The following is a 57,671-nucleotide window of genomic DNA, read 5'->3' as shown; positions in this document are numbered from 1 at the left end:
TTCTCGGAGCCTACACGCCCGAGGTGATCGGCGACTACGTGTCCGGGTCCAACCACGTCCTGCCGACGGCGCGCAGCGCGCGATTTTCGTCCGGCCTCGGCGTGCTCGATTTCATGAAGCGCACGTCGATCCTGAAACTCGACGAAAGCTCGCTCGGCAAACTCGCCCCGGCCGCCATGACGCTGGCCGCAGCCGAGGGGCTCGACGCACATCGCCGCTCCGTGGCCATCCGCCTTTCGAAAAAGGATAAGGCATGATCGAGGCATCATCCGAGCCCGTCGCGACCAAGCACCGGCTGAGCGAGGTCGTGCTCGATCCCGCCTCGATCGGGCGCGGCAACGCCAACATCGAACACGAGCGCGAAGTGGCCATCTACGACCTGCTCGACGAAAACTCGTTCGAGGTCGATGGACGCGATGACGGGCCTTACAAGCTTACGATCGGCATCGTCGAAGACCGGCTCGCATTGTCGGTCTACCAGACGCCGGGCGAAGAGGCCGATCCCCTCGTCACGCACTACCTTTCGATGACGCCCTTCAAGCGCATCATGAAAGACTACTTTCTGGTCCTCGACAGCTATTACCAGGCCATCCGCACGGCGCAGCCGTCGCGCATCCAGGCCATCGACGTCGGACGGCGCGGCCTGCACGACGAGGGCAGCCGCGTGCTCGTCGAACGCCTGGAAGGCAAGATCAAGATCGACTTCGATACCGCACGCCGCCTCTTCACGCTGATATCGGCCCTTCACTGGAAGGGTTAGCGGCGTGGACCGCGAGGGGGACGCGCCTCGTTCGGTGCTGTTTGCGTGCGCCTTGAACGCCGTGCGCAGCCCCATGGCCGCGGCCATCCTTCAACACCTCATCGGCGGACGCATCCACGTTGCATCGGCCGGCGTGCGGGCCGGAATGCTCGACCCGTATGCCGTCGCGGTGATGGACGAGATCGGCATCGACATGTCCGAGCATGAACCCGCGCCGCTCAAGGATATCGAAAGCGAGACCTTCGACCTGATCGTCACGCTGTCGCCGGAAGCGCATCACCATGGCGTGGAACTGACCCGCATCATGCCCGCCGATATCGAATATTGGCCGACGCCGGACGCGACCGTCATGCTCGAGAGCGGAGACCGGGAGCAGATCTTGATCGCGTACCGGGCCGTGCGGGATTCGCTCTTTCAGCGGGTCAAGACACGCTTCCTGCCGCCCGGCGGCGGCCCGTCGATCTAGAGTCTTTCCGGTTTTGGTTGAATCGCGGAAAGACTCTAGCCCTTTGTTTTATCGTGCTTCTTATCGGACGCTTGGCCGGCATGGCTTCGCCATGACCGGTTCCCACTTTTCCGGAAGCACTCTAATGCGGCGCTAGGCGGCCGGCGGCGCGGCGGGAGACTGCCGCTCGGAGAGCAGGAACCAGGTCGCCTGCTTGCCGACGCCCTTGATGTCGATCTCGCCACGCGGCTCGAACTCGAATTCGGCGGCGAGCCGCGCATACGTGTCGGGACAGACGTGGATGCGGCCAGGCACGGACGTGTTTTCCAGTCGCGCCGCCAGATTCACCGCGTCGCCCCAGATGTCGTAGCTGAACTTTTGCCGGCCGATGACGCCGGCCATGACGGGGCCAGTCGCAATCCCCATGCGCATGGTGATCTGGTAGCCGGTTTGCGCGCGGACCTCGTCCACCGCCTTCTGCATATCGAGCGCCATGCGGGCGAGGCGGGCGGCAAAATCCGGCACCGGCACCGGTACGCCTGAGGCCACCATGTAGGCGTCGCCGATGGTCTTGATCTTCTCCACGCCGTGGCGCTCGGCCAGATCATCGAACATCGTCACGAGCGTATTGAGCAGCGACACCGTCTCGCCCGCGCCGAGCTTTCGGGCGAGGGCCACGAAGCCCGAAATGTCCGCAAAGAGGGTCGAGGTGTCCGTGAAGGTGTCCGCGACATGTTCGGTGGGCTTTTCCTTCAGCCGCTCGACGATCGAGTCCGGAAGGATATTGCGGAGCAGGGCTTCGGTTTCGGCCTTGGCGTTCTCCGCCAGCCGGAACGAATAGAAGACGGCTGCCGCGATCAGGCCGAAGGTGGTTATGGCGGCCTGCGTGTAAAGGGAATCCAACACGTTCTGATCGGTCGGCAGGGCCCCGACCGGGAACCAGAACCAGCACACGATGTGCAGCACGAGCGCGACGAGAATTGAAGGCAGGATCAGCCAGACGCGGCCGAGCCCGAAGACGACGAAGGCGGCTGCCGAGAAGGCGATGTACTGGATGTGCAGACCCGAGTTCCGGCCGAGATAGTAGGTGAGCGCGAACAGGGCGGCGCATTCGGTGATTAGGATCAGAAGCGCGGCCGCCACCGGGCCGAACCGATGCACCAGCGGCACGGCGGCGACGATGGCCACGATGGCGAAGTTGATGTGGATGATCGGCCAGAAGCGATCGTAGTCGAGGAAGGTCTGCTGGAGCGCATAGATCAGAGTCGTGACCACGATCAGATAGGCGATCATGTTCAAGATCATCAGCCGGCGCTGCGTGTCCGGCGGGTAGCCGTGCGTTCCGGCCTTCGCCAATCGGTTCAGCCCATGGCCGAGATCCGCCAGCCGGTGCGACGGCCACAAACGGATGATGGACCTCCCGGGGCGAGATGCGGGGTCCAACCCAGGATCATTCGGCGGTGGCACTGTGCGCCCCTTACGATCCGGCGATATCTTCGAGTTCATCGATATCGCAGGTGAAGCGGCTCTCCTTGCGCTCGATGGCGCCGCCGTCCTCCAGCATGGCCAGGGCCGCGTTGACCTTCGGGCGGCTGGCGCCGATGAGGAGGGCAAGCTCGCTTTGCGAGATCGGCAGATCGAGCACCACCTTGGCGCCGGGCTTGAAGTCCGGCTTCTGCCGTGCGGCGGCCAGGAAAAACCGCGCGAGACGGACTTCGATCGGGTAGAGCGCGATGCCTTCGAGCTGATGATCGGCCTCGCGGACGCGGCTGCACAAGAATTTTATGACCGCCTCGCGGACGATGGTACGCTGCTCGATCAAACGGTTCAGCGCGCCTTTCGACAGCGTCATGGCCGTGACCTTGCTCACGGCCGTGGCGTCGGCGGTTCTGACGCCGCCATCCAGTACCGAAATCTCGCCGAACACCTGGCCGGGCTCGGAGTGGGCGAACGACAGCTCCCGGCCTTCCGCCGTCAGGACCGAAAGGCGCACACGTCCTGCGGTCACCAGGTAGATGTCGCGGCCGGCGTCGCCGCGCGCAAAGATCACCTGGCCGGCGTCGTAAGACGTTTCACGCATCTCCTGCGCCACGGCCTTTCGTTCGGCTTCCTCGAGGGCCCCGAACAGCGCCGTTCGGCCCAGCATCTCAAGTAGCGCATCCTTGGAGATCATCGCGTGCTCCGCATAGCCATCGTTCGCTGTGCTCCGCACAGCAGCCATTCGCTGTGCTCCGCACAGCCGTCCAATAACAAATACCAATCACAGGACGGAGTTTCGCGGGAACCGGGAGCAATGGCAACGTGCTTCTTGCTTTTCGGTAAGGCTCTCTGCATTCTCCGCACGGAATTCACAGGGGTTTTCGCGTCGCCACACTGGGTGCCCGCCGCAGCCGCCCCTGCCTTCGTACCGTCACAGTCGCGCCGCCAATTCCCGCTGTGGCTCGTTTATCGGGCCACAGCCCCGCACGCACATCCTGCCCGTTCGAAACACCTGCAGCGGATCCCAATGAGCTCGGTCAAGGCCGGTTTCCTCTCCTCCTTCAAACGCACCGACAGCCCTCGCCGCGAGACCCTCCGGCGCGAGCTGGCAAGGGAGCACGCCCGCGAAGGCGGTCCGCCCGGCGCGCACAAGCTGGTGCTCGCGAGCGCCAGTCCGCGCCGGCTGACGCTGCTCGCGCAGGCCGGGATCGAGCCCGATGCGCTGCGGCCGGCCAGCATCGACGAGACGGCGCGGCTTGCGGAAATGCCCCGCTCGCTCGCCACGCGCCTGGCGCGGTCCAAAGCCGAAACGGCGCGCGACCAGATCGCCAACGATACGGACATCGCGGGCGCCTACGTGCTGGCGGCGGACACGGTGGTTTCCGTGGGGCGGCGCGTGTTCGGCAAACCGGAGCACATCGAAGAAGCCGTCGCGACCTTGGAACGGCTATCCGGGCGCTCGCACCGGGTGCTGACAGGGGTGTGCCTCATCACGCCCGACGACCGCATCCGCACCAAGATCGTCGACACGCGCGTGCGCTTCAAGCATCTCACGAAGCCCGAGATCGAGGCCTACATCGCCTCTCGCGAGTGGCGTGGCAAAGCGGGCGGGTATGCCATCCAAGGGCTCGCGGGCTGCTTTGTGCGGGCCATCACCGGCTCCTACACCAACGTCGTCGGGCTGCCGCTGACCGAGGTCGTGAGCCTGCTCATCGGCGAAGGCTTCCCGGTGCATTTCAACTGGCTCCGCGCGGCGGAGGCCGAGGCCGAATGAGGCCGGCATGACGTCGTCCGACGATCCCACCAAACCGAAGCCGTCCGGCGGGCGATGCCCGATCTGCGGGAAGCCGACAGCTCATGCCGTGCGGCCCTTCTGCTCGTCGCGCTGCGCCGACATCGATCTCGGCCGCTGGGTGGCGGGCGCTTACGTGATCACCAGCGAAAGCGATGCGGACGAGGACGGCGACGAGGCCATCGCCAAGGAGCTCGGCTCGCTCGAGCACGGGGAGGGGCCCGACGAAGAGCCCTAGCGCCGCCGTTGGCCGCGGTCTGTCATTGCCCGTAACCGACCGCCTGCACACCATTTTTGCGTTCTCGCGCGACGCGGCGGAAAAGCGCTTCACACTTCAACTGAACCACTCTATAAAGCGCGAGCTTTCGACGGCGCTGCCGTCTTCCAAAGCAAAAAGCCCAGGTAGCTCAGTTGGTAGAGCATGCGACTGAAAATCGCAGTGTCGGGTGTTCAATTCACCCCCTGGGCACCACTTCCTTCCGCCCCGATCAGATCTCCTTCCTTTCGATCAGAATGAGCCGACAGCACGCTCGTCAATGGCCACGGCCTTGACCAGCGCATAGACGTCGCGTCCTTCAGTCAGCCCGAGATCGGCGACGGCGAGGCGGGTCAGCAGCGCGGATATCCGGTCTCCCCCTTCAAGCTCGACCACGACCAGCGCCGACGCGTCGTCGCCCAGCGCCACACTGCGGACGCGGCCCTTCAGCGACGTCCTGACGCTGAGCCCGTGCGGGCTTTCGGTCGCCAGCGTGACGTTGGTCGCCCGCACTGCAACGCGCAGCGATTTTCCGGGCGGCCCGAACCGGCTCGGGAGCGTGATTTCTCCGGCGGGGTGGGCGAGCACTGTCATGCCGTAGTCCGGCAATTCGCGGACGGCTGTGCCGGTCAGAAACGAGACCAGCTCGAACCGGTCACGCGTAGCATCGGGGAGCGCGGTCGCGAACACGTCGGACGGCGTGCCTTCGGCGACGACGCGGCCTTGCGAGAGGCGGACGACTTTGGTGGCGAGGCGCGCGACCTCCTCGATGGCGTGCGAGACGTAGATCATCGGCAATGCCAGCTCGTCTCGCAGGCGTTCGATGAACGGCAGGATATCGAGCTTGCGGTCCGCGTCGAGCGAGGCCAGCGGCTCGTCCATGACCAACAGACGCGGGGACGCCAGCAGCGCGCGGCCGATCGCGACGCGCTGGCGCTCGCCGCCTGAGAGCGTTGACGGGCGGGCCGCGAGAAGATGGCCGATGCCGAGCAGATCGACGACCGCGTCGAACCCGGCGACGGCCGCGTCGTCCGGGGTGAAGTAGCGCCCGTAGTCCAGGTTCTGGCGCACGGTGAGATGGGGCAGCAGCTGGCCGTCTTGAAAGACGAAGCCGACGCGCCGGCGGTGCACCGGCGTGCGAATGCCCGCGTCCGTGTCCACCAGCACCCGGTCGCCGACCACGATGCGGCCGCTGTCGGGACGATCGAGACCGGCAATCAGCTTGGCAATCGTCGTCTTGCCGGAGCCGGATGGGCCGAACAGCGCCAGGCAGCCGCCGGGCGCGGCGAAGCTCGCGTCGAGGGTGAAACGCGCGCGGGCGAGGCGGCAGGAGAATTCGATCATTCGAAACCCGCCCTACGCTGGCCGGCGCGCCGGCTCATCAGTTCCGACGCGATGAGGGCCGCAAACGACAGCGCGACGGCGACGACCGAAAGCCGGAAGGCGCCCGCGTCGCCGCCCGGCGTCTGGGTGTAGGCATAGATGGCGCCGGGAATGGTCTGCGTCTCGCCCGGAATGTTGGAGACGAATGTAATCGTCGCGCCGAATTCGCCCATGGCCTTGGCAAAGGCCAGCATGGAGCCGGCGATGATGCCGGGAAGCGCCAACGGAAAGGTGACGGTGAAGAAAACCCAGATCGGCGACGCCCCCAGGGTTGCGGCCGCTTCCTCACTTCGCCGGTCGATGGCGTCCATCGAAAGGCGGATGGCGCGCACCATCAGCGGAAAGCTCATGATGGCGGCGGCGAGCGCGGCACCCGTCCACCGGAACGACAGGACGAGGCCGAAGGTCTGTTCCAGAAAGGCGCCGAACGTGCCGCGCCTGCCAAACAGAACCAGGAGAATGTAGCCCGTGACGACGGGCGGGAGAACGAGCGGCAGATGCACGAGGCCGTCGAGCAGGATCTTACCGGGAAAGCGGCCACGCGAGAGGACGTAGGCGACCAGCACGCCGAAAGGCAGGCTCACCAGCATCGCCACCGTGGCCACGCGCAGCGAGAGCTTGATCGCCACCATCTCTTCCGGCGTTATCGCCCACATGCTGATCTCTGTATCCGCTGACGTGCGACCGGCACAGATTGCCACCACGCGGCCGGGCCACACGCTTAGCTCAAGCGAGCATCTTCGCGCACGGTGTCGCCGTTGCTAACAACGTCTGGAGCTGTTGGTCAATGCAGGGTTTGGCGGAGGACATCGCACAATTTAGCTCGGCAGTCGTGAGCGTCCTAATGCCGACGTGAACTTTCTTCTGCGATCCGGGAGAGTGGTGCCCACATTTGTCCATCGCCTGAGATTTCGGGACAAATATCGGGACAAATCGGCGTTTTGGCCATCAACAGAGACAAACGGGATAAGCGGCCTCAACTCATAAGTCTCTGAGTTCTTTAGACCTTCTCAATTTTTTCAGAAATCCGACCGATGAAGATTTCAAAAATCCCCATTTTAGAGTTAACGCGTCCCTGTTTGCCACCGAAGGACGTCTTGCGTCTTTTCAGAGATGCGGCCAAAGCAACCGACATTCAGTTTCCTTCCAAACAATTACCGGGTCGGTGCGCAAGGTTCTCTGAATTCTCGACCGACTTCGCGAATTCCCGAAGGTCTAATTCATTGTTCCCCAGATGGGCTTCCGTATCGTCTTCTTGTGCCCATTTCATAAGGATACAATCGTGAAGTCCAAAGAGGAACTTGAGTTGGTTGTCGAGGACGTTGCCGTGACGATCAGCGCCAACATGATCTTGGCCGGCGAATTTTTTCGGGCCGTGCAGGACAAGATACCGGATAGGTTTGCCGAGCTCGCGTTTCTGACTGGCATTCATGTCCGCGAGGCTGAACGTTTGGCCGCCATGGACCGACATTTCAAAGAGCTCAAAGTAGACCGAGAAAGGATGTATGGGATCGGCTTGGCAAAACTTCAAGTGATTGCGAGTCGCCTTTCGGCCGCGAACTGCGAGTCCTTGCTTCGCTTGGCAGAGTCGAGCTCTATTTCCGAGTTGATCTCTCTCATGCAGGCGAAATGTCATTGAGTTTCATCGCGTGCTGGAGGTGGTTTTGAGCCGTGGAGTAGGAGTGGTGCAGCGTGCAATTTTGCAGGTTCTGCAGGAACAGCCGGGGCAATTGTTGACGGTGGATGAGCTCTGTTCGGCGGTGTTTCCCGGCGTGGTTATCGAGACCAAGCATCGGCAAAGCGTGCGGCGTGCTTTGAGCAGGCTGAGGGTGATGCACGGAGTTCAGGTGCTTCGCGCGGGGCGTGTTCAGTCGTCGGGCTGGCACCTCCGCGTTCGCTGCCCTGCCTAAGTGTTGTTTCAAGTGCAGCTAAATGCAGTGTTCAGTCCAGTGCCGCGTTCCTAAGTCTTACTGCTGTTTCGCTCAATGCCTAAGCCTTCAATATTCAGTGTGATTGCCGACGCCGTTTACGGCTTGGCAGCGCCCGTGCATCATCGCATTGCATTAACGGAGTTTACCATGTCAGAGAAGCAGCCTCCTGGAACGACTGTCACCGTGAGCGACACTCATCACGCTCCTTTCATCTACGTGGAGCAGGCGCCTAGCTGCGGCAACAACGGCGGGATCATTAACGTGACGCTGGCTGCCTATCGGCATATTCCTGGCGGAAGTGGCAAGGTCGCAACTGACCTTGTTGTGACGGCGCACATGCGCTGAACCATCCAGGGTGCAATTGCGCTTCGCGACGCGCTCAACAAAGCCCTATTGCTTGCGGCCCCTGCGGCGGGCGGCAGCAACTGAGAGGTCTACGCTGCCCTGCCGACGCTTCGACCATTGTCGGAGCACGCAACGCCTCTCCGAGAAAGAACTTCCGGCAAGCCAGGACCACTTCAGGGGAATTCGCGCCGCGGATCTCTGAATTGCCCGTCCAATTCTGCCAGTTCGCAAACCTCCGCTGAAGGCCGATAATTTTCCGATAATCCATTGTTATGGCTACGCATTTTCCTACGCTACCTTTCAACTTAGTCACATGAGGTAGCGACATGACCAACAAATCCAAGCCAGCGCAGCTCGCTTTTGAAGTGGCCGCACTCGAGATCGGCGACAATTTCATGAAAGCCGCCCGGTACTTTCGTGAAATTCAGGACACGATGCCGGATAAATTCAGCTACCTTGCGAAACTCACGGGGATCGGCCTTCGCAAGGCTTATTATCTTGCCGGCATCGACAGGAAGTTCAGGAACCTTGGCATCGAACGTTCCCGCTTGGAAAACATCGGCTGGACCAAAGTCCGACTCATTTCAGACTATGTGAATAAGGGGAACTGGGAGGAGCTACTTCAGCTTGCAGAGACAAGCACGGCTCGAGAACTAACCCTCAAGCTTCGCAAAGAGCAGACGCTCGACGGCACGCGGTGCGTGGTCTTGTACTTGACGCCTCATGAATATGAGGTTTTTGAAGAGATGCTCCTACTCCACGGTGCGTCCCAAGTCGGCCGTGGCCTCAGAGACAAGGAGGAAGGGTTGATCAACGCTCTCCGAACGCTCAAAGGCAAAAAATAACACTTGCGCTTGCACGGCGATATTGGCGGCGTGCGGATTGGTGGAACCTAGACCGTTCTCCACACCCGCTGCCCGCCGCGAGCGTAGTCTGCGGAAGTACTGATGGCGGCCGGAATGCGCGGATGCATAGGCATGCCTACGTGGTTCCCGCCTTGGCCTGGTTCCTTACAAAGCAGCTTCCGTCATGACTAGCGAAACTCTGACCGAGAGTGTTGCTGCTGTATCAAAAGGCTACGAAATAAACTGCAAAAATAACTCAATCTCAACCATGTTGCCTGAGTGTACCCTTGCATTAGCGCAGCAACGAGCAAGGGGGGCAGGATAATGAATCGCGTTGATTGGGAGTTTATTTTCCGCGAATCGGCGTGGACGGTCGCGTTAACCGTGGCCCTCTGTGAGTACATGACGCGGTAATCAGATCGATGGTGCATTGCATTGAACACGGATCTGGAGGCTTGGGCCTCTGGGCCAATTGAAGCAATGTCGTTCGTAACCCGGATAGGGCGGGGGCCATTCGGGAATAGAAGCCGCCTGCCTCAGCCGGCTTTGCATCTTTGCAACCCGTGCCCTCAGTCTGCCGCTTCCAAGGATCGAGCGCGCTCGCATTCAACCGTGGCGACCGCCTCCGACATCGGGCGCACGGCGTTCTCGTTCGGCGGTTCTTCGCGGAGCTGGCGGTTTCTGCTCTCGAAGAAGCGTTCTGGGTTGGCTTTCGAGTTGAATGTAGTGTCAGGCGCGGTTTCCTAGTCACCGCCGACACATTGCCTGGGCGCTCGCATTGGGCGAGATAGTTGGACGCAAACTAGCCCTTGCTGCGACGAGTCCGTCATCCTCGAGAGGAGAGGGACGACATGCGTAAGGGCCGGTTCAACGAGCAGCAGATCATCGGGATATTGAAGGAGCATGCGGCGCGGAGGCCGCCGTGAGCGGGGCGATCACAGACAAAGACTATTCGCAACGGCGCGCCTGCCGTCTGGTGGGGCTCGCGCCAAGGTCTTCCGGTATCGGACGCGACGCAGTGATGATGGTGTGCCGCGCACGCGCCTGAAAGCCTTCGCGGCTGTTCGCCGCCGCTTCGGCTATCGCCAGCTGCATCTGCTTCTCAAGCGCGAGGGCACGCAAGTGACGCCTGGCACTACATCGAGCCCGGCAAGCCGATCCTGAACGTCGAGAGCTTCAACGGTCGGCTGCGCGACGAACTGCTGAAAGAAGACCATGTTCCGGTCGTTCAGCCACGCCAGCGCCGCTATGGCCGAATGGCGCGACGACTACAACGGCTGCCGCCACACACGAGCCTCAACGGGCTCACACCGAGCGAGTTTGCAACCCGGTCCAACCAGGACCATAACCAGAACGGACTCTACTTATGAACGAGCACCGGTTGGGGTGAGGGTCAGGAATTTACGAACTTTACCCAAATCTGGAGGAGATCGAGGGTCTCAGGTCATTTCGTACCAACGGATGCCCCAGCATCAGAAACCACAACGCTCCGCGATTGAGCTTAATTGGCTGGCGAACTTTGAAGAAGGGGCCCCTACAAGTTAGTAATGTTTCATCCGATCCTGCAATGTTTCATAGGTTCGTGAGTTTGGCGGGATTAGATAGTTGCCATGCATCGCGAAAGATGCATCCAATCAGGATGGACAAAAACGTTGCAAGCGCGACTAACAGCGGAACAATAACGATTTTGGGATCCCGCTCAACGACAATTTCTTCTTCGTCAAGCGCAGAACGCCAATTTTTCACTTCGGACGCGCTGGCCCTGTATTCTTCCGCCATCTTGAGCATTGTAGCGTAAGCAGCCGCCGCTTCAGCGGTATCAGCATACAATGGATTGTTTATCGCCGAATAAAGCCGATTCGCGACGCCCTCTTGCTTTTGATGCTGTCCATCCGCATATAAAATAAACGCGTCCGCAATTTCGGAAAGCTTTGTGACAATACCTTTGACTGCCAATATTCCTGAACTTGAGTCAGCGCCAGACCATCGTATTATTAGTTTTTTTCTTTCTTCCGTAACGATCGTCGCCATTCGCTTATCGCTCAAGCCAACGCTCAGCCCCGCTATGCCTTTTGGCGGTGCCAGGACTGTGAAATAGCCGGTGTAACTCGGCTGGAATACTGAGAAATATGCAGCACAAATTAATGCAGCGACCGTCGGAAGCAACATTAGTATAATCCAATGTCGGCGGACCTGCGCGAGAACATTTGCAAGCGCAAATTTGTCAGCGTCGTCGGCATAGTCGAAAACTTGCAAGTTCATCACCCACCGTATTTTGACGTGTGTTTTTAATCAGCTTCGGGGGGGGCGAAAAGTTGAGCGTTAAAAGCGTCAAACCGAGCCGGAGGGTCCTCCCGGGGGCAGGCTACCCACAGAAGGGTAAGAGCCAAACCAACGACTGGGACCGCGACGAACAAGTCGCGAAAAGCGGGTACTTCGCCTGGCCGAAACAGTTCTTTATCAATTTTCACGCAAACACCCGTGCTCTCTCGGAGGCACGTGACTACTTTGTTGATGCCCCCTGCGGCATTGTGAGCATAAAACTTATCGTCAGGCAACTGATCTCAGCGTGCCGACCACAAACGGACGGCTAGGGGGCACGTCGGGGGGCGGTGCGGTGAAGGCATTCCTCGATCTTCGTGATGCGGTACGTCAGTCGCTCGCGGGAATTGTACATCGGTTCGTCAAAATGGGCGCTTTTCACACATGGGGTAATTCCGGCCCCGCCACAACAAGACACCGGGAATCAGCTCTCCATTCGGAACAAGGCCGAACAGGTGACGTCCAGAACATGGAGATTGGCAATAGAGTCTTACGTCGACTGGATGTATCGCTGAAGATGACGGCCGTCTGCATTGTCGACCGATCGGGGGCGATCCAGCGGGAAGGCATGGTCCCGTCGGACCGGAAGCGATTGCCGCGTTCGTGCAGGCACGCGCCACGAATGTCGTCCGCATCGGCCTCGAGAGCGGTGCTACGTCGACCTGGATGTGGAGTGAGCTCCACCCGCAGGGGACTGCCATAGTCTTCCCCATGAAGCACAATTCGCGAACATCGATCTCGCTCAGCGGAAACGAAGACGCAATGATCACAATTGAAATGTCCGACGATCTGAAAACCTGGCGCAGTCATCGCGGATATCGCAGCGCTGGAGCTCCGCAGCTCCCCGCACCGCTAACTAAACTCCAGGTCCTCGCCAAGAGCTAGCCCGTTCGCCGCTCCTACGAAATCTGCGGTAAGCCTCCCTCAGAGATCATCGCTGATCCCAAGTCATTCGAGTTCTCGCAGCTCGAAAGCAATCCCTGTTGACGATCAGCGGGGCATTTTCGAGGACCGATTTGCGAACAATGCGACAAACAAGCCAATCAGAGCTCCCATCGCCCCGGAGACAACTAGCATGGGCGGAGCCCAACTAGGCAGGAAAGATCCGGTGACAAAAGGACCCGCACTCGGCATATAGAGCGTGGTGAACTGCTGGCGAAGGGTCGCCTCGGCGCGTGACAAGATCCCGTTGTAGTGCTTCGTGAGCTCTCTCAGTGCCAGGACTGCCTGCGGACGGGGGATCCCGACCTCGGCAATCGGTTGATCGCCAGAGGCGATGTCGAACTCTTTCTGGAGAGCGGATGCCTCGAACGCCGTCTTCTGTCGCTTGTCGAGCATCTCATAAATGACCGTGTTGGACGAGGCCCGGTCAGCCAGTTTGAGAATTTCGGTTATCCCGGATTCTCCGAGCTGTAATGCATCCTGGGGGACCGAACTGCCCCCCCCCCGAGTGGAAAACGTAGATTGGCGCGGGCCTAAAAGCTTGTCGAGTGCCGTATCGTACTGGGCGACATTTCGCATGAGCTCCGCAAGCCTTTGGCGGGTCACGTTCAGGTATGCGGCGGCCACCCCATCCTTGGTCTGGAACGACGCGGCCTTGATGGTGCTAAAGTAAATACTCTCGAATGTATTAAGATGCTCCGTCAACGCCGCAACAGAAAAGCCTCCTTCGCTGATCAGGCCCGTAACGCGATTGTCTTCGGAAAGCCGTTTCAGACCTTTTCGGACGGTCTTCAGCGCCGAATCCACAACCAAAACGCTCGCGACCGTAGCCATACTTTCGTCGACCGCCGAGATGGAGATAGGCGTGATACTTTCGTCGGCAAAAATATTGTACCGAGTCGAGTAAACCTCAGTCCAGACTTCAGGCAGAGCGCGTGCAATTGCCGAGCCGGCCGCTGCATCTATCCCCATCAAGGAGTAATTGATACTGATTTGGATGGATGAGCGGATCGTCTCTTGCAGTTCCAGCTTGTATTCGGTGTTGAGGGCAGCGAGATCCGTCTGTGAAAGATTGCGAGCCTCGAGCCGCCTCTGATAATACTGTTGCATGCCCGCGCTGATCGGCGACCCGTAAGCTGCCGTGATAGCCTCACGAAGCTTAATTTTGGGATCGATCTGGAAACGCCGCCGCAATTCTGAAAGGACTTCCGGCGTCACTAGGTTCTGCGGTGAAAACGCAGCGCCGCCAGGATAGCGCTCGTTCGTGATCGCATTGAGATCGATATAGTAAATGACCGGGCGGTTGATTTTGACTGCCGACGCCATGATGTATATCGCTGCGATTGCAAGGCCAACCGACGCGTATAATAAGATCCATCCGCGCCCACGCCACACCGTGGACACGATTTCGGCAACCGAGACTTCATCTGTCTTGTCGGAAACATGCGCCATTCGCCTACTCACCATGGAATTTTAAATTTCGGTGCTTAGCAATTCAGAGCTATCGCAAGACAGGCCGCCGCCGGCGCAGCTGGCTTATCTCATCGGTTGCTACTCTTCCGGATGGCTTCGCCGTCCCGGATGCCCGCAGCATTTGCTGGTTGCTGACATACGGATTTCGCGAATCCTACGCAAGTGAGTCGTCCTTCGTGAGACCGCGCGCCCGTAGCCCGTGTTGCCGGCGGCGAAGGTCTACCAGGCGCTTAGGCCGCCATCCACCACCAGGTTGTGTCCAGTGACATAGCGCGACGCGTCGGACGCGAGGTAGAGAAGCGCATAGGCCATATCATCCGGCGTCCCCATCCGTCCAAGCGGGACGCGAGCGGAATACCGGCGCGAAAATTCTTCATTCTGGCCACTTTCAACACCACCCGGGGTCAGAGTGTTGACGCGAACGCCTTGTGCGCCCCAGTACGTCGCCAGGTATTTGGTCAGCCCGCAGACGCCGGCTTTCGAGGCTGAATAGACGGCCGGCGTGTTGATGGGCATGCCCAGATACTCCGATCCTTCGTAGATGCGCTGATCGGGACCAAGAATGCCGTAGATCGAGCATGTCTGCACGATGCTTCCGCGCCCGCGAGATGCCATGCGCGGGCCTGCGGCCTGCGCCATGAAGAAATATCCGTCCAGATTGACCTGAACCACTCTGCGCCACACATCCGCAGAAAAGCTCTCTACCGGGTCGAAGAAGCGGGCGAGATCCGGTCCCTTCGACGCAGCGTTATTGTGCAGGATGTCGACCGGGCCAAGAAGACTCTCCACCTGCTCCACGGCATCCCGGCAGGCCGATTGATCAGTCACATCGAGATCGATGCCAATGGCGGCGCCAAATTTGTCCTTCAGTTCCGCAGCCACTTCACCGGCTTTGTCGAGGTCGAGCGCGGCGACCCGCGCACCGCGCACGGCCAGAATTTCGCAGAAGCGCCGTCCCAGAATTCCCGCCGCTCCCGTCACGATAGCCACGCGCCCCGACAGATCGAAGGGATCAGCCGACCCGCCCCGCTGCGGGGCCATCATGAGTTCGACGATCTTGAAATCGAGTGCCGTGTCGATGTCGTGGGAACGCTCCTCCGGCATCTTGTACAGCATCGTCGTCGGATAAAACACGCTGGGGTTTTGGATAAACGCGTCGCGCCGCCAGACGTAAATCGAGGCGTTCATGTCAAATGTCGGAGGCGCGTCCTGCCGGCGCACAACGCCAGTGCCAGGCTTGGAGATCTGGACGGTTCCGTTCGGCTGTAGCTCCACAAGATTGAAGTAGGGAGATCGCCTTGCAGGAGAGCCCGTAATAACGCTCTCGCAGTGTCCAGCCTCGAGGAGTTCGACCGCCTTGATTATGTCGAGCTCAGACCGCAGGGGAGAAGTGGCGTCCAAATCAACCAGCGTATCAAATTTCGTATTGGTACTGCTTTCAGCAGTTGACACGGCGTGAAGAATCGCTGGGACCTTGGCTGAATGATCAGTTGCCAGCTCAGGCGGACGCTCGATGAGCAAATAGGCTCCCGCCTTTTTTGCAGCATCGAGAATACCAGCATCGTCGCTCGACACCGCTATGCACTCGAACAGACCAGAGGACAAAGCCTGCTCCACGCTCCAAGCGATGAGCGGCTTGCCGAGTAGCGGGCGAATATTTTTTCCTGGCACACCTTTGGAGCCGCCGCGCGCGCATATCGTACAAAGACGTTTCAAAGGCGCACCCATCTCTGTTCCCGCTGAGAAATTTCAATTGCGTCGATCACATGCATTACACTAATCGCTTCCTCGATCGAGCAAGCATCGCCGGATCTGACGAACAAGGCGTCGTGGAGCGCTCTGTAGCTGTCGTCTCGCTCAGTGACGAGATTTTCCGTCTGGCCATCGAACGAAACAGAGCCCGCTATCAGATTCCCGACGATCGAACCTTTTCCCGTCGTCAGAGAAATCGAACGCTGCGCGGGTCGGTCATAGTAGTTCAGTCCCACCTGAAGGAGCGTACCGCTTTTCATCTGCAGGATAATGGCCCACGTCTCGTCGGTTTCGATATCAAGTCGGCCGAGATTGCCGCCACTGGCGACGAGTCGCTCACAAGGCCCGAACAGATAAAGTGCGAGGTCGATCTCGTGGCTCAGATCGCGCAAGACGCCGCCGCGAGCCGCTGCCCGCGCAGATGAGCCGTCGCGGAACGCTGTCCCCGGCCGCCAGTCGGGCAAAAATTGTCCGACCGACAAGCGGGCCTCGAACACCTTATGCCCTTCGATCGCACGTTTCAGTGCTCTCACAACAGGATGGAAACGGAGATTGTATCCGATTGCGAAGTGCGCGAAGCTTGCGGCGATGCTCTCCATATCGCGGCATTCTTGAAGGTCGCCATACAACGGTTTTTCGATGAGAAGCGTACCGACGAAACCCACGGCATGGAGTTCGAGCACGGCTTCGCGGTGTTGTGACGTGACGTTGGCGACCACGACGCCATCGAAGGGCTGTGCCGAAAAAGCCTCTTTTATTGATCTATAAGCGCCGTCTGCGAATGCGCTAACGATTGAGACGCTACAGCCGCGATCTTGAAGTAAGCGGACATGGCGCTGCCCTATCGACCCTTGCCCTATGACAAGAACATTCTTCAGGTCGGTGGGCGCCATAGTTCAAAACGCTTCCGATGTTGGTGGGCCACTGTGGAAACTAGGCGGAAACCGCTGCGTCCGCACCCGCTAAACGACACACAATCGCATACGGCTCCTGTGAGCGGCGATGTATGCCATCATTCTGGATCGGCCTTGTTCAAAGGACGGGCTGGAACGCCGGCATAGATGGCACCGGGCGGTACCTCCGACACCACGGTTGCACCGGCGCCGATTATAGCCCGCTCGCCGATCCGCACTCCAGGGCGCACAGTCGCTCCCGCTCCGATCCAAGAACACGTCCCCACCTCGACACAGCCTGAGAGAACCGCGCCGGGCGAGATGTGAACACCATCCGCCACTACGCAATCGTGCTCGACGATCGCTCCGGTATTAATAATGACGCCTCGACCGAGACTTGCACCGTGATTGACTGCCGCCATCGCGTTTATGACCGTGCCATTCCCCGTGGCGATGCCGGGACATATCCAGGCCGTCGGATGAAAGGCGTTTGCGATTTTCAGGCCCGCGGCCGCGAGCGAACCGAGAAGTGCCACGCGACGTTCGTTATCACCTATGCCAACGATTACGGCGCGGTCGCCCACCATGGACAGGTCGTTTCCATCGGCCTCAACCGGCCAATCCCCTGACACGCGCAACTGAGGCCAGTTCGGGTCGGCAAAACTAATAGCGCCCCAGCCGACCGCGCGCGCCGTCGAGGCGACGACACGGCCGTGCCCGCCCGCACCGAAAATCAGTAGTTTGCCAAGTGAAGCCGTCATTCTACATTCGCTGATCAAGATTGAGCGCCGAGTCGCGATGCGTTGCTAGAAAATCCGGTTCCAATTCTCCGATGAGCGCCTTGACCGCATCCTTGTCGGCCCTCGCGTCGCGATCGTGCCCGATCACGATCCGCTCCAGCGCCTCGACGACAGTTTCAACTCGTCCGGATTTAGGGCCCGTAGGACGGACAACATCAATGCTGGCAAGTCCGGTTGGCTCGGCACATTCGCCGTCGGCGACAAATTCCTCGTAGGGTTTTTCTCCCGCCGTATCGCCGTGCGTTAGAATTAAGGGCCAACGACCGGCAGCGATTTCGTCGGAGAGCTTGGCTTTCGCCTCTTGCTCGTCCGTGAATACGACCGGCTCGTAGCGGTGATGGGCGATGAAGCGCTCCGCAACACCGCGCAGGGGCACCAAACTCGTTTCTGGATCGAGCTTTGGTACTGCGATGCGGCGGCTTTCAATCATCAAGCTCGCAAGCGTGCAGATTTCACCCGACTCCTCGAGACTGACGAAGAAGCGGCTGATGCCCTCCGGGCAGGCGATTGGCTCGCGCCGTGCAAGCCGATTTTCGAACGATTGGAGCAGTGAGCCGTTAGAGAACGCAACGTTGGCAAAGCGCGCCGAGGTGACCCGACCGACCGAACCTTTGTGGTCCTCCGCAAACATTACGTGTTCCATTATGCGCTTGGTCGCGCCCATGAACGAACTTGGATTGGCCGCCTTATCGGTCGACACCGAGAAATAGCGTGCGCCTTTATTGTGCTTCGCGATCCAGCGCATCAGGCGCGCCTGCTTGACAATGTTGGTGTCCAACATCTGCAAGATTGAATATTCGTCTTTTTCCGAGCGAACGTGTTTGATGGCCGCGAAGTTGAGAATGAGGTCGTAGGGACCCTCGTGCTCAAGAAGCCGCTCCATCGCCGCCGCACCATAGTCCAACGGCATGGTGCGCAAGTCGCCGACCTTGCCGGTATCGGGTGACGATCGAAACTGGCGGATAATCTCGGCGAGCGCGTTTTCGTTCTGGTCAACGATGTGCACTGTGTGCGGCGCGTAACGGCAGAGCGTGAATATCGTATTGGACCCGATGGAGCCGGCGGCGCCGATGGCAAGTATGCGCGCGCCGCGCACCGCGTCGCGAAGAGTACTGGCGCAGGCTTCGATGTCCGGCGCAAAGAAGGACGCGCGGCGCCCGGTAGCGATCTCTGCAAGAGATGTCATCGCTTTCCCCACATCAGGTGTGCACAGCGGTGAGCAGCCGCTTGAGCACCTCAATCACGTGATCTTGCTCGTTCTCGCTGAGCGCGGACGAGCACGGCAAGGTAATGATCCTTGACCACAGCGTGTCAGTCACCGCCAGCACTTCTCGGGGGGCCTCTCGATACGGCAACTGCAAATGGGTCGGCTTCCAAAACGGCCGAGCCTCGATGCCGTGTTCATAAAGGCCGGCGCATAGCTCCGCCACACCAGGTAACAGGTCGCTTTCGACTACAAGTCCCGAAAACCAATAGGCGCTTTCGCCGGCTGCCGGCTGGGGGAACGAGCGCACACCGGCAACGTCTGCGAACGCAGTGTCGTAGCGCTCGCGAATGCGGCGCTTGGCGTCCAGAAAGCTCCGAAGGCGCTGGAGCTGTGCGCAGCCCACAGCGGCCTCGATGTTCGTCATCCGATAATTGAAGCCGACTTCGTCGTGGTCATAATCGCGGGTGACGCGGGCCGTCGACGATAGATGCTTGACCCGTTGAACGAGCGTCGCGTCGGGGCCCACTACCGCGCCGCCACCGCCGCAAGTAATGGTCTTGTTGCCGTTGAAGGAGTAAGCGGTGAGATCGGCCAGTCCGCCAATGGGCCGTCCGCCATAGGTCGCACCGACAGCGGCCGCGGCATCGGCCACAAGATGGAGCCCGTACTCGCGCGCAATTTCTCCCAATGCATCCATATTCGCGACGGTGCCCAGCGTATAAACCGGCATGATCGCGGCAATACGGCGCCCGGTGGGCTTGTGAAGCAAGTCTTCGCCGCTGCGCTCTGTTTCATTTGCGAGCGCCTCCGCCACGGCACCCGGATCGAGCGTCCAGGTCTTCTCGTCCACGTCCATCAGCCAGGGCGCGGCACCGCAATGAGAGATGGCATTGGCGCTGGCGATGAAGGTAAAACTCGGCAGGATGACAAGGTCGCCGTGACTTACACCCAATGCATGCAGGGCAAGATGAAGCGCCTGAGTGCCGCTACCGGTCGCTGCTGCGTTTTGAGTACCCGAAAGTGCGGCGATTTCATCCTCGAACCGAGTGACGAAACGCCCAACCGTGGAAACGAAATTTTCTTTCACGCAAGCTTGGAGATATTCTCCTTCCAGCGTACCGATATCCGGAATGGCCAAGGGAATCACGGAATTCTCCACCTCGCAAACTAGCCGCTCTAGGCCCGCCCCATTCTGTGACGTCGCTGCTTGCCTGACCGCGAGGGATATGTCAGAGACACTACCTGACCCAAATTGATGGCTCGTGCAAGGGATGGCGAACATCGGAACGGCTACGCTTGGAGTTGGCGATCCGACACGGATCTATTTTATCGCCGAAGCCGGCGTAAACCATAACGGCGATCTTAAAAAGGCGTTGGCACTCGTGGGCGTCGCAGCGGACGCGGGCGCCGACGCGGTCAAGTTCCAGACCTTTTCAGCGGGCGCGCTTGTCACCGCCGAAGCGCCCAAGGCGGCCTACCAGCTTCGGAACGATGGGGCCGTCACGACGCAGGCGGAAATGTTGGCCGCGCTCGAGCTGGACGAGCCTTCCTGGCGCGCGATACGTACCCGGTGCGACGAGAAGGGCATCGCGTTCCTGTCGACCCCGTTCGATTTCGAAAGCGCGGATTTCCTCGAAGCGCTTGGCGTCAGCGCCTTCAAGGTCTCGTCCGGCGACCTTACTTATCTGAGCTTCCTGGCCTATCTCGCACGCAAGGGCCTGCCGATCATCATATCCACCGGTATGGGCAATTTGGCCGAAACCGAGGAAGCGGTGCGTACGATCGAAGCAAATGGCAATCCGCCACTGGCGATCCTGCACTGCGTCTCCGACTATCCCTGCGATCCCGCCGATTCAAATCTGCGCGTGCTGCCGGTGTTGGAGAAGGCTTTCGGCAAACCTGTCGGTTGGTCTGACCACACGACTGGATACGCCACAGGCCTTGCAAGCGTGGCGCTTGGCGCACGTATTATCGAAAAGCACTTCACCCTCGATCGCACTCTACCTGGGCCTGACCACAAGGCTTCGCTGGAACCGCATGAGCTGCAGCAGTTCATCGCCGACATCCGCACTGTCGAGCGCGCACTCGGCGACGGCATCAAGCGCCCTACAAAGGCAGAACTCGATACCGCCGCCATCGCGCGGCGCAGCCTTGTGCTTCTGGCGGACGTCCGATCTGGCGAGCATCTCACTCGCGAGAATTGCGGCGTGCGTCGCCCGGGCACCGGACTGCCGCCTAAAATGCTCGAATTTGTTCTTGGTCGACGCGTTTTGTGCGATCTTCCCGCTGGGACAATTCTTTCGGCGGAGCATTTTAGCTGAGCGAGAGCGACGGCCATGCCTTTGGATAGCCTGCGCCGAGTGGTCGTCGTCACGACGAGCCGCGCCGATTTCGGCATTTATCAGCCGGCGATCGCGGCGCTGCGCGAAAGCGCATCCCTTCGCCCGGCACTGCTCGTTTCCGGAAACCACGTCCCGGTGGAGCTGCAATCGGCGCAGCGCCACCAAGCAGCAACCGAACTTGCGCAAGCGGCCGGCGTTCCCATCAGCGCCGTCGTGCCGATGCCGCTCGGTGAGGGCAGCGCGCAGGACATCGCCAGGGCAATGGGCGTCGTTACGGCGGACGCCGCGCAGGCGCTGGTGGCCGATCGTCCCGATATTCTCCTCGTGCTCGGTGATCGTTACGAGATGCATGCCGTCGTGGTTGCCGCCAGTGCACTCCGCATTCCGGTCGCGCACATTCATGGCGGTGAAGAGAGCGAGGGGGCGATCGACAATCTCTACAGGCATTCCATAACGAAGCTCAGTCATTTGCACTTCTGCTCGACTGACCTCAGCCGCTCGCGCATCCTTGCGATGGGGGAGGAGCCTTGGCGGGTGCATGTCAGCGGCGCGCCCGCGCTGGATGGTCTCGCCGACCTCGTTCTCGACGAGCGCGCGTCGCTTCTCAAGCGCCTGGATATTCCGGACGCGCCGTTTTTCATGTCGACCTTCCACCCGGAAACGGTGGATGTTGAAAGCTCGCTCCCGGGCTTCGAGGCCCTCATTGCGGCGCTCGACGAGAATGGAATGACAACCGTATTTAGCCGCGCAAACGCCGACGAGGCGGGGCAGCAGATCAACGAGAGGCTCGAAGCCTACGCCCAGACGAAGGCGTGGCTCAAGATCCGCGACAACCTCGGTCGGCAGGGTTATTTCAGCGCCATGCGCCATGCTGAACTGATGGTCGGAAACTCATCGTCCGGTATTCTCGAGGCGGCCTCGTTCGGTCTTCCCGTCGTCAATGTCGGTCGACGTCAGGCCGGCCGAGAGCGGTCCGCCAACACGATCGATACCGAGGCGCAAGCAGCGGACATCTCGCGCGCGATAGAGAGCGCCTTGTCGCCGTCGTTTCGTGCGAACGCGCGCGCGATGCACAACGTCTATAAGCGCGATAATGCGTCGTCGACGATCCGCGCCGTGCTGGAGAACGTTGCACTCGATCGGAGCTTGATTACGAAGCGCTTTCACATGCGCGATCAAGGCGCCTGATTTTGAGACCTAGCGGGTTACGACTTGGAAACTATCACACCTTGATTAGGAATGACGGACACAGGTCCTTGAAAGTCGGGCGCCCCGAGGGTTCTTCAGCAGCGTTCATAATGGCACCCGTTCTGAACAGCCTTGATCGTTGCACCGAACGATGAGATGGACCATTGCCCGCCGCGGTCGTCTTGCCTTCAAGAGTCCGACCTACTTGTGCCGGAGGATGCCAATCATCTCCCCAAACCGAATTTGGAAGAGATCGAGGGCCTCCGGTCACTAAGTATAAGAGAGCGCTTTTTCGCGCAGGCGCCGCAGGGTTAAGGTCGGCCACGGAGACCCTCTATGTTGCGCAGCACGGCGGAAGGCTATCGGGCGGATATCGACGGTCTCCGCGCCGTGGCGGTGGTAAGCATACTGTTCTTCCACGCCGGGTTTGCGGCATTCTCCGGTGGCTTTGTTGGTGTCGACGTCTTTTTCGTTATTAGCGGCTACCTGATCACGCAACTCATTCGGCGCGAGATCGAGGCAACTGGCACCTTTCAATTCGGGAACTTCTATGCACGCCGCGCACGCCGCCTTTTCCCGGCGCTTATTGCCACTCTTACCGCGAGCTTCATTCTCAGCTTCCTGTTATTGGCTCCTGAGCGTTTTCGCGACTTTGCCGGCTCTCTGGTCTATGCGGTAGCGTCGCTCTCGAACTTCTACTTTTGGAGTTCTGCCGGCTATTTCGATACCGATGGCCTATTCAAGCCCTTGCTCCACACATGGTCATTGAGCGTTGAGGAGCAGTTCTATCTAGTGTGGCCTGCGCTGATTGTTCTGCTGCTGACGCGTTGGAGGTCAACGCCGACGTTGCTTGCGCTTCTCGCGCTCGCCGGATCAAGTTTTATTCTCAACGAGGCATTTCATTTTGAGCCCGCGACGATCTTCTATCTGGCACCGTTTCGGGTGTTCGAGTTCGCGATCGGCGCTGCGGTTACATGGCTAGATAAGCGCCAGCTAAGTCCATTGACCTCCGAAGCAGTATTGGCCGCCGGGCTTTCACTCATTGCTTACGCGGTCTTCGCCTTCAACGACAGCACGCGCATCCCATCTTATAACGCTTTAATTCCTTGCATCGGGGCCGCGATGGCCATTTACGGCGGTCGTGCCCCATACACCGGACGTTTGCTCAGAAACCCCCTCTCTGTTGCGATCGGACTTGTAAGCTACTCGCTCTACCTCGTGCATTGGCCGTTGATTGTGTTCTATCGCTACGCCACGTTTACAGAGCCGACTGTTGCGGAAAAGTGGGCGCTATGTGGGCTGGCGGCCACTTTGGCGGCCTGCATGTACCGTTACATTGAGCAGCCGTTCCGGCGCCCCAGCGGGATCACTTACGCAAATTCCGCATTCGGATTAGCTTGCGCCGGTCTGGCGTTTGCCATTGTCCTGCCAGCGTCGACCACATGGGCCAATGGCGGATGGCTTTGGCGGGCTAACATTCCGCCCGGTGACATTGCCGAGTTCGTCAAATTCGGCGGCGGCGAGGGGCAGTTTCACGACAACCATTACGGCGGAGTCAATTGTATCGGAGCCAAGCGTCGCGAGTGCGAATTCGAAAACGGTCCAGAGAAGTTCGTGCTAATCGGCGATAGTCACGGCAGGATGTACTATGAGGGCCTGATGGAATTTGCTTCCAGCAGGAAGTTCGGTTTTAAAGTTTTTGAAGCAGGCGCCTGCAACTTCATTTCTCCGCTCTCTGTTTGCCCGGCAAAGGAGAAAGCTGCCGCCTATGTTCAAAACAATCGCACTGAGATCATAGTCTTGTCGCATAGTTGGATGCGTGGGAACTATGAAACGCTGTTCTTTAAACGATCGAAGGGCCAGCTTCTATTAGAACCGGCGGAGTTTTCTGACTATTACGCCAAGGAACTTAAAGCACTTATCACTAACGGATATCTCGCGGGCGTAAAAAAAATCGTGCTCATCGGAGCCGTACCGCAATTCGCTGGCCATGGAGATGCGGTGGACTGCTTAACGCGGCCAGAATTCCTAGTTGCGCGGCCACGCTGCGATGTGGGGGTTATCGCGTTGCATCCAAGGCTCGAGAAGTATCGCGAATTCAATAAGCTCTTTGGCACTGCTGTCCGGCAGTTCGCGATCCCTGGGAAGGAGATTCGTTTTTTCGATCCGTTTGATGCCTTGTGTGACGACCGTGTGTGTAGGCAGATCGTGCGCGACAAGTTGATATACAGCGACGACGATCACCTTTCCAAATACGGCGCGACCGTCGCGATCAAGCATTTTGCTAAGCAACTTCAAGATTTTCTAATCGACGATAAAACTCTTTCCACAAGTAGCGACGAAGCTCCATAACCGCCTTTCAAAACGTTCCCCGGCAAGGCGGATATAGGCCATCTAACTCCGGTAACCATAAGACTGACAAAGCGTAGGATCACCGCCTTTCGTGTCTAGATCCGAGATCAAATTAGGCCAGTTGGCGGCAACAACGGTGCATTCACCGCCGTCGGTTTTTCTGAAAAGGCGATAGCTACCACCATCAGAAACGTAGGTGAGGATGTCTGGCAAGCCCGCCACAGTCGTGGGATAGCGGCCGTTGGCTTTGTAATACTCGACGATCTTTTCGCGACCTGCCGTAAGCGCGCGCAGGGTTGTTTGGAACGGTAGGCCGCCTAGTCCAAACCCTAGCCTCTGCCCGGCGATTGCGGCTGCGGCGTCCTTGGCAGCAATTTCGGGATTGATAGCCGCTGCTGTGACCTCCTCACCGGCAATGATTCTCCTCAGGCATGCGGCTAACTTTTTAGACCAGAACTCTGCGCCGGAAGAATTGAGATGATAAATTGTATCCATTCGATAGAGAGACGCCATCACGGAATCTGCCGGATTACATTTGAGTGGCGTCACCGTCCCCGCAAGCTGCGAGCGGATTCGCTCAATTTGAACCCACAATGGCGTCGTAACAAGCCTGTCATTGTTGCCTTCCAGCATGACAGGTGGAACCAATAAAAATTTTGCCCCTTGCCGCTCAAAATAAGCGTTCCAGCTCGCCAGCATCGCAAGCGTATTATCCGTGAGCATGCCGGGCACTGTGAATGACGATTTATCAATCCATGTTTTTCTTGTCATGGGTCGCCCCAGATTGATATCACCGTACTCATTGACGGCCTCGTAAGTGTAAGCCAGAGAGTCCGCTTTGCCGCGAGAGGCTACCCATAGAGCCTTTAGCTCTTTGCCCGCAGCGCCACCAAAGAAAGACCTGCTATTTCCTAACACTCTTGACCACAGGCCCGACATCCATCGCGCGAGCGGAACAGAGGTGTAGAGGCGGTACAACGTCCAGAGATCAGGATTTACCGATCCGCTGAAGTGGTGAAGATAATTGGAATAATCGAACCGATTCCCAAGCCGCCGATTGTAGGCGAGCCATTCAAGTGGGCCGACGATTATATCGCCTGATCTAACTTTGCCTCTGATTTGAGAAAACAATAAATCGGGATGCATACCGGCGTGCAACGCATAATTGCGAACATGAAAGCCCGTTGCTTCTTCGATGACGCGACTGTTAACTCCGTAAAGACCGTTCGATCCAGCCACAATCCAAATCGCAGGACCGGGAGATTCTCTCGCCGAGTAGAGCTCTTCGCGTAGTTGAGCCACCTGGCTTATCCACGGCTCTGTCTTCTCACCCGGTGGCGAGTAGCCAGCCTGAATTGCGACAATGCCGCCAAACAGGGCGACGATCAAACTCAGCGCTCCGGAAACCGCTATAATCTCTCTAAAATTCGAAGTAGATAAACGCATTGGTGGTCTCCGGTGATATGAAGGCCAGCGCCAGAATGAACACCGCCGCGGCCGCAATTGGCAGGTCTACTAGCCAAAACGCATGGACCCGGCGAGCAGATAGCCATAGCGATATTTGCTGCGAATTCGGCAGCATCAGGCAACAAAGAAGCGCAACAACACCCGCTGTCGCCTGCCAGACAGCATTTGCGCTCAACCCACCCTCGCCGCTGACAAGCGCCGCCAAATGAGCCGCCGCCCCTTCGAATGTCTCGGACCTGAAGAAAATCCAAGTCACCATCAGAAACAACAAGAACACTGCCCTTGAAACAATAGCTGGAGGTCGTGCCTTCACAAGCCTGAGGAGTAAAAGTGCTACCCCGTGTAGCGCGCCCCACAAGAGGAATGTCCACGCGGCTCCATGCCAGAGACCGCCAAGCGCCATGGTGAGAAAAAGGGCCGCCAGCATTCTGTTACGTCCGTGCCGGTTGCCTCCCAATGAGATGTAAAGATAGTCTCGCAGCCACCGCGACAACGTAACGTGCCACCGACGCCAGAACTCGGTTGGACCGCGTGATTTGTAAGGGGAATTGAAATTGAATGGCAGGCTTACCCCAAAAAGGCGCGCTAGGCCTACAGCCATGTCGCTGTAGCCTGAAAAGTCGAAGTAGATTTGTAAGGAGAAGGCAAGCGCACCGTTCCAGGCAGCATCGAAGGTGAGCGTATCCTGATGTTCGAATGCGACATTCGCAATGGCTCCAAAGTGGTCACCGACCAATTTCTTTGCGAATCCTATTGCCATTATCACGAGACCGAACCGGATAGATCTGGCGTTGAAAGTCGGCCAACGCTCATAGCTGGCGCGGACTCGCTCAAAATGCACGATTGGCCCCGCGATGAACTGCGGAAAATAAAGCTTGAAAAGAGCATAGGTCTTGAAGTTGAAAGAACTGACCTTGCCTCGGTAAATGTCTACTAGAAACGCGATTTGCTGGAAGGTGTAAAAGCTGATCCCCAAGGGGAGCGCGATGCGCCACTCCCAGCTGATCTTGGAATGAAAAAACGTGTCGTCTATCAAAATGGAGTATTTGAAATAGGCCAGAACTATCAAGTTGGCCGCTATCGCAGACGCTAGAATTCGCCTCTTTCGAAGGCGCAGCAAGACACGCGCAGCGCCGTAATTGATCGCGATCGACAGAGTCGCAACAGCCGCGCTTACCCAGCTGAACTCATACAAGAAAAACAAGGAAGCAATGATTGCTATCCAAGGCGCAAGCCACCCCTGTCCGGATGCCTTGGCGGCACACGCAAGGAACGCCGTTGGTAAAAGGAATAGAATGAGGAAATCAAGCTCGAAGAATAGCACTAACTTGCTCTGCCCAACGCTATTACGCACCTCTTACTGGCATTCCTCGCACAAAACATAGCCGCAGCCTAGAGCTTGGAATTTTCACCTCCGAGTTGGACAACGACTGATGCAAATCGATGACTGATTCCGCGCCAAGTCGAACATAATGGCCCTGGCTGCTTCAATCTGCTGCTCGACGCGTTGCTTCTGCCGGGCGTCAATGGGATCGATACTTGCAAGTCTGTCCCGGCGACAGTTGGAGGTCAATTCTCACGCATTTGCGAGACTGATGGTCGTTAGAACCCATGACTCGTGTCTCGTGTGTGACCGTGCGCCTTGAACCGGAAGATGCAGGATTTGAAGGCCGTGGCGGAAATTTGCAGGTAGAGCCCACTGCCGTCAGGGTAGAGACCTTTTACCTTCAGAGCATTGACCTTGAAAGCCGTGCGGCGGCTAATCTGTCTGCCCATGTCTGCACCCATCCATTGAGGATAGGGGCCTTGCCTGCAACGGCGTCGCTTAGCGGCTGACCGGCCATGGGATGGTCTAGCCCTGAGCCGTGGCTTCACAATTTGCGCCGGCCGCTCGACGAATCAGGTTGACGTACATGGCGGCTTTCTCTTCGGGCTCCATGACGCTGAGCCTAGATTGCCAAGATGTCCGAGATCGCTCAGGCAAATTCCGAAGAACGTCTCGCACGCCGGCGACGAAAGTTTCCGGCTGGCGGGGATCGAAGAAGGTCGCAAACGAGGCGCAGACGTCTTGCGCGGACGGAATGTTGGAAACCAGGAGCGGGCGTGCCGTGAAGCGAGCTTCGTTGTAAGCCGCTGAAAAGGTTTCAATCGCCGACGGCAAAATCACAGCATCGCAAAGCTCGTATTCTTCGATCAATTCCGCGATATCGAGCCGCCCTGTCAGCCTGATGTGAGCGGCATCGGATCCCATCGCCGTCTCTATTGGGGCAAACTCTCGTTCCGTCAGCGTCGTTGCGATCTCGAACGAATTGAAGCCCGCCTGCTTGAGCGATCGCACGTATTCCGGCAGCCGATGATTGTTTTTGTGCGGGTGATTACTCGTAACAAACAGCAAGCGGAAAAATGCAGACGGCTCAATCGCGTTTTCTCGCTGGGTAGCTTTATGCGTCCAAAATACATTGTTGACGCTGTTGGGAACGACCATCGTCATATCGCGGGGGTACCCTTCGCGTTCACAGAAGCTTCCCCTTTCGACTTCTGTTTCAAAAACGAGGAAATTCGGCTTGGTCATGAGACGCGCGAACATGCGGTTCTTAATATAATGGATCGGCCACGCAAAGCCGTAGATCTCACGCAATAGCCGCACGTCGCAAGACGTGACAAAGGCGTTGGCCAGCCCACACACGTGGTTTTTCCAGCGCAACCCAGGCGGCCCAAAAATGGAAAACAGGCAATCAGGCTGGCGCGATCTGAGAAACGCATGCGCAAGACGGCGCGACCTCAGCGAACGCATCGGGGACGCGGGAACCACCAGCACATCCGCCGCGTGGTCAATATCCAATAGCGCGGTGTGAGCTGTGTTTATTATGAAACTTAGCGTCAGGTCCCCAGGGCGATTTTCGAGCAGATGCCTAACGAACCATAGGCCGATCTGCTTTCCCCCGCCCGACGTGCAGTTTGAAATATTGACGGTCACGCTCCTCATTATGCGATCCGCGGCACGCGAACCGGTGGGGTTGCGCTTAATGGATAAAGGCGGCGCCCATTAAACAACCGGACATAGGCGACCGATAGCGCGAAACCAACAAGATAATACGGTAGGATCAGCTGATTGCCGAAACTAAATCCAAAAATCTGCAGCATTAGAAACGCCTGCAGTGAAGGTATCGCGGCGCCCGCCGCCGCGACCATTGCTCCAAGGACGATGCAAAAACCGATGAAGTCGTACGAGGGAAGGATGCGCTCATTCCCAGCGAACGTTGCGAACACGGTGCCTGCGTTAAAACCATTTATGGATGGGACGACGCCCAGATCCACGTCTTGCGACGTGAGCAAAAGCGCGACGAGTGTCGAAAAATAACCCGGCGGATCAAAGGGCGCTTCGAAGGTCTCCATCAGGACAGACGCATTTATCCCGATATAGCCATACAGCCAACTCAATGCCGTCGAGTTGACGCGCGACTGGAGCATTTCAGATATTGAGGATCCCGGCGAGTAGAGGTCCTGTCGTATTTCACCAGCAACGACGAGGACCACGACACTCGAAATAACCAGAAGCGTTCCTGAGACGACAACTTTGCGCGAAATACGCGACTCGCCGGCCGTTGCAATGACGAGCATAACGAGAAATATGATCATCCGCATTGCATCGCCGCGCTTCACGTCAATAATGGATAGCGCCAACGTTACGATAACGAATACGACCTTGTGAACGCGCCCCAGAAGACTGAAGCAACAGAAGACGAAGATCGTCAAAACCCCCTGAATGCCAGACAGACCACCGATCTTGTAAGCGTCTCCGCTTACCTTCACGCCCTCTGCAAAGTCTGTCGCGCGCATGCCTTTAGAGTACGTGACATAGCAAGCAATGCCGATGAGCGCATAGAGTGCAAGCGGTACGACTAACCTTTTGTGGTTCTCCCTCAAGACAACCCTAGACGTCGACAGCGATTCTCCGGCGAAAATTGCGCAACCTAGAATGATAAAATGCACAGAGAAGAAGTAGACAAATTCCGGTGTAAATGGGCGCTGATCGAACGAGAATTGCAGACTCGACAGGTATGTCGGGATCATGAGAGCAGCGACGTAGACTAGGGTGAGTTTGCGCTTGGGCAACAAACAAATGATCGAGACAGCAAGAGTGGCGACCGCAGCCAACCCAATGAGGATTCCTCTCGCGGACGGCAAATAGACGAGCAAATAATAGCTCGTGGAGAACACGCTCCACGCGACCATCAATGCAAGAGCCGAAACGAGTCGGGCGTTAGGCATAGGGATTCAGGCACTTGTTTGTTTGGCCGAGGACGAAACTCTTGATTGCATCCGCCGTCTTCAATCGCCCCTGGCGCAAGTCGTCCACCGAGCTGAACTTATACTTCTCAAAGGAGTAGTGCCCGGTCGCCATCATGTCGTCGGCGATATGCTCGAGATTAACATGGTAGTGCGCGTAGCGTCGCATGTTATCTTTCATGACTTCCGTAACCCTGAGCTTGCCCTCCATAACCTCCCGGAGCCGCAGATCGAGCGCCGCCCTGTCAGAGATCTCGAACACAACTCCCTTGTTCGATAGGCGGTGCTTTCCAGTCAGCAGGACTGGGAGACCCCGGAAAGCCATTTCCATCGCAAGCGTTGTTCCGAACACGACTGCGGCGCCACAGCGCTCCATCAAGTCGTAGCTCGTGATCGACGAAGACGACGGAATGATTTTGACATTTGGAGCGGCCCCCAATGCTTCTTCAGAGAAAAACGACGCAAAGCTCTCGCGCGTGATGTTTCCCTTGCGGACGGTTTCTGCCGGATGAATTCGAACAATGAATTTCAACTTTGGAAATCTCTGCGCCGCCAACTGAATTTCATGCGCGAACGCCCGCAAACTAGGAGTGTAGGTGGACGCGCTAAACGCTGTACCATCCCAAGGTATGTTCGGGAAAATGCCGATCACTCCTGCAGCACCCTCGAGCATCGCATCAAACTGCTTTGCAGTTTCCAGAGGCGCGCCCAGCTCCTTGTCGTCGTAGTAGGATTCGACATCGACGCCACTTCTAGGTCTTGCCTTCGCGCGAAAATATTCATCGATATCCAGCCCACCGGTACGGTCTCTGCTCAACTCGACAACATCTTCGGCGGTGGTGGAAATTTCTTCTGACAGATATGATTGGTTGCGCCCAAACATCAAATTGCCGCCAACATATCCACGGCCCCACACGCTAACCGTTACTCCAAGAGACACCAAAACTTCGCATGCTACGCCCCACGTGGAATATGTGCCGTGCGACAGCAACGCGTGCGTGACCTTCTCTCGGATGACCACAGATTTCACGGCGAGGGCCGTTGCAACCCCAGTTTTCACGAATTCACGTAAGAGTTCCGCGTTTTCAGGAATGTCGATCGTTTCCTGACGGAGGTAACGCATCAATCCTGAACGAGCGTGAAATCCTATGGCGACGCCTTGCAGCTTATACCGGACTAGCTGATCGTAGCCGAGCGAGTTCAACTTGCGCTTAATCTCTTCAAACTCCGCTTCGTCGATCAGCTCGCTGAAATAGCGCGGTTCAATTCCAAACGTTGCGCAAAACTGCTGCTGCTCGTACACGGAAAGAGCATCGGCTATCGTTCGCGATTTTCCGAATGTTGAGTTTTCCGAATATTTGAGCGTCCCGCCGTCAAGAAGCGCAAGCACACGATAGCCATCGAGCCTCAGACCGGCGCCGATAACGCCCTCCAAAAGATTTGAGGTCGACGACACTCGAACCGGAACGACGAGAACAGTTGCATTCTTCGTCGTGGGAACGTCTTTCGGATCCGCCCATCCGTCGAGAGAGCGAAACGCCCGGTACGGATCGGGTCGGGAACGATAGCGAATTCGTGCCAGAGCCCCGCCGATCGATGCTTTCCAACCGCGAGATAGTCTATCCAATTTCATTCTGCACGACCTCGCGAATCCGTCTTCTATTTCTCCTGGCCTGCTCAGCAATTTCCAATGCTATCTCTTTCTCGTTTTGGTAGAGTTCTGCAAGCGCCCTTTCGACTAGGGGCCACTTGACCGTATTGATGTCGAAAAAAAAGCGTTCGAATCCAAGCCCGCGCCAGACCCCCTCCGCTTTGCTGCCGTGATACCCAAACACCACAGTCGGCACCCCGGCACTCACGGCGAAAATCGAAGAATGCAGGCGCGTGGCGATAAAAAACCTCATACGGCGGTATGTTTCCTTCAGTGCTCTCGCATCGTAATCGCCTTCGAGAACCTCAGGCGTTACACCGTACTGCCGCCTGCAGCGCGCCGCCACAATCTTAGACAACTCGATGTCGACGCTTCCATCGACATGGGGCGAAAGCACTTGCGGAAAAATGTAAAATTTCGCGCCTTCCATCCGCCTCGCGAAGAAATCAACTGCGCGGCAGATGATGTCGACGTACGTTTCTCTCGCTGATTCGTCTGCGAAGCGGTGATTGACGATCGTCAAGCCTATCGCCGGCCTATCACCGATCTCGATCACCGGTTTAAATAGCTCCGCTTCCAGCGCGAAAGCTACGTCTGGACAGTCGTCGAGTTTCTGGCGGGCGAAATCCGGCCCCATAAACGTGAGATATTTTAGCCCTACGCGCTCCCTCAAGTAAAGCCTGTCGATGTAACGACTGAATAAGCGGAAGAGCACACGCGAGCTTCTGGTTGTGAAGGGACCAAGCGATTGGCCCAGAACCACCGTCCTGACGCCAAGTCGCTTGGCGACTGCGAACGGCACAAGAAGTTTGAAAAGAGAAATATCCCCTCGGACGCCGCCGCTGTCGTTGCAGATAAATGATCCACCCTTACTTATAAACACGTCGGCGCCTGCAAGAGCATCCAAGGTTTGCGTTAGTTCATCGGGCGCGAGTCCTGGCCATTTTTTGTAGACCAGCAGCGTCCACGCCAAACTCAGGAGGTTCAGAGAAAACGACGCCGCCTTCGCGGCAGTCGAAGTAAAGACCTTTCCATTTTTGAAGATCTTGTCCTCCGGCAATAAAGCAGGGACCATGCGAACGCCCGCCGATCGGTAGTCAGCGTGGTGCACTTGAAATGCCCCATCGCTGGACGCAAAAGTTGAAATACCTATGAGTTCAACATCTGCTGCAACCGCATTGATTTCACTTACCGTCGCGAGGACGATGCCAGCGTCCCCCTTGTTTTCAGTCGTATAACAATGTCCAAGAACTATTTTGCGGCGGCGCGAGCACATCACAGGCCCCTTTTAAAGGTCGGAAACAGGATGAAGACGTGCCAAACCGTGAGGACGCTCAACGACAGATAGGTGGCGGCGATTGCCCCGGGCGATCCGAACTGGCCAACCAGAATGACATTCAATCCCGCAATGATCGGAATACCGAAAGAGAACGCAACTGCGGTTTTCTTAGCGTCGCCGTTGAGGTACGCAAGGTGTGTGAGCATGCTCAGAATGAAAAGAAACAACGGGATGAACGCCGACAACTCTAGCAACACGACGCTCGTCGAATAGCGTTCTCCAAATACGAGCGGCACCATCCAACTCAACGTCATAATGAGGAACGCTCCTACAATGCAAAATGCCGCGCCCGCAAAAAGGATCAGCCTCGCCGTGCGCTTAAACTTTTCGGGCCCCTCTGCCCTTATGAGTACAAGCCGCGGATAAAAATAACTGATAATTCCTCCGCCCAGAACCGCATACGCTAGAAACGCGCCCTGGGCGGCGATGCTGTAGTGGCCCGCCGCCTCAAACCCTTCCACTCTAGAAATTGTATACCGATCAATAAATGATAGCGCCTCGTAGAACAGGGCGGATGGAATGAGTGGCAGGCTTCGAACGATCGCAAGCGGTTCAAAGGGCTTTCTTTCAGTCTTGAAAATCGACGCGAATTTTGGATCGCGCGCAATTTGGATCATGAAATTTATCAGCTGCGATACGGTCAGGATTAACAGCACGGTCGCCAGGCTCAATGCGCCGCCGTACAGCGCCACCGCTATGATCAACATAAACGCAGTGACCGCTTTTCCTATCGCGAGCGTCCAATTCGAGAATATCGATCGACCGATCGATTGGTAGAAACGCATAACTTCCAGGCTAGCGAGAGACAGCAGGAAGAGAGCTATCGAAAGCGCATGCTCCAAAAACCCGGCTATGGGAAGCCAAGGGCCGAATCGGCTATTTAGTCCAATGACCGTCAGCGCAACGAAACTTCCAACCGCCATTACTGGCCACAAGTAGCACTTCAACGTAGCGATAGATTCTGGATAGGTTTGGGTCGGATAACTGTCCCGATGCGAGAAAAAGATATTCAGGCCTGACAATTTTGTCAGCGTGGTAACAAGTCCGATCAATACCGCATACTTGCCATAGACCTCGACGTCGGTGTTTCTGGCCATAACTATCATTACGGCGAGACTGCTCAACGTGAGGGCGAGAGCCGACATTTGCGAGTGCAGCACCTGTCGTAAGACCGATATTGGTGACATTGATCGTTTCGCTCGGCAGGAAGGATGTGTTGCATTCGGGACACTCTCGCGCGACAATTGAGGTCCACCTCCCTGGGTTCGGGGGCGGCCTCCATATCGCGGAGATTGATGCACCTCCGCTGCGGAAGTAATATTTCATATCCGCAAGCTTCAGGATCCGCAACCACAAGTGACGCAGTTAACACGACGAAACGGGGCGCAGCAATCCGACGTTCGACTAGGCTCTACGCGACCCGCAATTTATTCGGTCGCCTGAGTAATTCGCGCTGAACTGCTTTTGTCGCTACATTTTCGATGCTGAGCACTTCAGCTATTCTTGATTTTCAGCCCGTTATCGCCGCTATATTCATTCCGAGAGGGGCCTGAAACAATTTTTGCTTCCCTTATCGACTTCTGCTGAAACTTATGCTTTAGGATGCCTATATTTTGTTTCGCGAGATTTCCGGCTTACATGCCGTCTGCGCCAGCGTGGGATTTAATTGAATGCGCGAGTGTTAGTTATGGGCGCTGATTTCGATAAGCCGAGCGTTTTGCGGCCGAATGGCCATTCGCAAATTTACAGCGACCCCAGAAACGAAGGCGTCAATCTCAAGCTTTACAAGCTTGAGTCGAAGCCAATGGAAACTAAGTACGGATTGCCTCCAAACGTCGCGTTCTGTCGCAAATGTGTAATTTCGAACCAGCGACCGAATTCGGCAGTCGAGTACAAACATACCGCGGACAGCAAGAAGACAGTTATAGCGTTTGACGATGACGGTGTGTGCGATGCTTGCCGCAATGCCGCGCGTAAACACGCCGCAATTGACTGGGAGCGGCGCCGCGCTGAGCTAGTTGTTCTCTGCGACAAGCACCGCTCGCGCAACGGCTCTTATGACTGCCTAGTGCCAGGTTCGGGCGGCAAAGATTCGTTCTACCAATCATGGATGCTGAAGTACGAATTCGGCATGAACCCTCTAACATGCACCTGGGCACCCCATATCTACACTGAGTGGGGCTGGCGCAACTTTAATCGCTGGATACATTCCGGATTCGACAATTATTTGTTGACCCCAAATGGTCGGGTTAAGCGCTTAATGACACGGCTCGCGGTTGAGAATCTGTTCCATCCTTTCCAGCCATTCATTATCGGGCAGAAAGGCTTTGCCCCTGGCTTTGCCGCAAAAATGGACATTCCTCTGGTCTTCTACGGAGAAAACGAAGCAGAATACGGCAACCCGATCGCAGACAATGACAGCGCCAAAAGAGATTTCGCGTATTTCTCAATGGTAGCTGACGACGAGATTTTCCTCGGCGGAGTCTCCGTTGCGGATCTTGTTCAGCGGTTCGGCGTGCGGAAAGCGGACCTCGCTGCCTACATGCCGACAGACCCCAACATCCTGAGTGGGAAGAACATTGAGGTCCACTATCTCGGCTACTATCTTAAGTGGCACCCTCAATCCGCGTACTATTTTGCGTCGGAGCATGGCGGTTTTGAAGCATCTCCCGAGCGCACACCCGGCACGTATTCCAAGTATAATTCAGTAGACGATCGCATTGACGACCTACATTACTACACGACATACGTGAAGTTCGGCATCGGACGGACGAGCTATGACGCGGCACAGGAAATCCGCTCCGGGGATATCGAGCGCGCGGAGGGTGTGGCACTGGTCAAGCGTTATGATGGTGAGTTTCCAGAGCGCTTCGCTGACGAGTTGCTCAACTATCTAAGTCTGCCGCCGGAAATTTACCCCGAGGCGTCGAAGCAGTTCGTGGATCCCATCATGGACCGTGCTTATTTCGATGCTCTCGCCAATCGATTTCGTTCGCCGCATTTGTGGGCGTACGACGACGGCGCGTGGCGCCTGCGCCGCACTGTCTTTCAGGAAAACTGAGAAAGACCATGAACAGGCGATTGATCGCGCGCCTCGATGTCAAGATGGAGCATGTCATCAAGGGCGTTCATCTGGAGGGCTGGCGCAAGGTTGGCGACCCAAAGGCGCGCGCCAAACTTTACTACGAGCAAGGTGCAGACGAACTGCTCTACATGGACGTTGTTGCAAGCCTCTACGGCCGAAACAATCTGTCCGGTATCGTTCGAGCGGTTGCCACTGAGGTGTTCATCCCAATTACTGTCGGCGGTGGTATTCGCAGTCTGGACGCGGTGAAGGAAATGCTGGCAGTCGGAGCGGACAAGGTCGCGATAAATACGGCCGCGACACTGCACCCAGACATTCTACGTGCGATCTCCGACACATATGGCTCCCAGGCGACAGTACTTTCGATCGAAGCGAAGAAGCTGCCCAATGGCGGCTGGGAGGCAATGACCGACAATGGCCGCAACCACTCAGGCCGCGATGCGGTTGCCTGGGCGGTAGAGGGCCAGAAGCTCGGTGCGGGCGAACTGCTCATAACTTCGATTGATCAAGACGGTACCGGGCGGGGCATGGATGCGGCGCTGATTGCAGCAATAGCCGCTGAGGTCGACATCCCTGTGATTTCATCGGGCGGCGTCGGTAGCCCGAAGCATGTCGTCGACATGTTCAGGAATCCGGACGTCAGCGCAGTCGCGGTCGCCCGTGACCTCCATTCGGGCAAGTACACGCTCGGCGATTTTCGCGGTGCCTGCCTCCAGGCTGGCATCGCGATGCGGAGAGTGGACGCCGGGCTCGCTGCATGAGTCGTAATGTCATCGTTGTCGACTACGGCATTGGCAACGTCTTTTCTGTCTGCAACGCCTTGCGCAAGATTGGCTGCGAGCCCGAGCTCACCGGTGATCTGACGCGCGTGCGTCTCGCTGACCGAGTAATCCTACCGGGCGTAGGAGCCTTCGCGCGCGCGATGGATGCCCTCGAACGCAGGGGACTTACTTACGCGTTGCAAGATTTTGTTGCGACGGGTCGGCCGTTTTTGGGCATCTGCATCGGGATGCAGTTGCTAATGGACCGATCGAGTGAGTTCGGGGACACGCTGGGGCTCGGACTAATCCCAGGTAGCGTCGAGCGGATTTCCGCGCGTGGTCCGTTCGGACAACAGCGGCGCGTGCCGCATGTCGGTTGGGCGGTGATTGAACCCTCCGGTGGCTCGTCTGACCAGCGCTGGCGTAAGACGGCACTCGAGGGCGCTAATGATTACGTTTATTTCGTCCATTCCTATCACTGCCAGCCAGCCGATCCCAGTCATCGTATTGCCCACGTCGACTACGATGGGGTTGAGGTCACTGCTGCAATCCGGCGAGATAACATCACTGGTCTGCAGTTCCACCCCGAACGAAGTGGCCGGGCCGGCCATCGAATCCTTGAGCAGTTCATAGCGATATGACCGCTGATCTTCCCGTCCGGGCACCCATTTTACTGATCTACCGCATTGTCTGGGTCGATTGCAGGATGCCGAAGTCTAGCGCAGGGTCGTCGCATTTGCGGACTTAGTGGGCGAAATGATATCGTTGGTCGGCGCGCCTATAAGCCGATTTGCCAAGTCTCTCCCGGCGCATTGTCGGACATACTTGGCGCATTTTGCCGCTCGGTCGTTCGCCAACGATTCCTGTCGGCTCAATGGTGCCAAATGACGCCTCCGGCGGGAGGCTCCAATGCTCGCCCGCGCGTAAAAGGCGCACTGCCGGAGATAGGTCGATAGACGATGGACGAAAACTTTTTGAAATCGGTCAGTCTCTTGGAGGGCCAGCCCCTTTCCGATGCAGTCGCGTGCATCGAAGCAAGCGGGGGCCAGATCGCGCTTGTTGTGGATGGGCGCTTCCGCCTAATTGGAACGATCACCGATGGTGACATCCGGCGCGGCATTCTGCGCGGCGCAAATCTCGAATCGACCGCCAGTGAAATCATGCACCGCCAACCGCGGTCCGTGTTGCAAGGGACGTCGTTTGCCGAGATTGACGCAATCATGCGACGCGAACGGATCCTGCAGGTGCCCGTGGTCGACGCTGAAGGAATTGTTGTGGGCCTTCACATCGCCGACAAAGTCAATCTCACGGATTTTGCAGCACATCGGGCGGTGATCATGGTCGGAGGTCTTGGTACCCGCCTGCGTCCCATTACCGAGACGGTGCCTAAACCAATGATCGAAGTGGGCGGCCGTCCGATTCTTGAGCACATTCTTGAGCGTTTTCACGGACAAGGATTCCGCCGCATCTCCCTTTGCGTGAATCATCTGGCCGGCGTCATCGAGGATCATTTCGGTACCGGCGCCCGTTTCGGCGTCGAAATCGACTATGTGCGCGAAACGAAGCGCATGGGAACGGCGGGTGCTCTATCGCTCCTCGCCGAGCGGCCAGACAAGCCGATCATAGTAATGAACGGCGACATTTTGACGTCGATCAATTTTGGTCAGATGCTTGCGTTCCATTATGAAAATGGCGCGCTCGCTACGATGGGGCTCAATCGCTACCAGTATCAAATTCCCTATGGCGTAGTCGATTTGCGTCATCAGCATATCTCGGGCTTCTCCGAAAAGCCTGTCTTAGACTTCTTCGTAAATGCCGGAATCTACGTCATTAGTCCCGAGGCACTCGACCTGATCCCGCCGGGCCGATTTTTTGACATGCCGTCGTTGTTCGACCAGTTGGCCCCGAGCAAACGTATTGCCTTCCCGCTGCACGAATATTGGCTTGATATCGGGCGGCCGGACGACCTCAACCTCGCGATGGATAAGTTTGCGGAGGCTGAGCTGTGATTATCGAAGCGTCAACTGGAAGGCAACATGCCGCCGGTCGCTAGCTGACGGGTACGATCATGCAACACTACAGAGCGTTTAACACCACACCTTAAACTTATGGTGCTCACCGCACGTGCCGCGCAACGATCGCCGTCAAGATATTCAAGGCCTCCGCGGCGTCGCAGTGATGGCCGTCCTGCTGTTCCACGCCGGCTTTTCGGGCTTTGGCGGCGGGTTCGTGGGAGTCGATATTTTTTTTGTGATAAGCGGCTTCGTCATCACGGGAATGTTGTGGCGGGAGTTTCAGAGCACTGGCTCAATCAATTTCGCACGTTTTTATTCTGGCCGCCTTAGGCGCTTGCTTCCGGCCTTTGCCTTCACGGTCGTCGCAGCCTTAACCGCTGGCTTTTTAATTTTTTCGCCTGCGCATTTCTCTGATCTGAGCGGATCCGCAGTCTACGCGGTCGCTGGAGTGCCGAATTTTTATTTTTGGCAACATTCAAACTATTTCGATATTTCGTCTGGTTTTAAACCTTTGCTGCACACTTGGTCATTGGGTGTTGAGCAACAATTCTATCTGATATGGCCATGGCTTCTGCTTTTGGCTGCCGGACGGCCTTTGCGACATGCCGCGCCAGCGCTTGTCGTTGTCCTGGGGCTGGCTAGCCTGGGTCTGAACATTCGCTTCGAACGCGATGCCGCGGCGATTTTTTATCTCCCATGGTTCCGAGTGTTCGAGTTTGCAATTGGCGCTGTGGTCTATTGGCTCAGCAGTCATAGACTAAGTCGCCGAGTTGCCGAGTTGCCGAAACGTTGGGAATTGGCGGGGTGGCGTTAGTCGGCGGCTCGATACTTCTCTTCGATGAGACCACGACGTTCCCGTCACTGAATGCGCTCGTGCCGTGTATCGGCGCTGCCGTGATCATATATGTCGGACACCAATCGTGGGTCGGGAGAGCTTTGGCCACCCACGCGATAGTTGGTGTCGGCACTCTGAGCTATTCAATCTATCTGGTGCACTGGCCCGTGCTCGTGTTCTGGCGCTATTTAAAGTTCGAAGAACTGACCATTCTCGATCGCGGTCTGATCATTGCACTGGTTTTCGTTCTGGCCCTGCCGATGTATCGCTACATCGAGATGCCTCTCCACCGTGGAGCACGAGCCACACGGCTACCTCCGGGCAGCGTGGGTTTGGCAAGCGTTACCGCAATTGCTTTCATTGCCGCGACAGCTTACTTGCCCTGGTCCAATGGTGGTTGGCAATTCAGAGCCGGTGATGCCGCAAAAAACTACCCTAAACTCGCTAGGTTGGGCGAAGTCGCGTTTCGCAAGGATCAATATGGTGGAGCGACGACCGCACCAAACTTTGCAATCGGTTTTCAACCTCCGCAGATTCTCATCGCCGGCGATAGTCACAGTCGCCAATATTTTACCGGCTTATCCGACCTCTATCCAACAGCCGAGCATGGATTTCGGGTCATTGACCAAGGAAGCTGCATCTTCCGTGTTCGACGCTGCGCCGATTTCGACTCGATCGTGCAGGGTTTCGTAGCGCAGGAAAATGATGGCCTGCTGTTTGTATCGCAACGCTGGGACTACGATAAACACATCGCCGTGCACTTCGGCCAGGACGCGGTAGGGCAGATCTCCGCGAACACGCTGGCGAATTTCTACGCAGATCGCATCGCGGCTTTGTACGCAATCTACGCGCTGCGACCAATGCAGAAGATTTTTATTATGGGCGCGATCCCTGAGGTGCCTACTTTTGGTGACGTCGCGACATGCCTGTTGCGACCCAAAATTTTTGCGTCACCTCGGAACTGCGAAACATCCAACGAGCAGGTCAAGGCGATCGCCTTTCGCAAAAAGCTCAATGAGCTGTTGTCATCCCGGATTGCCGCTCTCAACCACAAGCACGGTTGGCAAATCGCCTTTGGCGACCCTTTTCAAGCTTTGTGCAAGTCGGGGGTATGCGAGCAGGTCGCGAACAATCAAATACTCTATAACGATCACGATCACCTTAGCATCGACGGCTCGAAGCGCGTTATTGCAGCGGTTGCCGATACGCTAGATCGCGTTCTCCAAAGTCGGTAGACAATACGGCAAGCGTTCGCTCGGGTGCGGAGCCCGGCAAGCGCCTGTGCGCACCTACGCCGGGAGCCATTAAGCGTTGGACCGCGCCGCGTCCTCGAGCACCCGCTCAAGATCTCCGTACACCTTGGCAGCGGAATAGTTCTCTTCGAAGTAGCGCCTCGCATTCGACGCGTAGCTCGTCCTCTGCTCAGGCGTCTCTTCCATCATTCCGACGATGGCTTCCGCCAGCGCTTCCGGCTGGCTGGCGGAAACGGCAACACCTGCAGCAGCCTCGCTGATGATGCGAGCTCCCTCACCGTTTAGCGAGGCGACGATCGGCTTGCCGCAGGCCATGTAGCATTGTGTTTTGTAGGGAACCGTCAATCCGAAGATCGGCGTGTCTTTCAGACTGACGATCATTGCATCGGCATGAGCGAAGAGGCTGGGCATTTCTTCCTCGGGAAAGCGTCCTAGAAAATGAAAGCTGCTGTCTAGCCCCTTTTCTGTGACGAGACGCCGGACGCGTGCTTCGTCACGCCCACTGCCGATGATGACCCAGCGCAGCATCTTCCTGCCCCGGAGCAGCCCGGCGGCGGCAATCAACGTGTCGAAGTCCTGGCTCTCGCCGATGTTGCCGGCAAACATGAGCCGGAAGCCGTCTACCGGCACGAGGTCGGCATATTGCGGGGCCTCTTCGGGTGCCATCGGGCGGTACATTGCCGGCGCCGTATTGGGCAGGACGCGGATGCGCTCGCGCGGCACGCCGAACCGGGTGATCATTTCGGTGAACGCCGCGCTCTGCACAAGGACAATGTCGGCCCGCCGGTAGAGCCAGCCACAGGTTGCATTCAGTAGCGCGACTATCAGCTTCGACCGGATGTTGAGCGTGAAAGTCGCGCTTTCGGGCCAGATGTCTTGCACCCAGTAGACAAGTCCGCATCCGGTTTTCCATTTCTGGACGATCCCCGGGAAGAGCATAAGCACCGGCGAAAGTTGACTTACGAACACGACGTCCGGTCGGGATTTCTTGCGCAGGATGTTTAAGCTCGCCGTTATCGGAAAGCACAGATAATTGAGCACCAGCTTGAATGCGGAATTCCCTCGCGGTATCGTCCAGACCCTGGATATTTTGACTTCGTGAAACATGTCGTTTCTGCGTAGCGAGTTGGAGTAGCCGTCAAAAAATTTGCCGCGTGGGTAGTTTGGAACCGCGCAAATAACGTCCACCTCGTGACCGCCCTGGGATAAATTCCGAGCAATTTCATTGTTTGAGACTTGTTCCGGAAAAAAGTATTGCGTTACGAAGGTGACTTTCATTTGCGTCTTTCGAATTTTTTTATGATGGCGATCTAAAGGGGTAATCAAAACAGATGCCTGCTCGCAACGTTCTCGTTTCTGGAGCCAGCGGCTTTATCGGCCGGACTCTAGTTAAAAGACTTCTCTCCGAAGGTCATCGTGTATGGGCCTTCTACAGAAATCGCAAGCCTGAGGGGCTGGACGCAGCGACTTGGGTGATGGTCGATGACCTGGCGACAACCACAATCGGCGATAAGATCGGCGCCGACATCGATATGTTTGTTCATCTGGCCGCCCAAACTAACGGATCGCGCGCGAATGCTACTGGGCCGGAGGTCGAAACAGTAGCGATCGCTCGTAACGTTCGTGATTTCATCGCTGCTACTGGGATCCGGCGTGTTCTTGTCCTGAGTTCCATTGCGGCGAGTATCGCAGAGAAAAACCAGAAGAGCGCTCGTCGCTACGGTTTGGAGAAACTCGCGGCCGACAAGCTATTTCTCGGCTTACAGAAGGACAAACACGCCGTTATTATTCTGCGCCCCCCGGCGGTTTACGGTGATGGTATGCAGAATAGCATGAGCGTCCTGGCTGCGCTCGTGCGCAAGGGTATTCCCATCCCGCTTGGTGCAGCGATGGAGCCACGAAATTATATCTCCCTGCGCAACCTGGCGAACCTTATCGAAACGATTGTCGGAAGCAGTGATCTGCTTTGGATGGATAAGAGCCCACAGATTTATGAGCCGAGTGATGGTCAAGGCGTTTCAACCCGCAATCTTGTCGGGATGATGGGGGGCGCTATCGGCCGCAAGCCGTATCTGCTGTACGTTCCGCTACCTTTGTTGAGACTAACGGGGAACCTGACTGGCAGGGCAGAACTCATCAGCGGAGCGATCGATCGCCTCGATGTTGCAAACGAGATGAGCCTTAAACATCGCTTCGGCTGGCGTCCGGTGGAGCAGATGCCGGAAAGCCTCGCGTTTCTGGCCCGGGATGTTACGCGCGAATGACGGCATCCCCGCTGCCCCGTCCGAGCGCCGTTAACACCATGCTTTTAAGGTCGCCCATCAATGTGATGCGTTCGAGATATGCAGCATCGGCTTCGGCCAGTTCGACCGGAGTCGACATGTCGATGCCGGCAAGCTGGGCAGGTCCGGTAATGCCGGGTCTCAAAACATAAACGCCCCGTCGGCCGCGCTCCTCCACGAGCACGGTCTGGCTCGCTAGGCATGGGCGCGGTCCCACGAAACTCATTTCTCCCTTGAGCACGTTCACGAGTTGCGGCAGCTCGTCGAGCTTGGTCCGCCTCAAGACTTGTCCGACGCGGGTGATCTGCGCCCCGGAAACTTCGTGGCTCGCCCGGTCGCCGGTTCCGACCGACATGGTGCGAAGCTTATAAAGGACGAACGGCTGACGGTGTCGTCCGACCCTGACTTGACGGAAAATCGCGGGCCCAAAGCCTTCCAAACGGATAGCGATGGCGCAGCCGAGACAGAGCAACAAGGCGGGCAACGTGATGAGAAGTGCCAGGACAACGTCGAACAGCCGCTTGCCGTAGGTCTTATACATTGCAGCCACCCTTCAGTTGAGGTCGTTTTCTCGGATGCCGTCCCAGGCGTTCGAAAGCTTCGCGGTTCCGAGGATAAGGCTGACGACCCGTTCGGAGGTGTTCGGAATGCAATAGTCTTCGGGAACGGGATGGGGAATACCGGCGGCCTCACGTTCCGCAAATAGACGCGTTGCGGCATCTACACCACGCAAGATTGCGTCGGCGGCAAGACCAGTCACGAAAATCGATCCTGTGTCGAGTGCCTCTGGGCGTTCGATGGCGTCGCGGGGCGTTATGGCAGGGAAGCCCAGGATGGAGGATTCCTCTGCAATGGTGCCGCTGTCGGATATGGCGCAGAAGGCAGCCATCTGCAGGCGGTTGTAATCGTGAAAACCGAAGGGTTTGAGGAAGCGCATGCGGGCGTCGGTTACCGTGCTTCCAAGGGCCTCAAGTCTTTTGCGCGTGCGCGGGTGGGTCGATACGACCACCGGCATGTCATGGTGCGCGGCAAGTCCTTTCAGCGTGTCGACGAGCGAGGCGAGCCGCGCGCTGCTGTCAACATTCTCCTCTCTGTGGAGAGAGACGATGAAATAGCCACGGGGTTTGAGATCGAGCCGAGCAAGAATGTCCGACGCCTCGATATCGGAACGGTAGTGCTCCAGCACTTCGCGCATCGGCGAGCCGGTAAGATAGATGCGGCGATGCGCAAGCCCTTCCGACAGTAGATGGCGACGCGCATGTTCCGTGTAGACTAGATTGAAATCGGCGATGTGGTCCACAAGCTTGCGATTGGTCTCTTCCGGCACATTGCGGTCGAAAGAACGGTTGCCCGCTTCCATGTGATAAACTGGGATCTTCATCCGCCGCGCCATGATCGCCGAGATGGCCGAATTTGTGTCGCCAAGCACGAGCACGGCGTCTGGACGCTCGGCGGCGATCACACGCTCGCTCTCTATGAGAATCCGCCCCAGCGTTTCGCCGAGCGTACCGCCGCCCGCGCCGAGGAAATGATCCGGCCGCCGTACGCCCAGGTCTTCGAAAAACACGTCGTTGAGCTCGTAGTCGTAGTTCTGGCCGGTATGAACGATGCAGTGGGCGCTGTGCGCATCGAGCCGCGCCATGACGCGCGAGAGACGTATGATCTCGGGCCGCGTGCCGAGAATGGTCATGACTTTGAGTTTCTGCATCTCAGGCTTCCAGAACAGGATCGGCATAGGTGTCGGGTGCCGCCGGATCGAAGAGGTCTTGCGTCCAGAATAACGTGAGCAGCCGGCCCGCCCCAACATTCTCGATACTGTGCGTGTGCATTGTCGGCATGTCGACGGCTGCTGGCGCGTCGCCGCTCACCCGATATTCCCAGACCGCATCACCGAGTGCCCGGCGGATGCGGATCACCGCCTCACCCTCCAGCACAAGGAAGCGCTCGACCTTGGAAAGGTGGAAGTGGTTGCCACGCGTTACGCCGGGTTCGGTCCAGCTCAGGAACGTCTGGCCCCCGCCGCCGCCTTTGACGGCCTCGAACAGCGTACCGCGCGGATCAGCGTTAATCTTCAACGCCCGAGGGAACCCCGCCGGATAGAGCGCGGCACGATAGCTGTTGAACAGCGCAAGGTCGAAGGGATCGGAAAGGTCGGGATAGACATTGGCCGAGTATGACGTGTGGAAGCAGCGAAGCTTCTCGAGCAAGCTGGGAACGGCGGTTGGGCGCGGTTGTGGCAGCAGGCGACCGATCGTTCCGGCCAACGCAGCATCGACCGCCGACTGCGCGGCCGCTCCGGCATGCAACAGATCGACCCGGCCGTCCGGATTGACGTTCGGGATCTCTCCCCGGATCACCCTGTCGATGAAGGTCGCGGTGACGTTGTTGTAGTCGGGCCGTGCGCCCTCGCCAAAGACGTGCGGCAGGATCAGATCGGTGAACCGGCTGCTTGCACGGGAAAGCACTTCGCCAGCCCTGTGCTTGCCGCGTCCGTAAGGCGTGTCGCCAGAGGCGTGAGTGGAATTGGCGTAGACGATGTGCGGGGCGGACCCAGCCTCGCGGCAGGCGTCGGCGAGCGCCCCTGCAATCGCCGGATTTCCCTGTTCGACCTCTTCGTCCGGCGCGCGGTTGACCCCGGCGAAATGCAACACGGCATCGGCGCCGGAGACGGCCGCGCGAAGGTGTGCCGGATCGTTGAAGGCGGCTCGGTCGAGCCGCACGAGATCGAAGGGATCAGCGTTGCTTTTGAACCGGGCAGCGCAATTGGCGGCGTGCAGCCGAACCGAGGCGTGCCGGCCGAGAAGACCGTCCGCTCCCGTCACGGCGATCTTCATGCTGCTTTACCCCGGTGAGCATCGATCTCCGCGCAAACTTCTGGCAGGCTGAGGAGCAGTTTCTTTACGCCCTCGACATCGAGCCGTTCAGTGTTGTGCGAATGATAGTCCTCATGATGCGCCGTCTCATCATCGCCCTCGGTGAAATATGCCTTATAGTTGAGGTCGCGATCATCCATACGTATGCGGTAGTAAGCGCCCATGTCCTCGCTACGGCCAAGTTCCTGAGCAGTCGCCAAAGTTTCGAAGAGTTTTTCGCCATGGCGCCAGCCAATCTGCTCGACTGGATGTTCCGTCACGCCAAAGAGATCTTTAAGGGCGGACACCAAATCGGAGATGGTCGAAGCGGGCGCTTTGCGGATGAACAAGTCGCCCTGCCGCGCGTGCGTAAAAGCGTGGTGCACGAGCGCCACCGAGTCCCGGAGCGGCATGAGAAAGCGGGTCATCGCCGGCTCGGTCAGCGTGATCGGCCGTCCGGCCTTGATCTGGTCGATGAAGAGCGGAATGACTGACCCGCGCGAATACATGACATTGCCGTAGCGCACGATCGACACGGTCGTCGGCGACGCAGTGCCTATCGAACGGGCAATTGCGGCCGCTACCTTTTCCATCATGGCCTTTGAGATGCCCATCGCGTTGATGGGCAGCACCGCCTTGTCTGTGGACAAGCAGACCACCGAGCGCACGCCGGCAGCCACCGCTGCCTGAATCACGTTCTCGGAGCCGAGAATGTTGGTGCGCACTGCTTCAAGCGGAAAGAATTCGCAGGAGGGAACCTGCTTCAGCGCGGCCGCATGGAACACGCGGGTGGCGCCTGCCATCGCCCGGCCGACGCTCTCGCGGTCGCGAATGTCGCCGACGTAAAAGCGGACGTTGTTCCTGCGCAGATCGTTGCGCAGCATATCCTGCTTCTCTTCATCGCGGCTGAATACCCGGATCTCGCTGCACCCTCGGTCCAAGAGATCCCGCAGCATCGTCTTACCGAAGGAGCCGGTGCCTCCGGTGATGAGCACGCATTCATTTTTCATTCTCAATCACTTTGTCTTAAAGTGGGCGTGAGGGTATCGCGACGAGAGGCCAGGGGAAAGCAACCATAATGCTCGTTCAGCGTGTGGCAAACATTCCAACACAATGCCGTGGCAACTTCGCTACGAAATGCGCTTCGCGTCCGCCGTCGGCAACGCGAACCAGGCGGTCGGCACAATCTGAACACAGCAACGAGTTTAAAATTGCACTCTGATTGCAAAAACTTGGCCTGCCCGCACCCCATAGCTCATGTGCGCTTCGCGCAAGGTTCGCCGTTGCTAACAACGTCCGGAAATTAAAGTCAATGGAGCGTTGGGGGGCTGACGTCGCTCCACGGCGTCTCGGCCGTCGTGACGGTCCGCTCAGCAGCCGCGTGGGGGGTGTGCCTGTATCCCTCGACAGTGCGCATTAAGACGGCGCGCGCTGTCGTCATGTCTCGGGCCAGCATGGCCTCCCTCAGGCCATCCAGCTCTTTCTTCAGTTCGGCGGATTCGAGGAAAGGCTCGTCCGACTTGAATATGCGCAAATGCTCTGTCGCTTCCGTGTGTGCGCCGATGAGGAGTTCCTCGTAGAGCTTCTCACCGGGCCGCAAGCCGGAATAGACGATTTCGATATCACCATTTGGATTGTTGTCGTCGCACACTTCGAGATTTGACAGCCGCACCATCAGACGCGCCAAGTCATCGATGCGGACTGGATCACCCATCTGCAGTACGAACACCTCGCCGCCCTTCGCCATGGATCCAGCCTGCACAACCAAGGCGGCAGCTTCCGGGATCGACATGAAATAACGAGTCACCTCAGGATGAGTGACGGTGATCGGTCCACCGGCGCGGATCTGCTGGCGGAACCGGGGCACAACCGAGCCGGAGCTATCGAGCACGTTGCCGAAGCGGACGACGGTGAAGACCGTGGACGAATGTTCGGCCGCCATCGCCTGCAACACGAGTTCCGCGAGCCGCTTGCTTGCTCCCATGGTGTTCGTTGGACGGACAGCCTTATCCGTAGAGATTAGGACGAAGCGCTCCACGCCAGCGTCGCGTGCGCATTCGGCGACGATGCGGGTTCCGAACACATTGTTATCCAGTCCGGCGACAGGGTTGTGCTCAACGAGCGGCACATGCTTGTAAGCGGCCGCGTGGAAGATGGTCTCGATATTGTTCTCGACGATCGTTTCCTTGACGAGCTTGGCATCGAGCACGGTGCCCAGAACCGAGCGGATCTTTGGTCGCGGCTTGCCTTCAAGAAGGCTACCGACAAGCTCGTTGATTTCGAGCTCGATCTTGTAGAGGGCAGGTTCCGATACGTCGAACAGCACAATCTGAGACGGGCCCTGAGTGACCACCTGACGAACCAATTCGGAACCAATTGAGCCGCCTGCGCCTGTGACAAGAATAGACTTGCCCTTCGTGTTGCGGGTCATCAACTCCTTGTTCGGCTCGACCGGATCGCGGCCCAGCAGATCTCCGACCTCTACGTCGCGGAGGTCGTTCACGTTGACTTTGCCGGATGCAATGTCCTCGTAAGCTGGCAGCACCTTGACGGCAATCGGCAGGCGCTCCAGCTGACGGAGGACGTCGCGGCGATCGCGACGATGCGGGATGGCGACGAGCACCTCGCAGACACCCTCGCGCTCGATGAGCCGCGGGAGACGGTTCGGTGCATAGACTTTAACCCCGTTGACGTATTGGCGCCACAGCGTGGGAGAGCTGTCGATGAAACCTACGATCTGATGATCGCGCGCGCGCCGGACGTTGGCGAGCAGCTCTAGGCCCATCCGGCCGGCGCCATAGATGACGGTCGGTTTCGACGGCGCCCTTGGAGCCATCACAGGCATGCGGACGTCGATGCTTTCAAGCGCGATCTTGATGGCGTAGCGGGTCAGGGTCAGGAAAAATGCAGCGCCAAGGCCGAACGGAATGATGACCGAACGGGGAATGCTGTTCTGTCCCGTCATGAAAACGAGAAGCGACCAGATGAGCGTCGCGAGGCTCACGGCCATCCAGACCTGGCTGGTGCCCCGGGACCCAATGTAGCGGGTCACCAAGCGATAGACGCCAAACCACCATAACGTGGCGCAGACGATCAGCGGCGCCGCAGCGAGCAACGCAATTGTGGCCGGGCTCCTTGGCACGTACGCCACGCCTAGCCGCAAGGCATGTGCGAGCCACAGCGCAAAGCTCAGCGCGATGAGGTCGACGGCTACGAGAACGGCTCGCTTGTGATATCGTGGCTTGTTCAGAAGCCAGGAACGCAGGCGAGCGGGCAAGCCGCCCATTTCACGCTTGAATGTCAAAGTTGTTCCTCAACCCTTACAGCGTTACGTGAGCAGCGGCACCGGCTCGCAGACAACGGTCACGGCAGCCGCAGAAATATTCGAGACGAGCACTCGCAAAGCCTCTGCTGCCGAGCGTCAGCAACGGAGCTAATGTATGTTCGCCGCGCGTTCAAAATCTAATTTGAGCTAAAAAAATGTCTTGTCATCCACGTCGCGGCCCCTGTGGAGACAATTGAAGTAGCGGCCTAAGGTTACTCGACGGCGCTGGGTCTGCAAACTTTAATCTGTCGTCAGATCATGAAAACGTCCGATTGCTTCTGAATATTTTTTAACATATTGAAACTTTTATATTTTATATCGTCTGCACGCGAGCGGGCGCTGCAGTTTGCGCGCCGTCAGATGAACTTTGGCGCCGAGTTGATGACTCACCGCATCACCACATAAGGGAATAAAGTTTCCTGACGGTCAACTAGGCGGGCTGTGGATTTTCTGTGGATCGTTTGGTGTCCGGCGCCGCGAACAGAGCCAGCGTTAGGATCGAGCCGACGATTGCGCACTGAAACCAGTTTTGCCAAAGCCCGAAGGTCGGTACGAGGATCGTCATGCAAACGGCGGCATGCATGATGCCCATCGGATAGGTGCGCTGACCAAGGAGCTGAAGTTTTCGTAACAGGGCAAACCCCAGCGCGGCGAACGCCAGGACGCCCGCAATACCGAGCTCGTACCAAATCTGAAGGTAAATGTTGTGAGGGTGCGCACGCGTTTGTGGAGCGGCAACAGCGTCTTTTTGGCGCTTGACCAGACCCTGCCTGACACGTTCTTCGTCGAGATGGCGGGTCGAATTCGTGCCGACGCCGAGGATCGGCTTTTCTAAGGAGCGCTTCGCCGTGTAGTCCCAGATAATCACGCGCGCGCGTGCCGATGCAAACACATTAGGATTTTTGTGAACGTCGACGGCGAAGAGTGCGAGAGCGAGCGGAATGATCAAGAATAGCAAAGCGGAGAAAGCGGCGGTCCAGAACCAATACGACACGCGTGGCGTCACATAGGCCATTGCAAGCGCAACGATGGCAACAACCGTCGCGAGCTGAGCACTCTGAGACTCCATGTTAGGATGAACCATCACGACTACAAAACAGGCGCCGACGCCGGCGTAAATCGCCCAACGCGCAAATCCCTTCACATATAGCCGAGCAGCAAGAATGGCGGGAGCAAGCAGCAATGAAACGACCGTGACAGAACGGTTGCCAATGTTTGCATTTAGCCTAACAATCTGTCCGTTTACGATGGTCCCGTGTTTGCTGAGGCCGCGCTCCATGTCCGGAAAGTACGTCAGGATCATCCGAACGATGGCTTGGCGCATCCAGATTTCATAACAAACGAAAAGTCCCGCCAGAAGGAAGCCAACCAGAAACCCGCGCCCAAGCGATGCGATGTCTTCCACTTCTATCTTGTCAATGTACGTTGCAAGATAAAGCGCATGCAAGATCAGTACGGCAAGGAAGATGGCTTCGAAGAATGATTTGAACGGCTCGACGGACCAGGCGCATGCGATCAAAATCCATGCAGCGAACAACATCTCTGGCCGTAGGAAAAACACCTTAGCGCGGTCCATCGCGCCGGGCTGCATCGCGTCTCGAATCGCAAGAAATGCAGCCCCGCTCATCGTGAAAATTGCGATTGCAAGTGGGCCAATGCGCGGGACTGCGACGCTGAGGACCGTGGCGAAGGTTGCAACCGCGGCGAGAAGGAACGCGCGTGTCGGCGCGGCCTCAGTTAACCCGCGCCGGACCCTGCTCATCAGCTGTTGCATGGATGCATTCGAATAGCTTGTTGCAAATTGACGTCGATCAATCGACCCGGACGAACTTTGAAGCCGAAATCCCCGACGCACGGTACAGTGGGCGTCTACAAGAGACAATGCTCTTGGCCCAAAACTTACCGTCGTCGCTAACGCAGGCGCAGCAGACCACCACACCCGAACTATCGCTGACGGAGACCGCATCTTTCGTCTCCTAAACATTCGCAAGCCGCACTACTGAACGGCACTCGGCTTGAGCTGCCGGCGGCGCGACGAATGCATCTTCCATAACCGTCGACCAAGCTTGACAGGGTGGGTCGGCGATGATCAGTACGGCGCACCTGCGCCCGCCCGCGCATTCTTCCTGATAAGGCATCTTCGATGCGACAACCGAACGTCCAACAGGCCCTCGAGCGAGCCCGCAACATCATAGATCAGGAAATCGAAGCGCTCGTGCAGTTGCGCGACAGCTTCAACGAGAGCCTGATGCATGCCGTGACCCTCATTCAGGGCTGCACCGGACGCCTTGTCGTGACCGGCGTCGGCAAGTCCGGGCACATCGGCGCCAAGCTTGCGGCGACGTTTGCCTCGACGGGCACGCCATCCTTCTTCCTGCACGCCGCCGAAGCCTCTCACGGCGATCTCGGCATGGTGACGAGCCAGGACGTCGTGCTGGCGATCTCGAATTCGGGCATGACGAAGGAACTTTTTCCGGTTCTCGACTTCTGCGCCGCGAACGGCACCAAGGTCATCTCGATGACCGCCAACGAATCCAGCCGGCTTTCGCGGCAGGCCGACATCGCTCTCGTGCTTCCGAAGGTGAAGGAAGTCTGCCCCAACAATCTTGCGCCGACGTCGTCCGCGATCATCACACTCGCAGCGGGGCACGTGCTGGCCATTCTGCTCATGGAGCAGCGGTCGTTCGAAGACTCGGACTTCGGCAAGCTGCATCCCGGCGGACGGCTCGGGCTGTTGCTGTCTTCGGTGCGCCGCTACACGGACGAGTTCAAGGACAAGGTGCCCACGGTCGGGCCGCAGGAGCTGCTCGGCCACGTCGTCATTCGTCTCGCCGAGGGCCAGCGCGGGTGCGTCGTGGTGATCGAACCGGACACCAACCGGCTGCTCGGTCTGATCACCGAGGGCGACTTGCGGCGCGCATTTGCGCCGGACATGTTCGGAAAGACCGCACAAGAGATCATGACCGTGCGGCCGTTCACGGTCTCCATCGATGACCTGATGAGCGCGGCCGTTTCGCTGATGAAGGAACGCCGCATCGCCAACGTCGTCGTCGTCGAAACCGACGACACGGTTGTCGACGTGCTGCACAGCAAGGACCTCATGCAGCGCGGCTATATGTGATCGGATCTGCCGCAATCGGCTGAGCCAATAGAAAACCCCGCACTTGCGGCGCGGGGTTTTCGATGTCCGTCAGAGTGATCGACTTAGGCGGCGACGGGAGTAGCCAGCGCGAGGTCGATCTTCTCCTTCAGCACCTTTTCGTTGAACGGCTTGATGATGTAGCCGCTGACGCCGGCGCTTTTCGCGGCGTTGATGTTGTCCTGCTTCGATTCGGCGGTGACGAGGATGAAGGGCGTGTCGCTCATCGAAGGGTCCGCACGGACGGCCTTCAGGAGCTCGTAGCCGGTCATGGGTTCCATGTTCCAGTCCGAGATGATCAGGCCGTATTTCTTGGCCTTGATCTTCTGCAGGGCGGCTTCGCCGCTTGCAGCGTCGTCAACGTTCTCGAAGCCAATCTGCTTCAAAAGCTTTTTAATAATCCGCACCATGGTGCTGTAATCGTCCACGACGAGTACAGGCATGTCGTTCGTGCTCATAACCAATCCCCTTCAACTACCCGTCCATGGCGCCTATCCCGCCGCATGGGATCGCGCGCCAGCCACCTCTGCATCTGAGCCCAAATTATGCCGATGGATTGCTTGCGATTAGATTAATGGGACCTTTCAACATTCCGAAGTATCCAAAACACCGCCGTCGGACTGTTCGCTCGCCATGTAACGGAATGGAAACTAATCGCTGTTAACGATGTGTTTCCATGAATTGCTGGAGCCCGGATTCCGCCCTCACTTTTGGGTTCCGGCATTCGCTCCAGCGGCCGGCAAGGATGCTGCTCGTATGTCCGCACCACTCATTCGTGTTCTGGTCGTGGATGATTCCGCGTTCATGCGCGGTGTCCTGCCGACCAAGATCGAAGCCGATCCGCGGTTCAAGGTCGTCGGCATCGCGGTCAACGGGCGCGATGCCATCGACAAGACTCTCGCGCTCAAGCCGGACGTCATAACCCTCGACATCGACATGCCGGTGATGAATGGCATCGATGCGTTGAAGGAAATCGTGCGCGTCAGCACCGCGTCCGTGATCATGGTCAGCGCGCGCACTGAGCAAGGCGCGGCCATCACGCTCGAAGCGCTGGCGATCGGCGCGGTCGATTTCATTCCCAAGTCGAACGGCGTCGAGCGCATTCACGAAAAGCTGCTGGCGGCCTTCGAAGCCAAGTCCCACAAAACCCGCTCGTTGGCCGCCCGCCCCGCCAGCGTCATGCGTCCGTCGGGGCCGCCCCGAGCGAACGGCGGAGCGCGCTTGAGCGCCAAGATTTGCATTATCGGATCCAGCACGGGCGGTCCGCAGGCCCTGCAAACGGTTCTGTCCCAGTTGCCCGAAAACCTGCCGGTGCCGGTCGTGGTCGCGCAGCACATGCCGCCCAACTTCACCAAGGCGCTGGCCCAGCGTTTGAACGACACCTGCAAGCCGAGGGTCGTGGAGGCGGAAGACGGCGCGCCGTTGGTCAAGGGCACCGTTTATATCTCGCCCGGCGGCATGCAGACACGCGTAACCGCGACCGAACTCAAGGTCTCGGCCGAACAGGGCGAAAGCCTCTACAAGCCATCCGTCGACGTGCTGGCCGAGAGCGCGCGCGCCGCATTCGGCAAGAACATTCTGGGCGTCATGCTGACGGGAATGGGCGCGGACGGCGCGGCCGAGTTCACCAAGCTGCGCAAGCTTGGCGGATACAACATCTCGCAGGATCAGGCGTCTTGCGTGGTGTACGGCATGCCGCGGTCGCTGGTGGAAGCCGGCGGGGCAGATGAAGTTCTGCCACTCGATCAGATCGGTGTGCGGATCCGCGCCGCGCTCGGCGCCAATTGAACTGACGGCGCCAGTTTGAACTGATCCGGCAAACGCCGGAACGACCAACGCGCCAGACGCCGCCGGCTAGATCTGCAGCGCAGCCTCGGCTTCATCGAAATCGTTGAGTTCCGTTTCGCCCAGCAGCAGCGACAGGATCAGCGCGTGGCTCTTGTTCGACGCGCCGAGCTTGCGTTTGATGTTTTCGATGTGCACCCGGACCGTGTTCGGGCTGATGTCGAGCTGCTGCGCGACCTCTTTTTCTGACTGACCGCGGCCGGTCAGGACGAGGCAGGCTCTTTCGCGGCGCGTGAGAACGTCTCGCCGCTTGGGTATCGTGGCTGCCGATAATGCTGTTTGAATTGTCGTCACCCGTTCAGCCCCTCATCCCCGAAACGTCTCTGCGGCGCGTTGAGATTCATCGCCGCCTTACAATTGACCCTGGGGGCACTGCCTTATCCCAGGCTTATACGGAACATCGCGCGGTCACGCTTTTCCGCGCGCGCAGTAAGCGCGCCACAGACTGCGATAGGCATCCTCGACCTCACGCGCGAGACCGGCGCTGTCGGAACCGATCGGAGATGCCGCGAACTTCGCCCGCAATTCGCTTCGCATGCGCGACAAGGTTCCGATGTTGCTCGCAGCCGTGACGGCACGCGCGACGTAAGCGTCGACATCGTGCGTGACCCAGTCGTCGAGGCCGACGCTGCCGAGGATGGATGCGCCGAAGCGTCCAACGGGCGGGCGGCAAGCCAGCGAAACGACGGGAACACCCAGCCAAAGCGCCTCGATCGTCGTGGTGCCGGCGTTGTGCGGGAATGGATCCAACGCAATGTCGATGGTTCCGTACGCGTCCCATGTGCGCGGTTGGGGCGAGGTGTACACCAGCTTCACGCGGCCCGGCTCCAGGCCGGCGGCGGCGAAACGGGCATGCCATGCTGCGCAATTCTCATCTTCCCGGAACGGCTTGCTGTTCATGACCAGCCGGGAATTCGGAACACTGCGCAGGATGCGCGTCCAGGCCTTGACGACATCCTCGTTGATGCGTGCCGGACGGCTGAAGCAGCCAAACGTAACGAAGCCGTTCTTGAGAGCCGGCAGCGGCGCCACGTCGGGCATCGCCTCGGGCGGCACGTAGACGTGCGGCATGCGCGACAGGCGGATCGGGCGCTCGGCGAAATAGCGCTCCGCGCCCATCGGCAGCAGCGCCTCGTTGATGAGGAACGCGTCAATGGCCGACAGACCGGTCGTGGTGCCGGAGCCGACCATATGCGCGACCTGGACCGGGGCGGGCTTGCGGGCGAACGTCAGCAGACGGTTGCCAGAGGTGTGGCCGGCGAGATCGATCAAGACGTCGATCTCGTCGGCACGCACCATGTCGGCTACGTCGGCATCGGACAGGCCGACCGTCGAGCGCCAGCGCGCGGCATGGCGCTTGAAGCGGTCGGTCACCGCATCCGGGTTGGCGACCTCGGCATAGCAGGTGACTTCGAAACGGCTGCGGTCGTGCGCGGCGATCAGGGATTCGATGAAGAAGCTGACGGCGTGGTAGCGGAAATCCGGCGACATGTAGCCGATGCGCAGACGCCGTTCCGGATCGTGCGAGCCAAAATGCACGGGGTTCGACGGCATCAAGGGCGCGGCGTGGGCGTGATCCCAGTCGCGATACGCCTCGAAGATCGCATCGGGCGTCATGTCGGTGCGGTAGTTCAGGCAGAACAAGTAGTTCGAATGCGCGATGGCGAAATCGGGCTTGAGCTTCACGGCTCCGGCAAAGCATTCGGCGGCTTCAGGCAGGCGATCCTGTTGCATCAGCGCCGTGCCGATGTTGTTCAGCGCGTTGGCGTCGTGGGGATTGAGCGCGACGGCGCGGCGGGCCGCGGATTCGGCTTCACGGGCATTGCCCGCGAGCGAGAGCGTCCACGACAGGTTGGACCAGGCATCGGAGTAGTCCGGCCGCAGTGCCAAGGCCCGGCGCAGATGCGCTTCCGCTTCGGCGGCGCGCCCGAGATCCTTGTAGACGCTGGCGAGGTTGTTGTGCGCTTCGGGAGACTGCGGGGCGAGGCGGACGGCTTCCTTGCCGTGCACCTCCCCTTCGGCCAGGCGGCCGAGACCGCGCAGCATGGGTGTGATGTTCCAGCGGAAGTCCGCCCGATCCGGGGCGCCGGCTATCGCTTTCGTCAAGTCGGCGACGGCTTCGGCCAAGCGTCCCATCTTGTAGGCCGCGACGCCGCGCAGATGCCGCGCGTCGGTCGCCTCAGGCGCGGCGGCGAGCACGCTTTCCGACAGCGCCAGGGCGCGCGCGAAATCGCCAGACTGGAACGCCTGGACCGCGTCGTCGAAATTGGCCTGGACGGCTTTTTCATCCGTCTGGCGCTGTTTCCCGCACCATTCGGTCCAGAGGCTTCGGACGGCGGTCTCGATCTCGCGGGCAAGGCCGGGGCCGTCGCAGAGCGGGGAGGCCGCAACACGGGCGCGCATGCCAGAGCGCAGGGTCGCGAGCGCTTCGAGGTCGGACGCCTTCGCCGCCGCCAGCGCCACATAGCCCGCGATGTCCTTCGCCACCCAGTCGCGCAGGCCGACGGCGCTGAGATTGCTCGCGCCGAACCGGCCAACAGACGGACGATCCTCGACCGACACCACCGGAACACCCAGCCACAAGGCCTCGATCGTCGTCGTGCCCGCGTTGTGCGGGAACGGGTCCAGCGCGATGTCGACATCGCCATAGGCCGACCACGTCTTCGGCTGCGGGCTCGTGTAGACCATGGCGAGCCGCTCACGGCCGATACCGTGCGCCGCAAACCGCTGCGCCATCAGATCCGCGAACGCCGCTTCCGAGAACGCCTTCGCGTTCAGCAGCAGGCGGCTGTTCGGGACTTTTTTCAGGATCTCGGACCACGCCGCCACGACACGGTCGTTGATGCGCTCCGTGCGGCCGAAGTAGCCGAAGGTGATGTAGTGGTTCCTCAACGCCGGGAGCGGAGCCACCTCCGGCATGCCCTCCGGCGGCTGGTAGGCCACCGGGATCCGCGACAGGCGGACGATGCGTTCGGAGAACAGATGCTCGCTGCCGACCGGCGCCATCTCCTGGTCGGACAGGAAG

General features: G+C 58.4%; 49 protein-coding genes, 1 tRNA gene and 2 pseudogenes (1 of these 52 running past the window's edge). 23 read left to right on the top strand and 29 right to left on the bottom strand.

The genetic code is table 11. The annotated features are described in order from the left end of the window. The 3 genes in view from hisD to ACTIFK_RS16875 are tightly spaced (at most 4 nt apart) and all read left to right on the top strand, a layout consistent with a single transcriptional unit that may run on beyond the window. Positions 1 to 257, top strand: the 3' portion of a protein-coding gene (gene hisD, locus ACTIFK_RS16885; protein WP_439544178.1) for a histidinol dehydrogenase. The gene continues 1,048 nt to the left of window position 1, outside the view; only the last 257 of its 1,305 coding nucleotides appear in the window; its start codon lies off the left edge, out of view; it ends in the stop codon at positions 255 to 257. Then, positions 254 to 760: a UPF0262 family protein gene (locus ACTIFK_RS16880; protein WP_439544177.1), complete on the top strand. Its 507-nt coding sequence runs from the start codon at positions 254 to 256 to the stop codon at positions 758 to 760. The genes hisD and ACTIFK_RS16880 overlap by 4 nt, the downstream gene beginning before the upstream one ends. A gap of 4 nt (positions 761 to 764) precedes the next feature. Then, positions 765 to 1,226, top strand: a complete 462-nt coding sequence (locus tag ACTIFK_RS16875) for a low molecular weight phosphatase family protein (protein WP_439544176.1) — start codon at positions 765 to 767, stop codon at positions 1,224 to 1,226. Between the two features lie 132 nt (positions 1,227 to 1,358). On the opposite strand, the gene ACTIFK_RS16870 is transcribed toward ACTIFK_RS16875, so the two are convergent. Together ACTIFK_RS16870 and ACTIFK_RS16865 are read right to left on the bottom strand one after the other, a co-directional pair. Beyond that, positions 1,359 to 2,609, bottom strand: coding sequence for an adenylate/guanylate cyclase domain-containing protein (locus tag ACTIFK_RS16870; protein ID WP_439544175.1), 1,251 nt, complete (start codon positions 2,607 to 2,609; stop codon positions 1,359 to 1,361). A gap of 73 nt (positions 2,610 to 2,682) precedes the next feature. Beyond that, on the bottom strand, positions 2,683 to 3,426 hold the full coding sequence (locus tag ACTIFK_RS16865; RefSeq protein WP_439544174.1) for a Crp/Fnr family transcriptional regulator: 744 nt from the start codon (positions 3,424 to 3,426) through the stop codon (positions 2,683 to 2,685). Between the two features lie 285 nt (positions 3,427 to 3,711). Between ACTIFK_RS16865 and ACTIFK_RS16860 the strand changes: the two genes are divergently transcribed. The 3 genes from ACTIFK_RS16860 to ACTIFK_RS16850 all read left to right on the top strand — a co-directional run bounded on the left by ACTIFK_RS16860 (position 3,712) and on the right by ACTIFK_RS16850 (position 4,948). Then, positions 3,712 to 4,458 (top strand): Maf family nucleotide pyrophosphatase, encoded by a 747-nt coding sequence (locus tag ACTIFK_RS16860; protein WP_439544173.1) that lies wholly within the window; start codon positions 3,712 to 3,714, stop codon positions 4,456 to 4,458. A 7-nt stretch (positions 4,459 to 4,465) separates the two neighbouring features. Beyond that, positions 4,466 to 4,714: a DNA gyrase inhibitor YacG gene (locus ACTIFK_RS16855; protein ID WP_439544172.1), complete on the top strand. Its 249-nt coding sequence runs from the start codon at positions 4,466 to 4,468 to the stop codon at positions 4,712 to 4,714. A 158-nt stretch (positions 4,715 to 4,872) separates the two neighbouring features. Beyond that, positions 4,873 to 4,948 (top strand) — tRNA-Phe (locus ACTIFK_RS16850). Positions 4,949 to 4,984: 36 nt separating this feature from the next. Here the strand turns inward: ACTIFK_RS16850 and modC are convergent. Together modC and modB are read right to left on the bottom strand one after the other, a co-directional pair. Continuing rightward, positions 4,985 to 6,076, bottom strand: coding sequence for a molybdenum ABC transporter ATP-binding protein (gene modC / locus ACTIFK_RS16845; RefSeq protein WP_439544171.1), 1,092 nt, complete (start codon positions 6,074 to 6,076; stop codon positions 4,985 to 4,987). Then, a complete protein-coding gene (gene modB, locus ACTIFK_RS16840) occupies positions 6,073 to 6,771 on the bottom strand; it encodes a molybdate ABC transporter permease subunit (protein WP_439544170.1) in 699 nt (232 codons plus the stop codon). Before modB ends, modC begins: the two co-directional genes overlap by 4 nt. A gap of 626 nt (positions 6,772 to 7,397) precedes the next feature. Between modB and ACTIFK_RS16835 the strand changes: the two genes are divergently transcribed. The 5 genes and pseudogenes from ACTIFK_RS16835 to ACTIFK_RS16815 all read left to right on the top strand — a co-directional run. Next, positions 7,398 to 7,754, top strand: a complete 357-nt coding sequence (locus tag ACTIFK_RS16835) for a hypothetical protein (RefSeq protein ID WP_439544169.1) — start codon at positions 7,398 to 7,400, stop codon at positions 7,752 to 7,754. Positions 7,755 to 8,193: 439 nt separating this feature from the next. Continuing rightward, positions 8,194 to 8,391 carry a hypothetical protein gene (locus ACTIFK_RS16830; protein ID WP_439544168.1) on the top strand — a complete coding sequence of 66 codons (198 nt, stop codon included), beginning with the start codon at positions 8,194 to 8,196 and terminating at the stop codon, positions 8,389 to 8,391. A gap of 326 nt (positions 8,392 to 8,717) precedes the next feature. Continuing rightward, on the top strand, positions 8,718 to 9,236 hold the full coding sequence (locus ACTIFK_RS16825; protein ID WP_439544167.1) for a hypothetical protein: 519 nt from the start codon (positions 8,718 to 8,720) through the stop codon (positions 9,234 to 9,236). A 919-nt stretch (positions 9,237 to 10,155) separates the two neighbouring features. Then, positions 10,156 to 10,352: pseudogene (locus ACTIFK_RS16820) on the top strand (IS3 family transposase); the annotation flags it as partial. Between the two features lie 14 nt (positions 10,353 to 10,366). Further along, a pseudogene (locus tag ACTIFK_RS16815) lies at positions 10,367 to 10,513 on the top strand (integrase core domain-containing protein); the annotation flags it as partial. A gap of 295 nt (positions 10,514 to 10,808) precedes the next feature. Here ACTIFK_RS16815 and ACTIFK_RS16810 read toward each other — a convergent pair. The 7 genes from ACTIFK_RS16810 to ACTIFK_RS16780 all read right to left on the bottom strand — a co-directional run bounded on the left by ACTIFK_RS16810 (position 10,809) and on the right by ACTIFK_RS16780 (position 19,772). Next, a complete protein-coding gene (locus tag ACTIFK_RS16810; RefSeq protein ID WP_439544166.1) occupies positions 10,809 to 11,405 on the bottom strand; it encodes a hypothetical protein in 597 nt (198 codons plus the stop codon). A gap of 1,143 nt (positions 11,406 to 12,548) precedes the next feature. Beyond that, on the bottom strand, positions 12,549 to 13,952 hold the full coding sequence (locus ACTIFK_RS16805) for a hypothetical protein (protein WP_439544165.1): 1,404 nt from the start codon (positions 13,950 to 13,952) through the stop codon (positions 12,549 to 12,551). Positions 13,953 to 14,192: 240 nt separating this feature from the next. Beyond that, positions 14,193 to 15,701 carry an SDR family oxidoreductase gene (locus ACTIFK_RS16800; RefSeq protein ID WP_439544164.1) on the bottom strand — a complete coding sequence of 503 codons (1,509 nt, stop codon included), beginning with the start codon at positions 15,699 to 15,701 and terminating at the stop codon, positions 14,193 to 14,195. Beyond that, positions 15,686 to 16,618 (bottom strand): Gfo/Idh/MocA family protein, encoded by a 933-nt coding sequence (locus ACTIFK_RS16795; protein ID WP_439544163.1) that lies wholly within the window; start codon positions 16,616 to 16,618, stop codon positions 15,686 to 15,688. The genes ACTIFK_RS16800 and ACTIFK_RS16795 overlap by 16 nt, the downstream gene beginning before the upstream one ends. Positions 16,619 to 16,737: 119 nt before the next feature. Further along, positions 16,738 to 17,379: an acetyltransferase gene (locus ACTIFK_RS16790; protein ID WP_439544162.1), complete on the bottom strand. Its 642-nt coding sequence runs from the start codon at positions 17,377 to 17,379 to the stop codon at positions 16,738 to 16,740. Position 17,380: 1 nt separating this feature from the next. Then, positions 17,381 to 18,604: a polysaccharide biosynthesis protein gene (locus ACTIFK_RS16785; protein ID WP_439544161.1), complete on the bottom strand. Its 1,224-nt coding sequence runs from the start codon at positions 18,602 to 18,604 to the stop codon at positions 17,381 to 17,383. A gap of 13 nt (positions 18,605 to 18,617) precedes the next feature. Next, entirely contained in the window at positions 18,618 to 19,772 is a 1,155-nt protein-coding gene (locus ACTIFK_RS16780) for an aminotransferase class I/II-fold pyridoxal phosphate-dependent enzyme (protein WP_439544160.1), read from the bottom strand. A 124-nt stretch (positions 19,773 to 19,896) separates the two neighbouring features. Between ACTIFK_RS16780 and neuB the strand changes: the two genes are divergently transcribed. From neuB to ACTIFK_RS16765, 3 genes are all read left to right on the top strand, one after another. Beyond that, positions 19,897 to 20,946 carry an N-acetylneuraminate synthase gene (gene neuB / locus ACTIFK_RS16775; protein ID WP_439544159.1) on the top strand — a complete coding sequence of 350 codons (1,050 nt, stop codon included), beginning with the start codon at positions 19,897 to 19,899 and terminating at the stop codon, positions 20,944 to 20,946. Positions 20,947 to 20,961: 15 nt separating this feature from the next. Beyond that, positions 20,962 to 22,155: a UDP-N-acetylglucosamine 2-epimerase gene (neuC, locus tag ACTIFK_RS16770; protein ID WP_439544158.1), complete on the top strand. Its 1,194-nt coding sequence runs from the start codon at positions 20,962 to 20,964 to the stop codon at positions 22,153 to 22,155. 336 nt (positions 22,156 to 22,491) lie between these two features. After that, entirely contained in the window at positions 22,492 to 24,507 is a 2,016-nt protein-coding gene (locus ACTIFK_RS16765) for an acyltransferase family protein (RefSeq protein WP_439544157.1), read from the top strand. 42 nt (positions 24,508 to 24,549) lie between these two features. Here the strand turns inward: ACTIFK_RS16765 and ACTIFK_RS16760 are convergent, their stop codons facing one another. From ACTIFK_RS16760 to ACTIFK_RS16725, 8 genes are all read right to left on the bottom strand, one after another. Next, the gene (locus tag ACTIFK_RS16760) at positions 24,550 to 25,953 is read right to left on the bottom strand and encodes a hypothetical protein (protein ID WP_439544156.1); all 1,404 of its coding nucleotides are present in this window, start codon (positions 25,951 to 25,953) and stop codon (positions 24,550 to 24,552) included. After that, positions 25,928 to 27,298, bottom strand: coding sequence for an MBOAT family O-acyltransferase (locus ACTIFK_RS16755; RefSeq protein ID WP_439544155.1), 1,371 nt, complete (start codon positions 27,296 to 27,298; stop codon positions 25,928 to 25,930). Before ACTIFK_RS16755 ends, ACTIFK_RS16760 begins: the two co-directional genes overlap by 26 nt. 278 nt (positions 27,299 to 27,576) lie before the next feature. Next, on the bottom strand, positions 27,577 to 27,750 hold the full coding sequence (locus ACTIFK_RS16750) for a hypothetical protein (protein WP_439544154.1): 174 nt from the start codon (positions 27,748 to 27,750) through the stop codon (positions 27,577 to 27,579). Positions 27,751 to 27,826: 76 nt separating this feature from the next. Further along, positions 27,827 to 28,951: a glycosyltransferase gene (locus tag ACTIFK_RS16745; protein WP_439544153.1), complete on the bottom strand. Its 1,125-nt coding sequence runs from the start codon at positions 28,949 to 28,951 to the stop codon at positions 27,827 to 27,829. 8 nt (positions 28,952 to 28,959) lie between these two features. Further along, a complete protein-coding gene (locus ACTIFK_RS16740) occupies positions 28,960 to 30,246 on the bottom strand; it encodes a hypothetical protein (protein ID WP_439544152.1) in 1,287 nt (428 codons plus the stop codon). Continuing rightward, complete coding sequence (locus tag ACTIFK_RS16735; RefSeq protein WP_439544151.1) at positions 30,239 to 31,897, bottom strand: hypothetical protein; 1,659 nt, start codon at positions 31,895 to 31,897, stop codon at positions 30,239 to 30,241. The genes ACTIFK_RS16740 and ACTIFK_RS16735 overlap by 8 nt, the downstream gene beginning before the upstream one ends. Further along, on the bottom strand, positions 31,884 to 33,191 hold the full coding sequence (locus ACTIFK_RS16730) for a polysaccharide pyruvyl transferase family protein (protein ID WP_439544150.1): 1,308 nt from the start codon (positions 33,189 to 33,191) through the stop codon (positions 31,884 to 31,886). The genes ACTIFK_RS16735 and ACTIFK_RS16730 overlap by 14 nt, the downstream gene beginning before the upstream one ends. Beyond that, the gene (locus tag ACTIFK_RS16725) at positions 33,191 to 34,351 is read right to left on the bottom strand and encodes an oligosaccharide flippase family protein (protein WP_439544149.1); all 1,161 of its coding nucleotides are present in this window, start codon (positions 34,349 to 34,351) and stop codon (positions 33,191 to 33,193) included. The genes ACTIFK_RS16730 and ACTIFK_RS16725 overlap by 1 nt, the downstream gene beginning before the upstream one ends. A 590-nt stretch (positions 34,352 to 34,941) precedes the next feature. Between ACTIFK_RS16725 and ACTIFK_RS16720 the strand changes: the two genes are divergently transcribed. The 6 genes from ACTIFK_RS16720 (at position 34,942) to ACTIFK_RS16695 (ending at position 41,185) form a co-directional block, all read left to right on the top strand. Next, positions 34,942 to 36,315 (top strand): N-acetyl sugar amidotransferase, encoded by a 1,374-nt coding sequence (locus ACTIFK_RS16720; protein WP_439544148.1) that lies wholly within the window; start codon positions 34,942 to 34,944, stop codon positions 36,313 to 36,315. 8 nt (positions 36,316 to 36,323) lie between these two features. After that, on the top strand, positions 36,324 to 37,100 hold the full coding sequence (hisF, locus tag ACTIFK_RS16715; RefSeq protein WP_439544147.1) for an imidazole glycerol phosphate synthase subunit HisF: 777 nt from the start codon (positions 36,324 to 36,326) through the stop codon (positions 37,098 to 37,100). Continuing rightward, on the top strand, positions 37,097 to 37,741 hold the full coding sequence (gene hisH, locus ACTIFK_RS16710) for an imidazole glycerol phosphate synthase subunit HisH (RefSeq protein ID WP_439544146.1): 645 nt from the start codon (positions 37,097 to 37,099) through the stop codon (positions 37,739 to 37,741). The genes hisF and hisH overlap by 4 nt, the downstream gene beginning before the upstream one ends. Before the next feature lie 318 nt (positions 37,742 to 38,059). After that, positions 38,060 to 39,109, top strand: coding sequence for a nucleotidyltransferase family protein (locus ACTIFK_RS16705; RefSeq protein WP_439544145.1), 1,050 nt, complete (start codon positions 38,060 to 38,062; stop codon positions 39,107 to 39,109). Positions 39,110 to 39,224: 115 nt separating this feature from the next. Beyond that, on the top strand, positions 39,225 to 39,929 hold the full coding sequence (locus ACTIFK_RS16700; RefSeq protein ID WP_439544144.1) for an acyltransferase family protein: 705 nt from the start codon (positions 39,225 to 39,227) through the stop codon (positions 39,927 to 39,929). 122 nt (positions 39,930 to 40,051) lie between these two features. After that, a complete protein-coding gene (locus tag ACTIFK_RS16695) occupies positions 40,052 to 41,185 on the top strand; it encodes an acyltransferase family protein (RefSeq protein ID WP_439544143.1) in 1,134 nt (377 codons plus the stop codon). Positions 41,186 to 41,254: 69 nt separating this feature from the next. Here the strand turns inward: ACTIFK_RS16695 and ACTIFK_RS16690 are convergent, their stop codons facing one another. Then, on the bottom strand, positions 41,255 to 42,481 hold the full coding sequence (locus tag ACTIFK_RS16690) for a glycosyltransferase family 4 protein (RefSeq protein ID WP_439544142.1): 1,227 nt from the start codon (positions 42,479 to 42,481) through the stop codon (positions 41,255 to 41,257). Between the two features lie 53 nt (positions 42,482 to 42,534). Between ACTIFK_RS16690 and ACTIFK_RS16685 the strand changes: the two genes are divergently transcribed. Further along, positions 42,535 to 43,467 carry an NAD-dependent epimerase/dehydratase family protein gene (locus ACTIFK_RS16685; protein WP_439544141.1) on the top strand — a complete coding sequence of 311 codons (933 nt, stop codon included), beginning with the start codon at positions 42,535 to 42,537 and terminating at the stop codon, positions 43,465 to 43,467. Here the strand turns inward: ACTIFK_RS16685 and ACTIFK_RS16680 are convergent. From ACTIFK_RS16680 to ACTIFK_RS16655, 6 genes are all read right to left on the bottom strand, one after another. Then, a complete protein-coding gene (locus ACTIFK_RS16680; protein ID WP_439544140.1) occupies positions 43,454 to 44,026 on the bottom strand; it encodes a sugar transferase in 573 nt (190 codons plus the stop codon). The genes ACTIFK_RS16685 and ACTIFK_RS16680 overlap by 14 nt on opposite strands. Positions 44,027 to 44,038: 12 nt before the next feature. After that, a complete protein-coding gene (gene wecB / locus ACTIFK_RS16675; protein ID WP_439544139.1) occupies positions 44,039 to 45,220 on the bottom strand; it encodes a non-hydrolyzing UDP-N-acetylglucosamine 2-epimerase in 1,182 nt (393 codons plus the stop codon). Further along, the gene (locus ACTIFK_RS16670; protein ID WP_439544138.1) at positions 45,195 to 46,319 is read right to left on the bottom strand and encodes a polysaccharide biosynthesis C-terminal domain-containing protein; all 1,125 of its coding nucleotides are present in this window, start codon (positions 46,317 to 46,319) and stop codon (positions 45,195 to 45,197) included. The genes wecB and ACTIFK_RS16670 overlap by 26 nt, the downstream gene beginning before the upstream one ends. Next, positions 46,316 to 47,347, bottom strand: a complete 1,032-nt coding sequence (locus ACTIFK_RS16665; protein ID WP_439544137.1) for a polysaccharide biosynthesis protein — start codon at positions 47,345 to 47,347, stop codon at positions 46,316 to 46,318. The genes ACTIFK_RS16670 and ACTIFK_RS16665 overlap by 4 nt, the downstream gene beginning before the upstream one ends. A gap of 299 nt (positions 47,348 to 47,646) precedes the next feature. Continuing rightward, positions 47,647 to 49,641, bottom strand: a complete 1,995-nt coding sequence (locus tag ACTIFK_RS16660; RefSeq protein WP_439544136.1) for a polysaccharide biosynthesis protein — start codon at positions 49,639 to 49,641, stop codon at positions 47,647 to 47,649. Between the two features lie 451 nt (positions 49,642 to 50,092). Continuing rightward, on the bottom strand, positions 50,093 to 51,436 hold the full coding sequence (locus tag ACTIFK_RS16655; protein WP_439544135.1) for an O-antigen ligase family protein: 1,344 nt from the start codon (positions 51,434 to 51,436) through the stop codon (positions 50,093 to 50,095). A 369-nt stretch (positions 51,437 to 51,805) separates the two neighbouring features. On the opposite strand from ACTIFK_RS16655, the gene ACTIFK_RS16650 reads away from it, so the two are divergent. Then, positions 51,806 to 52,783 (top strand): KpsF/GutQ family sugar-phosphate isomerase, encoded by a 978-nt coding sequence (locus tag ACTIFK_RS16650; protein WP_439544134.1) that lies wholly within the window; start codon positions 51,806 to 51,808, stop codon positions 52,781 to 52,783. An 83-nt stretch (positions 52,784 to 52,866) separates the two neighbouring features. Here the strand turns inward: ACTIFK_RS16650 and ACTIFK_RS16645 are convergent, their stop codons facing one another. Next, positions 52,867 to 53,259, bottom strand: a complete 393-nt coding sequence (locus ACTIFK_RS16645) for a response regulator (protein ID WP_439544133.1) — start codon at positions 53,257 to 53,259, stop codon at positions 52,867 to 52,869. A 298-nt stretch (positions 53,260 to 53,557) separates the two neighbouring features. Here ACTIFK_RS16645 and ACTIFK_RS16640 point away from each other — a divergent pair, with 298 nt between their 5' ends. Beyond that, entirely contained in the window at positions 53,558 to 54,589 is a 1,032-nt protein-coding gene (locus tag ACTIFK_RS16640; protein WP_439544132.1) for a protein-glutamate methylesterase/protein-glutamine glutaminase, read from the top strand. 66 nt (positions 54,590 to 54,655) lie between these two features. Here ACTIFK_RS16640 and ACTIFK_RS16635 read toward each other — a convergent pair whose 3' ends face one another. Continuing rightward, positions 54,656 to 54,940 (bottom strand): LuxR C-terminal-related transcriptional regulator, encoded by a 285-nt coding sequence (locus ACTIFK_RS16635; protein WP_439544131.1) that lies wholly within the window; start codon positions 54,938 to 54,940, stop codon positions 54,656 to 54,658. 114 nt (positions 54,941 to 55,054) lie between these two features. Continuing rightward, positions 55,055 to 57,671: O-linked N-acetylglucosamine transferase family protein (locus ACTIFK_RS16630; protein WP_439544130.1), on the bottom strand; the 2,617-nt coding region annotated here is incomplete at its 5' end.

Origin of the sequence: Hyphomicrobium sp., from assembly GCF_051860585.1 — a bacterium.
GTDB lineage: Bacteria > Pseudomonadota > Alphaproteobacteria > Rhizobiales > Hyphomicrobiaceae > Hyphomicrobium_C.
This window is presented reverse-complemented; position numbering and strand designations above follow the sequence as displayed.

Coding starts and splice junctions, on each gene's coding strand:
- ACTIFK_RS16880 (WP_439544177.1), top strand. CDS start 254: ATGATCGAGGCATCATCCGAGCCCGTCGCGACCAAGCACCGGCTGAGC.
- ACTIFK_RS16865 (WP_439544174.1), bottom strand. CDS start 3,426: ATGGCTGCTGTGCGGAGCACAGCGAACGATGGCTATGCGGAGCACGCG.
- ACTIFK_RS16860 (WP_439544173.1), top strand. CDS start 3,712: ATGAGCTCGGTCAAGGCCGGTTTCCTCTCCTCCTTCAAACGCACCGAC.
- ACTIFK_RS16855 (WP_439544172.1), top strand. CDS start 4,466: ATGACGTCGTCCGACGATCCCACCAAACCGAAGCCGTCCGGCGGGCGA.
- modC (WP_439544171.1), bottom strand. CDS start 6,076: ATGATCGAATTCTCCTGCCGCCTCGCCCGCGCGCGTTTCACCCTCGAC.
- modB (WP_439544170.1), bottom strand. CDS start 6,771: ATGTGGGCGATAACGCCGGAAGAGATGGTGGCGATCAAGCTCTCGCTG.
- ACTIFK_RS16830 (WP_439544168.1), top strand. CDS start 8,194: ATGTCAGAGAAGCAGCCTCCTGGAACGACTGTCACCGTGAGCGACACT.
- ACTIFK_RS16825 (WP_439544167.1), top strand. CDS start 8,718: ATGACCAACAAATCCAAGCCAGCGCAGCTCGCTTTTGAAGTGGCCGCA.
- ACTIFK_RS16810 (WP_439544166.1), bottom strand. CDS start 11,405: ATGTTGCTTCCGACGGTCGCTGCATTAATTTGTGCTGCATATTTCTCA.
- ACTIFK_RS16805 (WP_439544165.1), bottom strand. CDS start 13,952: ATGGCGCATGTTTCCGACAAGACAGATGAAGTCTCGGTTGCCGAAATC.
- ACTIFK_RS16800 (WP_439544164.1), bottom strand. CDS start 15,701: ATGGGTGCGCCTTTGAAACGTCTTTGTACGATATGCGCGCGCGGCGGC.
- ACTIFK_RS16795 (WP_439544163.1), bottom strand. CDS start 16,618: ATGGCGCCCACCGACCTGAAGAATGTTCTTGTCATAGGGCAAGGGTCG.
- ACTIFK_RS16790 (WP_439544162.1), bottom strand. CDS start 17,379: ATGACGGCTTCACTTGGCAAACTACTGATTTTCGGTGCGGGCGGGCAC.
- ACTIFK_RS16785 (WP_439544161.1), bottom strand. CDS start 18,604: ATGACATCTCTTGCAGAGATCGCTACCGGGCGCCGCGCGTCCTTCTTT.
- neuB (WP_439544159.1), top strand. CDS start 19,897: ATGGCGAACATCGGAACGGCTACGCTTGGAGTTGGCGATCCGACACGG.
- neuC (WP_439544158.1), top strand. CDS start 20,962: ATGCCTTTGGATAGCCTGCGCCGAGTGGTCGTCGTCACGACGAGCCGC.
- ACTIFK_RS16765 (WP_439544157.1), top strand. CDS start 22,492: ATGTTGCGCAGCACGGCGGAAGGCTATCGGGCGGATATCGACGGTCTC.
- ACTIFK_RS16760 (WP_439544156.1), bottom strand. CDS start 25,953: ATGCGTTTATCTACTTCGAATTTTAGAGAGATTATAGCGGTTTCCGGA.
- ACTIFK_RS16750 (WP_439544154.1), bottom strand. CDS start 27,750: ATGGGCAGACAGATTAGCCGCCGCACGGCTTTCAAGGTCAATGCTCTG.
- ACTIFK_RS16740 (WP_439544152.1), bottom strand. CDS start 30,246: ATGCCTAACGCCCGACTCGTTTCGGCTCTTGCATTGATGGTCGCGTGG.
- ACTIFK_RS16735 (WP_439544151.1), bottom strand. CDS start 31,897: ATGAAATTGGATAGACTATCTCGCGGTTGGAAAGCATCGATCGGCGGG.
- ACTIFK_RS16730 (WP_439544150.1), bottom strand. CDS start 33,191: ATGTGCTCGCGCCGCCGCAAAATAGTTCTTGGACATTGTTATACGACT.
- ACTIFK_RS16725 (WP_439544149.1), bottom strand. CDS start 34,351: ATGGCCAGAAACACCGACGTCGAGGTCTATGGCAAGTATGCGGTATTG.
- ACTIFK_RS16720 (WP_439544148.1), top strand. CDS start 34,942: ATGGGCGCTGATTTCGATAAGCCGAGCGTTTTGCGGCCGAATGGCCAT.
- hisF (WP_439544147.1), top strand. CDS start 36,324: ATGAACAGGCGATTGATCGCGCGCCTCGATGTCAAGATGGAGCATGTC.
- hisH (WP_439544146.1), top strand. CDS start 37,097: ATGAGTCGTAATGTCATCGTTGTCGACTACGGCATTGGCAACGTCTTT.
- ACTIFK_RS16705 (WP_439544145.1), top strand. CDS start 38,060: ATGGACGAAAACTTTTTGAAATCGGTCAGTCTCTTGGAGGGCCAGCCC.
- ACTIFK_RS16690 (WP_439544142.1), bottom strand. CDS start 42,481: ATGAAAGTCACCTTCGTAACGCAATACTTTTTTCCGGAACAAGTCTCA.
- ACTIFK_RS16685 (WP_439544141.1), top strand. CDS start 42,535: ATGCCTGCTCGCAACGTTCTCGTTTCTGGAGCCAGCGGCTTTATCGGC.
- ACTIFK_RS16680 (WP_439544140.1), bottom strand. CDS start 44,026: ATGTATAAGACCTACGGCAAGCGGCTGTTCGACGTTGTCCTGGCACTT.
- wecB (WP_439544139.1), bottom strand. CDS start 45,220: ATGCCGATCCTGTTCTGGAAGCCTGAGATGCAGAAACTCAAAGTCATG.
- ACTIFK_RS16670 (WP_439544138.1), bottom strand. CDS start 46,319: ATGAAGATCGCCGTGACGGGAGCGGACGGTCTTCTCGGCCGGCACGCC.
- ACTIFK_RS16665 (WP_439544137.1), bottom strand. CDS start 47,347: ATGAAAAATGAATGCGTGCTCATCACCGGAGGCACCGGCTCCTTCGGT.
- ACTIFK_RS16655 (WP_439544135.1), bottom strand. CDS start 51,436: ATGCAACAGCTGATGAGCAGGGTCCGGCGCGGGTTAACTGAGGCCGCG.
- ACTIFK_RS16650 (WP_439544134.1), top strand. CDS start 51,806: ATGCGACAACCGAACGTCCAACAGGCCCTCGAGCGAGCCCGCAACATC.
- ACTIFK_RS16645 (WP_439544133.1), bottom strand. CDS start 53,259: ATGAGCACGAACGACATGCCTGTACTCGTCGTGGACGATTACAGCACC.
- ACTIFK_RS16640 (WP_439544132.1), top strand. CDS start 53,558: ATGTCCGCACCACTCATTCGTGTTCTGGTCGTGGATGATTCCGCGTTC.